The following is a 56890-nucleotide window of genomic DNA, read 5'->3' as shown; positions in this document are numbered from 1 at the left end:
CCGTTCGATCACCCGGCCCACCCGGCGGTCACCGCGTGCGAGCAGGCCTTCGATCAGCGAGGGCTGCCCGTCGTGGTAGCGCATCCCGACGTTGCGGCCGAGCTTGCGGTTGCTGTTGACGGCCGCGCGCAGCTTGCGCAGCCGATCGTCGACCACGTCGGGGTGCGCCTGCGCGGCCCACTGGAACGGGGTGTGCGGCTTGGGCACGAACCCGCCGATCGAGATGGTGCACCGCACGTCGTTGCGTCCGGACGCCTCCCGGCCTGCGCGGATCACGTTGTGCGCCATGTCGGCGATCTGCAGGACGTCCTCGTCCTCCTCGGTGGGCAGCCCGCACATGAAGTAGAGCTTCACCTGCCGCCAGCCCTGTGCGAACGCCTCCGAGACGGTGCGGATCAGGTCGTCCTCCGACACCATCTTGTTGATCACGCGGCGGATCCGCTCGGAACCACCCTCCGGCGCGAAGGTGAGCCCGGAGCGGCGACCGTTGCGGGAGATCTCGTTGGCGAGGTCGATGTTGAACGCGTCGACGCGGGTGGAGGGGAGCGACAGCGACGTGTTCGTGCCCTCGTACCGGTCGGCCAGGCCCTTGGTGATCTCCGCGATCTCGGAGTGGTCGGCGCTCGACAGCGACAGGAGCCCGACCTCGTCGAACCCGCTGGCACGCACGGCGGAGTCGACCATCTCGCCGACGCCGGCCAGGGACCGCTCGCGCACGGGCCGGGTGATCATGCCCGCCTGACAGAACCGGCACCCGCGCGTGCAGCCCCGGAAGATCTCAACGGAGGCGCGCTCGTGCACCGTCTCGGCCAGCGGTACCAGCGGCTTCTTCGGGTACGGCCACGAGTCGAGGTCGGTGGTGGTGCGCTTGGTGACGGTGCGCGGCACGCGCTCCCCGACCGGGGTGACCGCGGCGATCGCGCCGTCGTCGCCGTAGGTCACGGTGTAGAGCGACGGGACGTAGCAGCCGTCCGTGGCCGCCAGCCGCAGCAGCAGCTCGGCTCGACCACCGGGCCTGCCCTCGGCCTTCCACTGCTTGACGACGTCGGTGATCTCCCCGACCACCTCCTCGCCGTCGCCGATCGCGGCCACGTCGATGAAGTCGGCGATCGGCTCCGGGTTGAACGCCGCGTGCCCACCGGCCACCACGACCAGGTCGTCGATACCGCGATCGGCCGCGTGCAGCGGGATGCCGGCGAGATCCAGCGACGTGAGCAGGTTGGTGTAGCCGAGCTCGGTGGAGAAGCTCACGCCGAGCAGGTCGAACGCTCCGAGCGGCCGGTGGCCGTCGACCGTGAAGGCGGGCACCCCGTGCTCGCGCATCAGCGCCTCGAGGTCGGGCCACACGGAGTAGCAGCGCTCGGCGAGCGCGTCGGCCCGTTCGTTGAGCAGCTCGTAGAGGATCATGACGCCCTGGTTGGGCAGCCCCACCTCGTAGGCGTCGGGGTACATGAGCGCCCATCGGACCGCAGCCGACTCCCAGTCCTTGAGCTGTGCGTTCAGCTCGCCGCCGACGTACTGCACCGGCTTGGACACCCTCGGCAGCAGCGGTTCCAGCTCGGCGAACACGGTGGGGGCCATCACGTCACCACAGGTGGGAGTAGGTCGCCGGTCACGCTGATCCAGGGTAGCCCCACCGGCGAAGCGCCCGTCGACCGCGCGGCACCCATTCCGGTCGCCGGGTGGGTACGGTGACCGCCCGGACGAACGAGGGGGGCGCCGATGACGATCGGACGCACGCCACCCGCCCTGCTCACGGCCGCCGCACTGGTGGCCGTCCCCGCGGTGACGTTCCCGCTGCCGTGGTGGACCGCACCCCGCCGGCCCGTGGTGCTCACCGGCACCGGGCCCGCCGTGCCGGGAGAGGCCACGCGCTGGTCGGGCTGGGAGGTCATCGGCACCGCAGGCGCTGCGCTGCTGGTCGCGCTCGTCGTGGCCGCAGCTGCCGTCGTGCTCCTGTACGCCCGACGCGGCGGACGCTGGGCCGTCGCGGCGCGGGTGCTCGTGGCGGTGACGGGAGCGGCGTTCGTCGCGGCCGGGGTGTCGGTGCTGGCCGGGTGGGGCTCGGGCGCGGCCCTCGGCGCCGTGATCGCGCTCATCGCCGGTACCGGTGCCGTGCTGCTCGCCGCGGGCCGGACGCCGCGCTTCCTCCTCGGCGCGCTCCTGGCGCTCGTGCTCATCGCGGTTGCCGTGCCGGTACTTCCCGGTGGACCGGGACCCGGCTCCGGCGAGCGCCGTGCCGGACCGTTCGTGCGCATCGCCGAACTGGACGCTCCGCAGCTGCGCACCGGCACCGCCGGGCTGCCAGCGTCCCCCGAGTCCCGCATCGTGCCCCTCGACGCCGGGGTCGGCATCGCGAACAGGGCCGGGCTCGCCGGTGTCGACCCCCGTGGACGCGCCGAGGTGCTCGCCCTGACCCCTGACGCCCCACCGACGACGCCCGGCCCGTCGATCCTCGGAGTGGGCGGCAACCGCGTCGCGCGTTGGTCGGGCGCCGAAGAGGTGACCGTCACCGGGCTCGACGCGACGGACCCCGTCGCCGTCACCGTGCACGGGGTGAGCGCCGCGAGCGTGGTCGGCCCGGACGGCACGATGTGGTTGCGCTCCACGGGCGATCCGCCCGGCACCGCACGCGTGCTCGACCTCTCGGAACGGAATGGCACCCAGGTGGCCGCCGGCACCTTCCTCCCGGTGGTGTTCATCCTCGGGCCGGTCGACAGCGTGCCCGTCGACGTCGCCGCGGTGCTTCCGCTGCGCGACGGTGCCCTGCGTTTCGTCCCGCAGGCGGGCGGGGTTCGCCTGGAACGGATCTCCAGCGGGCCGGCCGCCCGCGCGGAGGTGGACGTGCTGGCAGGCGGGCTCGACCCGTCGTGCGGCCTCACGGCGTCCGGCCCGGCGACCTTCCTCCCCCATCAGAGCCCGCTCGCCGTCGACGCCGCGGGCGGGATCTGGTTCGTCGCCGGGGACGGTGCCGCGGCCCGGCTGGTCCGGCTGGATCCCTCCGGGGCGCTGCGCGCGGTGCCGTCCCCGCTCCCGGGCCCGGTCACCTCGATCGCGGTTGCCCCGTCCGGCGATGTCGTGCTGGCCTCCCTCGACCCCGACGGGCCTGCACTGTGGCGGCTCCCGGCACCGGACTCGGCGCTCGGCGACCTCCCGGCACCTCCGACGGGCTGCGTTCCGAGCCCCGCCGCTGTCGCTCGGCCCGTCACGCTGGTGCCGGTGGCCCGGGCGGGACGCGATTCGCTCGGCGTCCCCCTCGGAGTCGACGGGCGGTGGGCGGCCGGGGCGCCGGGCGGCGAGGTGGCCGTCGTCGCCGCGGACGGCACCCGCACGCCCGTGGGAACGCGCTCGGACGGCACGAGGGGCCAGGTGTGGCCCGACGGTTCCGGCGGTGTGTGGTGGCTCGAGTCGCCTCCCGGTGGCGCACCCCGGACGCTCGTGCACGCCACCCCGGCGGGCGAGCAACGGTTCGCGCCCGTCCCGGATCCGGCACCCGCCGGGGGCGGCGACGCGTTCCTCCTCACGGACCTCGGTGGCCGCCCGCCGCTGCTCGCCACGCCAGAGGGCGCCTTCCGGATCGACGGCGGTGCGCCCGTGCGCACGATCGAGGGCCGGATCGACGGTGGGGTGGTCCGCAGCGACGGCCGCGGCTGGGTACTCGCCGACGGCCGGCTGCTCGCACTCGACGGCGACCGGGTTCTCGGACCGGTGATCGACGCGGGCGAGCGCCGCGGCGACACCACCCCGGTGGCGGTGCAGTTGGCACGAGGCGTCGCCCCTGCGGCGCTGGCGTTGCCGCGCGCCACCGTCGGGCTCGACGGGTCGGGGCGGCCGCTCGTGGTGTCCGACGACGTGGTGCTCGCCGTCGGCGCCGACGGGGCCGTCACCGTGGTGGCCCAGGATCGGCGGCTGGCCGGGCTCGGGCTCTTCGCCGCCGAGGGCGGGCTGATGGCCTACGACACCGGAGATGTGCTCCGGGTGGACCTCCCCTGACCCAGCGCGGGGACGAGGTCAGCCCCAGGCTGCGCGCATCGGGTTGCCCGCGGTGGTGAGCCTACGGGTGGTGGAAGCGATGATCACGACGATCGCGATCGCGCCGGCCACCACCACGGCGGCGGGCGGGTCGTTGAGCGCGATGCCGGCCGCTGCCCACACCGCGGCGACCGAGTAACCGATGACGGCCGTGCCGGCGAGCACCACCCACGACGCGATCACCGACACCGCGAGCAGCACGACGACCGCCGCGATCGCCGCCAGCGCGCCGGAGGCGGGCAGGCCCATCCACGCCCCGGTGGCCGCGGTGGCGAGCGCGATGGCGAACGACACCCATCCTGTGTAGAGCGCGACCGTGCCGCGCAGGACAACCCGTTCGAGAACGCTCTCGGCAGGCTGCCGGCTGAGCCGGCCGAACACGACCGCCAACGCGACCAGCAGCATCACGATCAACAGCTCGGCCAGCGGCACCCAGCCCGACCCGAACGCCAGCACCCAGCCGATGTTGAGCACCGCGGAGAACGCGAGCCACCAGCCGATCTCACGGTGGAGCTGCCGACCCCGCTGCCCCGGCAACGCCTGGTACACGGCGTAACCGAGGAACCCGACGTAGATGGGGACCCAGATGGCGAACGCCCAGTCGGCGGCCAGCAGCGGCGTGGCGTACTGGCGTGCCACCGCCCCGATGGACTCGTGCGTGGCTCCGGTTTCCGTGAGCACGGAAACGACGATCTGGAGCACCGCGAACACCGCCACCAAGATCCTGCGGACGAGGTCGGCGAGCACTGGTCGTCGGGACGTCACCGTCATGGGCGCCATTGTCTGCCCGCCCGCAAGCGTCGGGCCAGCCGAGTTCGCTCGGCGGAACCGGAGACGCGGACGAGCGGGGCGCTAGCGCAGCAACAAGGCATCGAGCCGGCGGGACGCGACGGTGACACCGAGCGCGATCATCACGACGAAGTACGTCAGATGTCCGAGCATCCCGAGGTGCACCGCGCCGGTGGTGAGCCCCCGCATCAGCTCCACCGCGTGGAAGAGCGGGAGGCACTCCACCACGATCTGCAGCCACCGGGGATACACCGAGAGCGGGTAGAAGGTGGTGGAGAACAGGAACATCGGCAGGATCACGAGCGTGACCAGGTCGAAGTCCTGCCACGACCGCATGTAGGACGTGGCCGCCATGCCGACCGCGGCGAACGCGAACGCCACCACCAGCGCGGCCGGCAGCGCGAGCAGCGCCCACGGAGAGACGAGGAGCCCGAAGCCCGCCATCACCGTGAGGAAACCCAACGCGTAGAGCCCGCCGCGGATGAGCGCCCAGCCGATCTCGCCGAGTGCGATATCGACCGTGCCGAGCGGGGTGGCCAGCATCGCGTCGTAGAGCTTGGCGTGCTTGAGCTTGAAGAAGACGTTGAAGGTGGCGTCGAACACGGCGCCGTTCATCGCCGAGGCCGCAAGCAACCCTGGCGCGATGAAGGCCGCATAGCTGATAGGGCTGCCGTCGGGCCCCGGCAGCGTACCGACCAGCGATCCGAGCCCCTGCCCCATCGCGACGAGATAGAACACCGGCTCGAAGAACCCCGAGACGAACGCGAGCCACGCCCGCCGGGAAGCGGTGGCCGAGCGCAGCAGCAGCGCGTGGGAGCGCCCCGCGTAGCTCCCGGCCGGGAGCAGGCGCAACAACCCGCCGGCGGCGGGCGGAGCGGGAGCCTGCGCGGTCACCTGGTCAGCCTCCTGGTGAAGAACCGGGTGGCGAGCACGATCCCGAGCGCGAGGAGCGCGCAGAGGTAGGCAAGGTGGCCCAGCGCGGCGAGCGGCTGCCACCGATCGAGGGCCGCCGCGCGAGCGAGCTCCGTGCCGTGCCAGAGCGGCGAGACGAGCGCAATGGGTTGCACCCACTCGGGCAGCCGGTCGACCGGGAAGAACGTGCCCGAGAACAACGTCATCGGGATGACGACGAAGCGGAACAGGGCGTTGAACGCGGCACCCTCGTTCTCGACGGTGGCGGAGAACGCGGTGACCAGGGATGCCATCGCGGCCCCGGTGAACACGGCTGCCAGCAGCGACACGACGATGCCCGGGCTCGCGACCCCACCGAACAGGGCGATCACGACGACGTAGACGGCACCGGAACCGGCCGTCTTGAGCACGACCCAGACGAGGTGCCCGAGCGCCACCTGAGCCGGGGAGATCGGGCTCGCGGTCATCGCGTGGTAGACCCGCTGCCACTTGAACCCCGACAGCACCGGGTAGGTGGACTCGAACGCCGCGCTCTGCACCGCCGAGACGGCCAGCAGCGCGGGCGCGAGCCACACCAGGTAGTCGACGCCCCCGGTGGCCGCCTGCGCGCTGCCCGTGCCGGCGACGAGCGACCCGAAGCCCACCCCGAACGCCAGCAGGAACAGCAGCGGCTGCAGCACCGACGACACGACGGTGGCCCGCCAGTTGCGCCGGTACCAGGTCCAGAGGTGCTCCACGACGAGGAGCACGCCGCCCCACCGGCCCGGCGCCCGTCCGGTGGACCGCGTGACGACCGGGGTGCTCCCGGTGCTCGCGGTCATCAGTCCACCAGTGTGCGGCCGGTGAGGCGGAGGAAGACGTCCTCCAGCGTGGAGCGCCGCGCCAGCGCCGACAGCGGCACGAAGCCGGCGCGCGCGACCTCGGCGTGGGTGTGCTCGCCGTCGGCGGAGTAGAGCAGCAGGCGGTCGGGCAGCTCCTCCACCCGCTCGGCGAACGGCGCGAGGGCGGTGGCATCGGGGCGCCGCTCGACGTCGAACCGCAGCTCCAGAACCTCCCGGGTGGAGTACCGCCCGATCAGCTCGGCAGGTGACCCCTCCGCCACGATCACGCCGCCGTCCATCACCACGAGCCGATCGCACAGCTGCTCGGCCTCGTCCATGTAGTGGGTGGTGATGATCTGGGTGACGCCCTCGCGCTTGAGCCGGTACAGCCGCTCCCACAGCAGGTGGCGCGCCTGCGGGTCGAGACCCGTGGTGGGCTCGTCGAGCAGCAGCAGCTCGGGCTCGTTGACCAGGGCTCGCGCGATGGTGAGCCGGCGCTTCATACCTCCGGAGAGCGGCTCCACCTCGTGCTCGGCCCGCTCGGTGAGCTGCGCGAACTCGAGCAGCTCGCTGGCCTTGGCGCGCACGTGGGCGCGGGACAGGCCGAAGTAGCGGCCGTAGATCTGCAGGTTCTGCCGGACCGTCAGCTCGGTGTCGAGGTTGTCGAGCTGTGGGACGACGCCGATGCGAGCCCGGATGCGAGGGCCGTCGACGTCGGGATCCATGCCCAGGACCTGCAGCGACCCGTCGGTGCGGGGCGAGACGCACGCGATCATCCGCATCGTGGACGACTTGCCGGCGCCGTTGGGCCCCAGGAAGCCGAACACCTCGCCGCGGGCGACGTCGATGTCGACGCCCCGGACCGCCTCGAAATCACCGAAATGCTTGCGCAGCCCGCGCGCCTGGACCAGCCCGTCCGCCACGTCCCGCACGGTAATCGACCTCCCCGACATTAATCGCGCGATATCGGGCGGCCTGGACGCATAGTAGACCGGTCTCTATAGTCGCCGTCGTGAGCGAACGATCTTCGACACGGGAGCGGGTGATCCGCACCGCAGCGGGCCTGTTCCGGGCGCAGGGCTACCACGCCACGGGGCTGAACCAGGTGCTCAGCGAGGGCAACCTGCCGAAGGGCTCCCTGTACTTCCACTTCCCGGGCGGGAAGGAGCAGCTGGCCGTGGAGTCGGTGCGGCTGGCGGGCGACGAGCTCTGCTCGGCACTCGCCTCGACGCTGGCGAGCACACCCGATCCGGCGCAGGCGCTGGAGCGAGCGGTCGGTCTGCTCGGCGAGCACCTCGCCGCCACCGACTTCCGCGAGGGTTGCCCGGTCGCCACCGTCGCCCTGGACACCGCGGGCCACAGCGAATCGATCCGCACGGCCTGCGCGGAGGTCTACGACTCGTGGCAGTCGCTCGTGGCGGGCCACCTCGGCTCGGCGGGCGTCCAGGATCCCGAGGAGATCGCCATGGTCGTGATCGCCGCGATCGAGGGTGCGCTGCTCCTCGCGCGGACGCGCCGCGACCTCACCCCTCTGAACGCCGTCGGCGCCCGCCTACGGATCATGCTGGAGAACGGACGGAACTCGAGATGAAGGTCCACCACCTCAACTGCGCCACGATGCGCCCGTTCGGCGGGAGACTCGTGAGCGGCAGCGGCCCGCTGCTGCGCACGGCCGAGCTGGTCTGCCACTGCCTGCTGATCGAGACCGGCGAGGGTCTCGTCCTCGTCGACAGCGGCCTCGGCACGGGGGACGTCACCGACCCGGACGCCACGCTCAGCCGCGGGTGGCGCCGGCTGGCCCGGCCCGTGCTCGACATCAGCGAGACCGCGCTGCACCAGGTCGAGCGCCTGGGCTTCCGGGCGTCCGACGTGCGCCACGTGGTGCTCACCCACCTCGACCTCGACCACGGCGGCGGGCTGCGCGACTTCCCCGACGCCCAGGTGCACGTGCTGCGCACGGAGCTGGAGGCCGCGCTCAACGCCCGCGGCGGCAGGGAGCGCACTCGCTACCCGCGCGAACAGTGGGCGCACCGACCGAAGTGGGCGCCCCACGACCCGCAGGGCGAGGAGTGGTTCGGCTTCCAGGCCGTGCACGACATCCCCGGGCTCCAGGCGGAGATCCTGCTGGTCCCGCTGATCGGGCACACCGTCGGGCACACCGGTGTGGCGGTACGCGAGGACGACCGCTGGCTGCTGCACGCGGGCGACGCCTACTTCTTCCACGGCGAGATGCGCCCCGACGCGCCCTGGTGCACGCCGGGCCTGCGACTGATGCAGAGCAGGGTGGAGACCGCACGCGGGCTGCGCCTGGCCAACCAGGATCGGCTGCGCGATCTGGTGCGCTCACACGGCGACGAGATCACCGTTTTCAACGCGCACGATCCGGTTCAGCTGCGGGCCGCCCGACAGGCGGCGGCCCGGGTCAGCTGAATCGGACGCCCGTCAGAGGTTGGGGAACCAGAGCTTGATCTCCCGCGCCGCGCTCTCCTCCGAGTCGGAGCCGTGGACGAGGTTGTACTGGGTCTCCAGCCCGAAGTCGCCGCGGATGGTGCCGGGCGTGGCCTTGGCGACCGGGTCGGTGCCGCCGGCCAGCTGCCGGAAAGCCGCGATCGCCCGCGGGCCCTCGACGACGGCCGCGAGCACGGGCCCCGAGGTGATGAACTCGAGCAGGTCGCCGAAGAAGGACTTGCCGTCGTGCTCGGCGTAGTGCTGCTCGGCGAGCTCGCGCTCCACAGTGCGCAGCTCGAGCGCGACGATGTCGAGGCCCTTGCGCTCGATGCGCGCGAGCACCTCGCCGATCAGCTTGCGCTCGACGCCGTCGGGCTTGACGAGGACCAGGGTGCGTTCAGTCACGTCGCTCAGCGTATCGACGGGCCGTGGAGCGGCGGCGTCAGGGATCCCGGGGTTGCTGGCTGGGCAGTTCCCCGCGGGCCATCTTCCCCGCGAGGTCGCGACGCAGCAGCAGGAGCAGGACCCAGACGAGGACGAACACTCCGCCCATCACGCCCAGCGCCGGGACCAGCAGCCCGCAGGCCACCATCACGACCTGCAGGACGAGCGCCAGCCGCAGCCCCCACGGCCGCCGTTGCAACCCCGCTGCGACGATCATCACGACCGCCAGCGCCCCGATCACCCCGACGGCGAGCGGGGTGGCGCCCTCACCGAACTTCGGCAGCACGAGCAGCGCCAGCGCCACCACGATCGCCTCGAGCGTGAGGGTGGCGGCGAAGACCCCGCGCAGCCCCTTCATGGGGTCGGGTCCCTGCACAGGTGCGGGCCCGGCGACGGGGTCGGCCCCGTTGCCGGGGCCGGGCGAGCTCATACGGGTTCCTTCCCGAACATGGCCCTCACCTCACCAGCCGTCACCACCGAGCCGGTCACCACCACGCCGACCCCGGACTCGCCGCCCTCCTCGGCCAGCTCCCCCGCCTGCTCGACGGCCTCGGCCAGCACCGGCTCGACGCTCACCCGGTCGGAACCGAACACCTCGGCGGCGACCGCGCCCAGCTCGTCGGGATCCATGGCCCGCGGCGAGGAGTTGGCGGTGACGACCACCTCGTGCAGCACCGGCTCCAGCTCGTCCAGGATGCCGCGCACGTCCTTGTCGCGCATCACGCCGAGGACGCCGACGAGCCGCGCGAACCGGAAGTCGGTGGTGAGGGCGGTGGCGAGCGAGCGAGCGCCCGCCGGGTTGTGCGCGGCGTCGATGAGCACGGTGGGCCCACCCTCGCCTGCCGCGACCCGCTCCAGCCGACCCGGCGACGCGACGCCGGCGAACGCCGCACGCACGACGTCGGGATCCAGCGGCTGCCGCGGCCCGGCGCCGACGAGGGCCTCGGCAGCGGCGAGGGCGAGCGCGGCGTTGCTCGCCTGGTGCTCGCCGTGCAGCGGCAGGAAGATGTCGTCGTAGGTGCCGGAGAGACCCTGCAATGTGAGCCGCTGGCCGCCCACCGCGATCTCCCGCTCCCGCACCCCGAACTCGGCACCCTCCCGGGCCACCTGGGCCCCCACCTCGACGCAGCGCTCCAGCAGCACCTCGGCCACGGCCTTGTCCTGCGCGGCGAGCACTGCCACCGCGCCCGGCTTGATGATCCCGGCCTTCTCCCGGGCGATGCCGAGCACGTCGTCGCCGAGGAACTCCATGTGGTCGAGCCCGATCGGGGTGACCACCGCGACGTTGCCGTCGGCGACGTTCGTGGCGTCCCAGGCGCCGCCCAGCCCGACCTCCAGGATCGCGGCCTCGACCGGAGCATCGGCGAAGGCGGCGAAGGCCATTCCCGTGAGCACCTCGAACTTCGAGAGCGTGCCGAGCTTCGCGTCCACCATCTCGACGAACGGCAGGATGTCCCGGTAGAGCGTGACGTAGCGCTCCGGGGAGATCGGCCGGTTGTCGATGTTGATCCGCTCGGTGGCCCGCTGCAGGTGTGGGCTCGTGTAGCGGCCCGTGCGCAGCCCGATCTCGGTGAGCAGCGCGTCGATCATCCGGGACGTGGACGTCTTGCCGTTCGTACCGGTGATGTGCACGACCGGGTAGCCGCGCTGCGGGTCGCCGAGCACGTCGACGAGCGCTGCGATCCTCTCCAGCGACGGCTCGATCACCGTCTCCGGCGCGCGCCGATCGAGCGCGGCGTCGGCGGCGAGGAACTCCGCGAACCCGATCACCGACGACTGCGCCGGCACGACGTCGGGGCTCTCCCCACCGCGGATGGCGTCGAGAACGTGCGCGACGACGGCGTCCTCCGCCGCCTCCTCCGGAGAGCGGACCTCGCCCTCGCCCTCCGGCAGTTCCTCCCGGTCCCTCGTCATGACGCGGGCAGAGCCTCCAGCCTTGCCTCGATCCGGTCGATGTCGGCAGCCGCCGCGGCACGCCGGGACCGGATGCCGTCGACGACGTCGGCTGGCGCCTTCTCGACGAACTTGGGGTTGCCGAGCTTCTTGTCCGCCTGGTCGAGCTCCTTGCGGGCCGCGGCCAGGTCGCGGGTGAGCCGAGCACGCTCGGCGGCCACGTCGATGGCGCCGGACGTGTCGATCTCGACCTGGACCGTGCCGCCCCCGAGCCCGACCTCGAACGCAGCCGTTGGGGTGAAGTCCGAGCCCGCGTCGTCCAGCCGGACCAGCGCCGCGACGGCACCGCGGTGGCCGGCGAGCCCTGCCTCGTCCAGCCCCACGATCCGGGCGGCGACGCGACGGCTGTCGGGCACGCGCTGCTCGGTGCGGAAGCGACGAACCTCGGTGACCAGCTTCTGCAGGTCGGCGATCCGGGACGCGGCCACGGCGTCGGGAGCAACGCCTGCGTCGACCGGCCACTGCGCGACGACGACCGACTCCCCGTCCGTGAGCCCCTGCCACAGCGCCTCGGTGATGAACGGGATGACCGGGTGGAGCAGCCGTAGCAGCGCGTCGAAGACGTGCCCGAGCACCGCCCTGGTGCCGTCGGCGGTGGCGTCGTCGCGGAGCTGGACCTTCGCCAGCTCGACGTACCAGTCGCAGAGCTCGTCCCACGTGAAGTGGTAGAGCCCTTCGACCGCCTTGGCGAACTGGAAGTCCTCCAGCAGCGCGTCGGTCTGCTCGCGGACCTCGCGGAGCCTGCCGAGGATCCAGCGGTCGGCGTCGGTGGGCGCGGTGGGCAGCGGCAGCGCCGGTGACGCGCCGTTGGCCAGCGCGAACCTGGTGGCGTTCCAGAGCTTGGTGTCGAAGTTGCGGGATGCCTGGACGGCGTCCTCGCCGATCGGGACGTCGGTGCCCGGGTTCGCGCCGCGCGCCAGTGCGAAGCGCAGGGCGTCGGTGCCGTAGCGGTCCATCCACTCCAGCGGGTCGACGGTGTTGCCGGACGACTTCGACATCTTCTTGCCGAACTGGTCGCGGACCATGCCGTGCAGCGCGATGGTGTGGAACGGGATCGCCTTGTCCGGGCCCTGGTCCTGCATCGCGTACAGGCCGAACATCATCATCCTGGCGACCCAGAAGAAGAGGATGTCGTAGCCCGTGACCAGCACCGACGTGGGATAGAACTTCTCGAGGTCAGGGGTCTTGTCCGGCCAGCCCAGCGTGGAGAACGGCCACAGGGCCGAGGAGAACCACGTGTCGAGGACGTCCTCGTCCTGCGTCCAGCCTGCCGGCGGCGCCTCGTCCGGGCCGACGCAGACCATCTCACCGTCGGGGCCGTACCAGACCGGGATGCGGTGGCCCCACCACAGCTGCCGGCTGATGGTCCAGTCGTGCATGTTGTCGACCCAGCCGAACCAGCGGGGCTCGAGCTCCTTCGGGTGGACGGCGACGCGGCCGTCGCGCACGGCGTCGCCCGCGGCCTTCGCCAGCGGCCCGACCTTGACGAACCACTGCAGCGACAGCCGCGGCTCGATCGGTTCCTTCGAGCCCCGCGACGAGTGCCCGACGCTGTGGATGTACGGGCGCTTCTCCGCGACGATCCGCCCCTGCGCGGCCAGCGCCTCGCGCACGGCGACGCGCGCCTCGAAGCGATCCATGCCGTCGAACTCGGTGCCGCTGTCCGCGATCCGCCCGGACTCGTCCATGATCGAGGGCATCGGCAGGTTGTGGCGCCGCCCGATCTCGAAGTCGTTGGGGTCGTGGGCCGGGGTGACCTTGACCGCGCCCGTGCCGAAGCTCGGGTCGACGTGCTCGTCGGCGACGACCGGGATCATGCGCCCGACCAGCGGGAGCTCGATCTCCCGGCCGACCAGGTGCTTGTAGCGCTCGTCGTCAGGGTGGACCGCGACAGCGGTGTCGCCGAGCATGGTCTCGACGCGGGTGGTGGCGACCACCACCGAGTCGTCGCCGTCGCCGTATCTGATCGAGACCAGCTCACCCTCGACCTCGCGGTGCTCGACCTCGACGTCGGAGAGCACGCTGCGCAGCTCCGGCGACCAGTTGACCATCCGCTCGGCCCGGTAGATGAGGCCGTCGTCGTAGAGCCGCTTGAAGATGGTGCCGACGGCACGGCTCAGGCCCTCGTCCATGGTGAAGCGCTCGCGGCTCCAGTCGACGCTGTCGCCGAGGCGCCGCATCTGGCTGAGGATGGCGCCGCCGTGCTCGGCCTTCCACTGCCAGGTGCGCTCGACGAAGGCCTCGCGACCCATCTCGCGCCTGCTCGTGCCCTCCGCGGCGAGCACGCGCTCGACCAGCGCGTGGACCGCGATCGACGCGTGGTCCATGCCGGGCAGCCACAGCGTCTCGTAGCCCTGCATACGGCGGCGCCGCACCAGGATGTCGATGAGGGTGTGCTCGAACGCGTGGCCGATGTGCAGGCTGCCGGTGACGTTCGGCGGCGGGATGACGTTCGAGAACGCCGGCTTGTCGCTCGACGCGTCGGCGGCGAAGTAACCGGCCTCGACCCACCGCTCGTACATACCGGCCTCTACCTCGCCCGGATTCCACTGGGCGGGCAGGTCGGCAGTGCGGGAGGGAAGCGTGTCGGTCACCGCTCAAGTCTACGAGCCGCAGTCGACCCGGTTCTCCGCGCACCCGTGCGTGCAGGCGGGACCAGCAAGGCGTGCAGACGGTGGAAACCCAGCACGGGGGCGAGCCGGCGCTGCCGCACGAGCCGCAGGTCCAGCGCCCGCACCCGGCCGAGGGAAGGCTCGTAGACCCGCCACGAGTCGGGGCCCTGCACACCGAGCGCCATCACGTAGTGCCGCGGAACGACCGACCCGACGAGCATCGGCACGGGACGGCCGGCCGCGAGCGCGGCGCCCGCCTCGTCGAGGGCGGCGGCGAGGTCGGCCGCAGACGTGTCGTCCACCAGCCGCACCCGGTACGGCCCCGCGCCGGGGGCGTTGCGCCGCAACCACCGCACCATTGCCCACGGGGTGGTCCCGAGCGCACGGGGCCAGAAGCGGTTGGTCTCGCGGTGCACCTGGCGCTGACGCTCGTCGTAACGCGTGCCGAAGCTGGTGGCGACCTCCGTGGTCACGCCCACGGATCCGGTGGCCGCTCCCAGCACCCGCTCCCCGTCGAGGCGCTGCGTCTCGCCGGGGTCGGCCCACGCGGCCAGCGCGACGAGCACCGCGCTGCCACAGGCGGTGCGGTCCACCTGGTCGAGCCGGACGCCGCCGCGACGCTGCTCCCCGACCTGCTCGGAGAGCAGCGGCCTGCGACCACCGGCCAGCGGGAGCACCTGCGCGACGCGGCCCGGCTTGCGCATGCCGCGCCCTACGAGCGACTGGATCCGCCGCGCCACTCCGCACACCGTCCGCATGTCCGCGATCCTCCCTGCGGGTGGCCGATCGCGCACTCCCTCGTTGTCCCGGCCTCTAGTGCCGCGGAAACGAGGTTCCTTGCCCGGATCCGGTGTCCAGGCGGATGGATCGCAAGGCGGAGGAGGCGCCGATACCGCTGTTGTATCGGCGCCGACGACAACGCCGCGAGGCGCCGTCTGGGCGCCGGAGGCGGGTAAGACGACCTCGTTTCCTCGACACTAGGTCAGGACCGGGCCGTCACTTCGTGCGCGTCAGCGCCTTGGACCACAGCTCCGCACCGTCCTGCGCGCGCAGCGTCACCCGCAGCTCCTCGCCGCCCGGAGCCACCTCGACCTCCCCGAAGTGCTGGAAGCCCTCCATCGGCGAGGCGTTCGCGGCCGGGGGCGCCCGCACGTAGGCAACCTCGGGGCCGAACGTCGAGTCCATCGCGTTGGGTCCGAACGCGCCGGCGTTCAGCGGGCCGGAGACGAACTCCCAGAACTCGTCGAACTCCGTGAACGCCGCGCGGGCCGGGGAGTAGTTGATGGCCGCGGTGTAGTGCACGTCGGCGGTCAGCCAGACGACGTCGCGCACCTTGCGCTTCTTCAGCTCGGTCAGCACCCAGGCGATCTCGGCCTCACGGCCGCTCGGCGGGCCCGCAACGCCGTTGGCGACGGCCTCCCACGCGGTGCCGTCGGGCACCTGGATGCCGATCGGCATGTCCGACGCCACGATCTTCCACGTCGCCTTCGACGAGTCGAGCGCGTCGACCAGCCACTTCGCCTGCTTCTCACCGAGGATCCGCTCCATCGGCTTGGTGTTGGCGTCGTTGGCGTCGCGGTAGGTCCGCATGTCGATCACGAAGACCTCGACGTGGGGGCCGTAGGGCAGCCGCCGGTAGACCCGCCCGTCCACCGCACGGCGCGGGTCCAGCGGCACCCACTCGTGGAACGCCTGGAACGCCCGCTTCGCGAGCACGTCGACGCGCTTCTCGGTGTACTGGGCGTCCGTGATCACCTCGCCGGGGTACCAGTTGTTGAGGACCTCGTGGTCGTCCCACTGGTTGATCTGGGGCACGGCCGCGGAGAACGCGCGCACGTTCTCGTCGAGCTGGTTGTAGGCGTGCTGCCCGCGGAACTCGGCGAGCGTCTCGGCGACCTTGGACTTCTCGGGGGTCACGATGTTGCGCCACGTCCGGCCGTCGGGCAGCTTGACGGTCTCCGTGACCGGGTTGTCGGCGTAGATCGTGTCGCCGCTGTGGATGAAGAAGTCCGGGTCGCGGTCGGCCATCGCCGCGTAGATCCGCATTCCGCCGATGTCCGGGTTGATCCCCCAGCCCTGGCCGGCCACGTCACCCGACCACAGGAAGCGGACGCCGTCGCGCTTGCCGGGCAGCGTGCGGAACGAGCCGCTCACGGGCTCGCTCACGCTCCGGCCGTCGAGGTCCTCCGCCGTGACGCGGTAGTGCACAGACCGTCCCTCGCCGGGCACGCGCAGCTTGCCGGTGAAGTCCGTGTCCGGGGTGAGGACGGGTCCGCGGATCGTGCGGGAGCGGCGGAAGTCGGCGTCGGCGGACACCTCGACGACCATGCGCGACGGCCGGTCGGCACGGGCCCAGACCAGCCCGGATCCCGCCAGCACGTCCCCGGACTGGACACCGTGGGTGAGCACGGGCCGGTCGGGGCGGGCAAGGGCCGGAGCGGCGAACGCGGGCGCGGCGGTACCCAGCGGGACGGCCGCCGCGAGCCCGCCGATCGCGGCGGTGCGGAGCAGGGTGCGCCGGTCGACGGCGTGGTGGGAGCGCATGGTGGCATGTAATCCGATCGGGTGAACCGGACGCCGGATCGTGAAGGGGACGCGCAGGTGAACTCTGATCTACCGCGGCCCCGCGTCACTCCGCGTGCAGCGGTCCCCGCCGGTCGAGCCTCCACGACACGAGCGCCACCACGATCGCCCCGGCCGCGAGCAGCACGCCGAGGTAGGCCGGCGCGGTGAAGCCCCACCCCGCACCGATCGCCAGCCCGCCGAGCGCAGGCCCCAACGAGTTGCCGACGTTGAACGCCGAGGTGTTGGTGGCGCTCGCGAGTGTGGGAGCGGCGCCCGCCAGCGCGAACACCCTCGCGTTCAGCGGGGCACCGGCGATGAACGCGATGGCACCCAGCAGCACGACCAGCCCGACGACGACCACGGGCTCTCGCGCGAACACCCCGACCAGCCCGAGCAGCACCCCCGCGCTCGCGAGACCGCCGAACAAGGTGGGCCACGGGTACGGATCGGCGAGCCGGCCACCGACCACCACACCCACGAGGCTCCCGAGCCCGAACCCGAGCAGCACGGCGGGCACCCATCGCTCCTCGATTCCCGCGACCTCGGTGAGCAACGGCGCGACGTAGCTGAACGCGCCGATCATGGCCGACTGGTACAGCGCCGTGGTGCCCAGCGCGAGCCACAACCTCCCGTGCCGGAACGCCGCGAGCTCGGCCGCCACCCGCGGCGCAGGCCCGTGCTCCGTGCCGGGCGGAACGCTCAGCACCACGCCGAGCGCGCTCGCCGCGGCCAGCGCGCCGACCGCCCAGAACGCCGAGCGCCAGCCGAACTGCTGGCCCACGAGCGTGCCCAGCGGCACCCCGGCGACGTTCGCGACCGTGAGGCCGCCCAGCAGCACGGCCAGCGATCTGGCCCGCAGCTGCGGCACCACCACCGACACCGTGACGACGGCCGCGACAGCCCAGAACGCCCCGGTCGCCACCGCTGTGACCACCCGGGCGGCGAGCAGGACCCCGTACTGCGGCGCGAGAGCGCTGACCACGTGCCCGACGACGAACACGCCGAGAGCGGCCAGCAGCGTGGTGCGCCGGGGCAGCCGCAGCGTCAGCACCGCCATCGCGGGAGCGCCGACGATCATCCCGACAGCGAACGCCGAGATCAGATAGCCCGCCTCCGGGATCCCGACCCGGAGGTCGGCCGCCAGCTGCGGCAGCAGTCCGGCGATCATGAACTCGCTGGTGCCGAGCGCGAAGATGCTCAGCGCCAGCACCGGGACGACTCGCGGAATGCGAGCAGGCTGCGATGGCGCAGCGACAGCGGACACGTTCCCCCCTGGATGCCGGTCCTCGTGCTGGAGACAACCCGGTGGCCCCGTCCTCCGGCAACACGGACGCGGCCTGCTCCGTTCCGGACTGCCTCGACCGGCGGGTCAGCGCGTGGGCGCGGACTGGCTCACCAGCCGCAGCTGCGTGAACGACAGCACTCCTTCGGCCCCGCCCTCGTAGCCGTAGCCGCTCGCGTCGAGCCCGCCGAGCGGAGCGTCCGGCAGCGACGGCGCCATCTGGTTGATGCCGATGTTGCTCGCCTTCAGCCTCTCCACGGCGATCTCGCGCCGGGCGATCGAGTCGGTGAAGACGTAGGCCGCGAAGGCGTACTCCGGGGCATTGGCCAGCTCGACGGCCTCGTCGAAGTCATCGAACGGGACGACCGCCGCGATCGGCCCGAACGGCTCCTCGGACATGAGGTCCGCGTCGTGCGGCACGTCGGCCAGGACCGTGGGCTCGAAGTAGAAGCCGTCCCGCTCGGGTTGCCGACCTCCGCACAGCAGACGGGCACCGCGCCCGACCGCGTCCTGTGTCAGCCGGAGCATGGCGTCCACCCGGCCCTGGTGGACGAGCGCACCCATCGTGGTCGCCGGGTCCGAGCCGTGGCCCAGGCGCAGGGACGACGCGTGCTCGGTCAGCCGGGAGGCGAACGCGTCGTACAGGCTGCGATGCACCAGGTAGCGGCTCGGCGCCACACAGGACTGGCCGGCGGAGCCGAACTTCGCCGGGCTCGTGACGGCGACGACACTGTCCACGTCCGCGTCCTCGCACACGAGGACGGGCGCGTGGCCGCCGAGCTCGAAGACACCCCGGATCAGGCGAGATGCCGCGAGGGTGGCCAGCTGCTTCCCAACGGCGGTGGAGCCGGTGAAGGTGACCGCCTTGACCACGGGCGAGCCCAGGAGCTGGGCGGATACCGCGGGCGGGTCGCCGAAGACCAGGTTCACCACACCGTCGGGCAGCCCGGCGTCGACGAGCGCCTGGACGATCGCCGCAGCCGTGCCCGGGGCGCTCTCGGCCGCCTTCAGCACGACGGTGCAGCCGGCGGCCAGCGTGCCGCCGAGCTTGCGGGCGCCGAGAACGGCGGGGAAGTTCCAGGCGGTGAACGCGGCGACCACGCCGAGCGGGGTCGGCACGGAGTAACGCCGGCTGCCCGCGGCCGCCCCGCCGATCACCCGGCCCTCGACGCGGGCGGCCTGTTCGCCGTTCCACTCGAGGGTGTCGACGGCCCGCTGGATCTCGCCGCGGGCCTCCGCGCGGGTCTTCCCGGCCTCCAGCATCAGGGTGGTGGCGACCTCTTCCGCGCGCGAACCGAGCAGCGTGGCGGCCTTCTTCAGGATCGCGCCGCGCTGCGCAGGCACCGTGGTGCTCCACGCACGGAACGCGGCCGCCGCCGCGTCGAGCGCATCGGCGACATCGCGCTCGTCCGCCTGCTCGACGGTGCCGATCGTCCGGCCGTTGCCTGGGTCCGTCACCGGGATCCGGCCCGCCCGGCCATCGCGCCACCGGCCCCCGACGAACAGGCGCGTGGCGACCTGGGTCGTGGAGTCAGCGGTGTCAGCGGACATAGCTCGCCCCGTTGACGTCGATGGTGGTGCCGGTGGCGTGCGTGGCCAGGCCCGAGGAGAGGAACGCGATCACGTTGGCGACGTCCTGCGGCTGGGCCACCTTGCCGAGTCCGGTGTCGCGCGCCGCGACCTCGACGCCGACCTCCTCCGCGAACACCTTGTTCAACGCGGTGTCCACGTATCCCGGGGCGAGGGCGAACGCGGTGACGCCCTCGCGCCCGTACTGCCGGGCGATGGTCCGGGTCATCGCGACGACGCCCGCCTTCGCCGAGGCGTAGTGCCAGTAGTCCGGGTCCTCGCCACGGAAGGCGGCACGGCTCGCCAGGTTGACGATGATGCCGCCATCCTCCTGGGTGCGGTAGGTGGCGACGGCCGCGCGGCACAGGACCGCAGGTGCGAGCAGGTTGACCGCCAGCGACCGGTTCCAGACGCCCATCCAGTCGGCGAGGCTCTCGTCCAGCGGCGCCGGCGGGTAGATCCCGGCGTTGTTGACCAGCACGTCGATCCGCCCATGCACCTGTAGGGCCTCCTGCCACAGCGCGTCGGCTGCAGCGGGGTCGCTCAGATCTGCCGCGAGCCGATGAGCCCGCTCGCCGATCTCCTCCGCCAGGGCGAGGGTGGCGTCCGTGCTGACGTCGTGCAGCACGACCGAGGCACCTGCCGCGGCGACGGTGCGGGCGGTCGCGGAACCGATACCGCCGCCCGCACCGGTGATCAGGACGACGCGTCCGGAGAGCTCGATCAACGGTTTCCTCCCTCGACGGCCCCGCGGGGCCCGATGGCTGGGGGTGACTCCGGCGCGACAGTGCGACCCGAAGCGCATGTGTAAGCCTAACGACGCTGCAGCCATCTCTCAATCGAAATACGATCAGGTCACGACCTTGCATTCGGCAGCAACTGAGGGACGATTGCTGTCGATCGGCTGAACCGAGCCGCTGCTGCGGGTTCCCCGCACAGGCGGCGTGGTTCACTTGCCGCACCACGAGGTGAGGGCACAGCGGTCGGCGAGGTAGGTGTGGGTCGGTTGGACGCATCATTGGCCGGGCTGGCGAAGGTCGCGGCGAAGCCCAGGGCGGCGGTGCCCCTGGACGACATCGATCTCGCGCTGCTGCGCCACCTCGCGGAACACGCCCGCATCTCCCAGCGCCGACTGGCAGCACGGCTCGGAGTCTCGGCGCCCACCGTGAGCGAACGGATGAGCAGGCTGGAACGCAGCGGCGTCATCCGCGGCTATGCCGCCCAGATCGACTGGGACGCCGTCGGCTACGGGGTCAGCGTGTACCTCTCGGTCACCGCCGCGGCGGGGTACGACACCGCCGAGATCATGCGCAGCCTGTGGGAGATCGCCGAGGTCGAGGACGTCATGATCGTCACCGGCAGCCTCGACATGCTCGCCAAGCTGCGGGTGCGCGACCACGGGCACCTCCGGACGCTGCTCATGGAGCGGATCTGGCAGATCCCGGGAATGCAGCGCACGGAGACCCTCATCGGGATGGCCGAGATGCCGCCGAAGAACTTCGCCGCCGGCCTCCTCGACCACATCGACCGGGCCGCCGCCGCTCCGCAGAGCACCGTGGACGAGACCACCGGTTAGGGCTCCCGCGCGGGCACGGTCCCGAGGGTCGGCGCTCGGCGCGGCTGGGCAGCGGAGAGCCGTCGGCGTGAATACAGTGCGACGCATGACCCGGATTGACCCTGAGGTCCGCGCCTTCCTCTCCGAGGGCACCCGCACCGGCAGACTCGGCTTCGTCGCTGCCAACGGCCGAGCGCTCGTGGCACCCGTGTGGTTCCTGGTGGAAGGCCCCGACGAGGCCCCCGAACTGGTGTTCAACACCGGGAGGAACACCGCGAAGGGGCGCGCCGTGGCCCGCGACCCCCGCCTCACGGTATGCGTCGACCTGCCGGAGCCGCCGTACGCGTACGTGCAGGTCCAAGGCGAGGCGACGGTCTCGGAGGACCCCGGCGAACTCCTCCGCACCGCCACCGCGATCGCGGCGCGCTATGTGGGCGAGGAGCGGGCCGAGGACTTCGGGAAGCGCAACGCCGGACCGGGCGAACTCGTGGTGCGCCTGCGGCCGACGAAGGTGATCGCCGAGTTCAACATCATCGGCTGACCGCGCCGGGCGGCGGCGGGGATCAGGACTGCTTCGGCTCGCGCTCGCTGTCCCACCCGTCGGCGAGGCGGCTGATCTTCTGCGAGTAGTCGCGGGCGGCGACCGCCGGGTCGGCGGCCCGCCCGGCCGCCAGCCCGATCAGGAACGCCGTGACAGGCGCGCCCGGGCGGCTGACGCCGTGGGCGACGTCCGAGGTCAGGTCGAGGACCATGTCGACCGTGGTGGCGCTGTCCACCGCGCCTTCCAGGCCCAGTTCCTGGGACACGGCGTCGACCCACTCGGACAAGGCTTTCGCATCACTGCTCGGGCTCACGTCGAGGACCCTATGGCATGGGCTCCGGACGCGCCCGCCGCCACGATCAGCCGAACAGCGCCGGGATCTTGATCACGAGCTGGTACAGCCCGTAGCCGAGGGGAACCAGCACCCACAGCCACGCGACCACCGCGACCACCCACTGCAGCGGGCTCCACGCGTCGCTCGGCTTGCCGACCGCCTGCCCCGCAGCGCTCATCTCTCCGGCCGTGCTCATGCCTGCGCTCCCGCCTTCGACGTCGACTCCAGGGTCGGCTCGTGGAACTTCTCGTTCACGGGCTTGATCAGCTCGTTGCAGATGAACCCGATCACCAGCAGCCCGATCATGATCATGAACGCGGTGGTGTACCGGCCGGGCCCCTGCACGCCCGCCTCGACCTGGGCATCCGCGATCGCGTTCACGATGAGCGGGCCGAGCACACCTGCCGTGGACCACGCGGTGAGCAGCCGCCCGTGGATCGCACCCACCTGGTAGGTGCCGAACAGGTCGCGCAGATACGCCGGCGCCGTGGCGAAGCCCGCGCCATAGAACGACAGGATCAGGATCGCGCAGATCAGGAACACGGCCCTGTTGGAGTTCGTCATCAGCGTGACCGTGAGATACAGCAGCGCGCCGACGCCCAGGTAGATCCGGTACATGTTCTTGCGGCCCAGGTAGTCCGACAGCGACGACCACAGGATGCGGCCCAGCGAGTTGGCCAGCGACAGGATGGACACGAACCCGACGGCCGCAGCCGCGATGGTGGCGGCGGGCCCGGCGTCGCTGAAGAAGTCGATGAAGATCGGGTTGGCGCGTTCGAGGATGCCGATACCCGCCGTGACGTTGAAGCAGAGCACCACCCACAGCAGCCAGAACTGCGGGGTCTTGATCGCATTACGCGCAGAGACATTTGCGCGGGTGATGAGCGTGCCCTGCCGCGCCTGGGACGAGTCCCATCCGAGGGGCTTCCAGTCGTCGGCCGGCACTCGGATGAGCAGCCATCCCACCGACATGAACACCGCGTAGATCAAGCCCATCGTCAGGAACGTCGACGCGATTCCGTGGACGTCGGGGTCGGGGCCGGATCCGCCGAACGCACTCAGCAGCTGGCTGCTGAGCGGCGAGGCGATGAGAGCGCCACCACCGAAACCCATGATGGCGATACCGGTGGCGAGGCCGGGGCGGTCGGGAAACCATTTGATCAAGGTGGACACCGGCGAGATGTAGCCGATACCGAGTCCGATGCCGCCCACGAATCCGTAGCCGACCACCACGAGCCAGTACTGCGAGAAGTAGAGGCCCAGAGCCGAGATCAGGAACCCGGCGACGAAGCATGCCGACGACACGACCATCGCCCAGCGAGGTCCGTTGGCGTCGACCTTCGTGCCGAAGAGGGCCGCTGACACTCCGAGCATGATGATTCCGAGCGTGAACGGCAGAGCGCTCTCGACACCGGAGATCCCGAGCCCGTTCTCCAGCGGCGGCTTGAACACGCTCCAGGCGTAGGCCTGCCCGATGGCCAGATGGATCGACAGCGCCGCAGGCGGAACGAGCCACCGACTCCACGTCGGTGGAGCCACGATCCGCTCCCGTTGCAGGAACCCAGCTGGCATGACCGTCCCCTTGCTTCCGCCCACGTGCCTTTGATCGCAGCACACGTTCGCGTGAACCTAGGAGGATCTTGTTGCCAAAGCAACTCGTGTGAGCAGGGAGCTGACGCGTTTAACCGGACAAACCAGACACAAGATCGGACAGAAACGACGAAAACCGGCCCCGTAGACGGGACCGGCCTTCGTATTCGTGACCTGAGTGTTAGGCGGAGCGTTCGCGGCGCTCGCGACGCGGGGGCACCCGCGGAACGATGGTGGGGTTCACGTTCTCCCGCACCGTCTGCTCGGTGACCACGACCTTCGCCACGTCGTCGCGGCTCGGGATGTCGTACATCACCGGCAGCAGCACCTCTTCCATGATCGCCCGCAGGCCGCGGGCGCCGGTGCCGCGCAGGATGGCCTGGTCCGCCACCGCCTCGAGCGCGTCGGCGGTGAACTCCAGTTCCACGCCGTCCATCTCGAACAGCTTGTGGTACTGCTTCACCAACGCGTTACGGGGCTCGGTGAGGATCTTGACCAGAGCTTCCTTGTCCAGCGAGGTGACCGAGGCGACCACCGGCAGACGGCCGATGAACTCGGGAATCAGGCCGAACTTGATGAGGTCCTCCGGCATGGTGTCGCCGAAGCTCTCGGCAGACTCCAGGTCGCTCTTCGAGCGGATCTCCGCGCCGAAGCCCAGCCCGCGCCTGCCCACCCGGTCGCCGATGATCTTTTCGAGACCCGCGAAGGCACCCGCCACGATGAACAGCACGTTCGTCGTGTCGATCTGGATGAACTCCTGATGCGGATGCTTGCGCCCACCCTGCGGCGGGACGCTCGCGGTGGTGCCCTCGAGAATCTTCAGCAACGCCTGCTGAACGCCCTCGCCGGAGACGTCGCGCGTAATCGACGGGTTCTCCGACTTGCGAGCGATCTTGTCGACCTCATCGATGTAGATGATGCCGGTCTCGGCTCGCTTGACGTCGTAGTCGGCCGCCTGGATGAGCTTCAGGAGGATGTTCTCGACGTCCTCGCCCACGTACCCGGCCTCGGTGAGTGCCGTGGCGTCCGCGATCGCGAACGGCACGTTGAGCAGCTTCGCGAGCGTCTGCGCGAGATACGTCTTGCCACAGCCTGTGGGGCCGAGCATGAGGATGTTGGACTTCGAGAGCTCGACGCCATCGCCGTCGGCCCCGCGCCCCTTGTCGCCCGCCTGGATGCGCTTGTAGTGGTTGTATACCGCTACCGAGAGCGTGCGCTTCGTCTGGCTCTGCCCGACGACGTACTGGTCGAGGAAGTCGTGGATCTCAGCAGGCTTGGGGAGCTCGTCGAGCTTCACCTCGCCGGCCTCTGCCAGCTCTTCCTCGATGATCTCGTTGCAGAGATCGATGCACTCGTCGCAGATGTAGACGCCAGGACCGGCGATCAGTTTCTTGACCTGTTTCTGGCTCTTCCCACAGAACGAGCACTTGAGCAGGTCACCGCCGTCGCCGATGCGTGCCATGAGTGCAGACCCCAAATCCCATCTAGCGCTACCCCGTCCGGCGGGCCCGGTAGGAGTGTCCTCGTGACGGTACCCGCCGAACACGTCTCCGCGGGAGCATCAGCGCACCCTGATTCGTGGACGGGTCGGCGGACGGTAGGCGCCGGGGGTCGAAGAACGGCCTCCGACGCACCACCCTGGCTCGGCTGTCCGTGTCAGACAGCCGACAGCTTGCGGCTCTGAATGATCTCGTCGACGATCCCGTACTCCTTGGCCTCCTCGGCCGTGAGGATCCGGTCCCGCTCGATGTCCTCGTGCACCTGCTCGGGTGTGCGGCCGGCGTGCTTGGCCAGCGTGGTCTCGAGCAGTCGACGCATGCGGGTGATCTCCGCAGCCTGAATCTCCAGGTCCGACACCTGGCCGTAGAAGCCCTCGGTGGCCGGCTGGTGAATCAGGATGCGCGCGTTCTGCACCGCGAGCCGCCGCCCCGGAGTGCCGGCGGCCAGCAGCACGGCCGCGGCCGACGCCGCCTGGCCCAGGCAGACCGTCTGGATGTCGGGCCGGATGAACTGCATCGTGTCGTAGATGGCCATCAGCGACGTGAACGAGCCACCCGGCGAGTTGATGTACATGCTGATCTCGCGGTCGGGGTCGGCCGACTCCAGGCACAGCAACTGCGCCATCACGTCGTTGGCCGACGCGTCGTCGATCTGCACGCCGAGGAAGATGATGCGCTCCTCGAACAGCTTGTTGTACGGGTTCGACTCCTTGACCCCGTAGCTGGTGCGCTCGACGAACGACGGCAGCACGTACCGCGACTGCGCCGGTGACGGAGCGCCGCCACCCGGCATCTCGAACCTGGTCACCTGGAGCTCCCGTTCTGGCTGGCCGCGTCCGGCAGCTCGCCGGCCCGCGAGATCACGTGGTCGACGAATCCGTACTCCAGCGCCTCCTGTGCGGAGAACCAGCGGTCACGGTCGAAGTCGGCGGTGATCTTCTCGACCGTCTGGCCCGTGTGCGTGGCGATCAGCTCCGCCATCTCACGCTTGTGGCGACGGAACAGCTCGGCCTGGATGGCGATGTCGGACTCCGTACCTCCGACACCCGCCGACGGCTGGTGCATGAGGATCTGGCAGTGCGGCAGCGCGTAGCGCTTGCCCCGCGTGCCGGCGGACAGCAGGAACTGCCCCATCGAGGCGGCCAGACCCATCGCGTAGGTGGCCACGTCGCACTCGATGAACTCCATCGTGTCGAAGATGGCCATACCCGCCGTGACCGAGCCACCAGGCGAGTTGATGTACAGCGAGATGTCCGCTTCTGAGTCCTCGGCAGACAGCAGCAGCATCTGCGCGGCGATCCGGTTGGCGATGTCGTCGTCAACCTGCTGGCCGAGCACGATGATCCGCTGCTGCAGGAGCCGCTCGTAGACCGAGTCGGACAACGTCATCGACGTGGGCGCGCCCCGTCGCATCTCCGCTCCGAACGTGCGGTCCGCGCTACGCGGGCCGGTGTCCTGTGGGCTCACTTCACCCTGCCTTCTGCTGGTCAGCTCGCGTGTTTGGTCGGGTTCGACCCTACGCGGACGGGCGGGTGGCCCGCCGCGTACGGCCACGTTGTTCGCTGTGGGCGTGGCGGATCCGGTCCCGGTCAGGAGCCGGAGGGCGCCTTGTCCTCGGAAGCGCCCTTTGCGGCCGTGTCCGCAGCGGGCTCCTCGGCAGCAGGAGTCTCGTCGGCAGGAGCCTCCGCAGTGGCGCTCTCGGCGGTGTCCTCGACCGTGGTGTTCTCGTCGGCGGCCACCTCGGAAGCCTCGGGCGCCTGGTCGTCGTCGTCACCGAGCACATCGGAGAGGTCGACGGCCTGCCCGGACGCGTCGGTGACGGTGGCGGCCCGGACGGCCTGGATCAGCGCCTTGCTCCGGCGAACGTCGGAGTAGATCGCACCGAGCTGGCCTGCCTCCTGGATGCGCTGCACGAACTCCTCGGGCGCCATCTGGTACTGCTGGGCCTGGTAGACGATGCGCTCGGTGAGCTCCTGGTCGTTGACCGAGACCTCCTCGGCGTCGGCCAGCGCGTCGAGCACGAGGCGGGTGCGGACGGACTTCTCCGCCTCCTCCCGGGCCTCGGTGTCGAACTCCTCGCGGTTCTTGCCCTGCGACTCGAGGAACTGCCCGAAGCGCTCCTCGTCGTGGTCGAAGCTGTGGACGGCGTCGTGCACGCGGGACTCGACCTCAGCGGCGACCACGCTCTCCGGCAGCGGCACCTCGGTGGCGTCCACCAGCGCGTCGAGCACCTTGTCGCGGGCCTGGGTGACCTGCTCCATCCGCCGCACCCGGCCGAGCCGCTCCCGTAGGTCGGCGGTGAGCTCGTCGAGCGTGTCGAACTCGCTCGCGAGCTGGGCGAACTCGTCGTCGGCCTCGGGGAGCTGGCGCTCCTTCACCCCGGTGACCTTGACGGTGACCTCGGCGTCCTTGTCGGCGTACTCGCCCGCGACCAGCTTGGAGGTGAAGGTGGCCGACTCGTCGGCCGACAGGCCCTCGATCGCCTCGTCGATGCCGTCGATCAGGCCGCCCTGGCCCACCTGGTAGGAGAACCCGGTGGTGGTGGCCTCCTCGACGGGCTCGCCGTCGACGGTGGCCGACAGGTCGATGAGGACGAAGTCGTCCTTCGCCGCCGGGCGCTCCACGCCGGTGAGCGTGCCGAAGCGGGCCCGCAGGTTCTGCAGCTGCTCGTCGACGTCGGCGTCGCTGACCTCGACGTCGTCGACGGACACGGAGATCGAGTCGAGGTCGGGCAGCGTGATCTCCGGGCGGACGTCGACCTCGGCGGTGAACGCCAGCTTGTCGCCGTCGGCGATCTCGGTGACCTCGATGTCCGGGCGGCCGATCGGCGTGACCTGCTCGGCGCTGGTGACGGCCTCGCTGTACTTGGCGGGGACGGCGCCGTTCACGACCTCTTCGAGCACCACTCCGCGGCCCAGGCGGGCCTCGATGATGCGGGCCGGCACCTTGCCAGGGCGGAAACCGGGCACCCGGACCTGCTGAGCGATCTTCTTGTAGGCGCGGTCGAAGTCCGGCTTGAGCTCGTCGAACGGCACCTCGACGTTGATCCGGACCCGCGTCGGGCTCAGCCGCTCGACGGTGCTCTTCACGGTGGGGTACTCCTCGGTGCTGGGCTGTGTCGGGACACACGACGCGGACGGTGCGGGCCGCAGGCGAGGTGGGTCCTCAGGCGTGCCCGGACGCGGCGCCGGAAGGGCGCGCGGCCGGTCGTTCCCGCGAGTCTAGGCGAGACGGAGTGACGTACCGCGCCGGGCCACCGCTGCGACGGTCACGAGCCGGTCGATGAGGCGGTCACGACGTCGGAGAACGTGATTTCCACGGCGACGGGGCCGAGCAACCCGCGGACGACGGCCCCCAGTTCCTCGGCCAGCCGGGGCAGTGGCGTCGCCGGGGCGCCGAGCCGCGCGACGACGGCCAGCTCGACGGGTTCACCGCCGGTGCCGATCCGCACGCCGACCACCCGCTCACCGACGAGGTACGACGCGACCGTGCCGAACGGGCCGCCGTCGAGGCTCTCGACCCCGGGATGGGCGAGCACGGCGGCGGCGAGCTCGGCCGCACGGCCGGGGACGGACATCGCAGCAGGGTACGGCTAGCGTGTCCGTGGTGGCAGCGACCCGGGGGTGGGCGGAGCCGCCGCCCCCGCCCGACGCGTCCGCCGCGCGCCCGGAGCAACGGCAGGCCGAGCTCGACGAGCAGACGCTCGTGGTGCGTGCCCAGGAGGGCGACGCACGCTCGTTCGAGGTGCTCGCCCGGCGCCACCAGGCCGCCCTCTACCGGGTCGCGGTGCGGGTGCTCGGCGACCCCGGTGAGGCCGAGGACGCCCTGCAGGAGGCGCTGCTCGACGCGTGGCGGCGGATCGGCGCGTTCCGTGCCGAGTCGGCCTTCTCCACGTGGATGTACCGGGTGGTCACGAACCGGTGCATGGGGATGCTGCGCAACAGGCGCCCGGTACCCGTCGACCGCATGGACGACGCGGCCGCCGTCGCCGACTCGCCGGAGCGCACCGCCGAGCTCGACGCCGGCATGGTCGCGCTCGGGAAGGCCGTTGCGGGCCTGCGCGACGAGCTCCGGGTCTGCTGGGTGCTGCGCGAGCTGGAGGGGCTGGGGTACACCGACATCGCGCACATCACCGGGGCGAGCGAGGATGCGGTTCGCGGCCGGATCCATCGCGCGCGGGTGCAGCTGGCGGAGGTGATGCGACCGTGGCGATGAACGCGGGCTCGCCGGCGGAGGGTCCCGACGGGCCCGCCCCCCGGCTGGCGTGCGGCCGCGACGCGGCTCTGGTGTGGGACCGCGCGGCGGCCGGGACACCGCCCGACGCGCACGAACGCGACTGCCCGCACTGCAACGCGGCCTTCGCCGACGCGCGGGGCCTGGACGCCGTGGTGCACCGCATGGCGTCGCAGGAGCTGGAGCCGCCCCCTTCGATGATGGACCGGGTGATGGCCGCCGTCCTCACCGAGCTGCGCCCCCACGACCTGCTGACCCTGTCCTCGCCGCACGGACCGGCACGGCTGAGCCGGCCGGCGGCCGCGGCCGTGCTGCGTCACGTCGTCGACAGGATGGACGGGCTGCGGGCGCGCAGCTGCCGGATCGAGCAGCCCACCGGGGCCGATGCGGCGGGCGGGGCTCCGCACGCCGCCGACGTCGCCATCACCGTGACGGCCCGCTTCGGCGTCGACCTGGCGTCGGTCACGGCGCGGGTGCGCCAGATGGTGATCGCGGCGGGTGAGCAGGCACTCGGGGTTCCCGTGCGGCGGGTGGACATCGACGTCGTGGACCTGTTCGGGGAGGGCACGACATGACCGAGCCCGACCCACCGGTGCGCCTGCACGTCGGTGACGCCGTCGTCGCCCGGGTGGCGGCCCACCGGGCCCGGCTGGTGCCCGGCGTCGTCGCGCTGCGCCCGGACCTGGCCCAGACGCTCATCGGGATCGCGGGCACCGTGCTCGGGCAGGACCGCTCCCGGCCCTCGCTGCAGGGCGTGAGCGCCACGGTCCACGGCCGGTCCGCCGAGGTGTCGATCACCATCGTGACGCGGCTCGGGCACAACTGCCGCGACCTCGCCGTGGCGGTGCAGCGCGAGGTGGCCGCCGAGGTGTCGGCCTACACCGGGCTGGACGTCGTGGTGCGGGTGACGGTGACCGAGGTTCTGCTGGACTGAGCCGGGGAGAGCGTCACGCGCGTTCGGCTCTGGCCTGCAGCACGCAGTCGCCGCACAGGCCCCCGCCCGGCACGCGGTAGTACAGACAGCAGCTGCGCCGCCGGAACGACCAGAGACGGTCGGGGTCCACCGGCGGGAGCAGCTCCCCCGTGCCGGCGAACCGTCCGGCCGCGAGGAGCCGCTGCGCCACCGCTGCGGCCCGCTCGGCCGCCTCGGGCCGCTGTGCAACGACGAGCCGCTTCGCGCTCGCCACCGCCGAGGCGGCGTTTCCCCACAGCACCCGCTCGGCCACCGGCACCTGAGCCCGGACGGCGGTGACGAGGGGTTCGAGGTGCTCGTCGAGCAGGGCCGGCACGAGCGCGGCGGCTGCGGCGGTGACGTCCGGCACGGGAACCGCGTCGGGCTCGGGGCACCACAACGGCCATGGCCCGCTCTCCGTCGCGCGCCAGTACAGGGCCCGCGGGGTCAGCTGCGGCAGCACCCCGTGCAGGACGGCAGCGGCGAACGGTGCCGACACCACGAGAGCGGCAATGCCTTGGAACGCGATGGAGGCGGCGACGCGGTCGTCCACGTCCTGCCTGTCCGGACCGCCGAGGACACCGCGCACGTGCGCGATCCGGTCGCGCAGTGGGGCAGGATCGGTTCGGAGGTCGAGCATCGGGCGCCAGCCGGCGTCGGGGACCTCGGCGGAACCGGTGGTGACCGCGAAGAACGGGCCGAGCCGGGAGACGTCGGCCAGGACCGCGCGAGCATTCATCAACGTCCGGCCCCTCATCGCCCGGTGCCTCATCTCAGCGTGCCGGGACGAGCACCGTTCGTTAACGAACCGTACACAATACCTGCTACCTGGCCGAAACGAAGCACACTGCGTTGGTCATCGTGGTCACTACCGCTCTTACTGGCGAATAGCGGTATTGACATGCGACATTATCTCCGGCGATCCCGCACCCGCTGACGTGTGCGCTCGCACGCGCGCGCAGAGCCGGCCAGCGCCTCACGATGGCGTACGGCCGTCAGGTCGGCTCCGGGGGACAACCGGGGTCACCGCACTGCGCCGCAACCGGTCCCCGCCACAACAGGCGTCGGACCGAACCGGTCCGTTACTTTGACGTTCCTACACCACGTCGTCCCGATGCGAAGTGTCGGGGTGCACCGAGACGACAGGAGGCACTCATGGCTGAGAACCCAGCGGGTACCTCGAAGGGGCTCTACGCCCCCGAGTTCGAGCACGACGCCTGTGGCGTCGCCATGGTCGCTGACCTCGCCGGTCGCCGCGACCACGCCATCGTCCGAAAAGCGCTTACCGCGCTGCTGCGGATGGAGCATCGCGGTGCCCGCGGCGCCGAGGTCAACACCGGTGACGGCGCGGGAATCCTCCTCCAGGTACCGGATGAATTCCTCCGTGCCGTTGTCGACTTCGAGCTCCCCCCGGCGGGCGCCTACGCGGTGGGCACTGCCTTCCTGCCGGCGAACGCCGAGAAGGCCGACGCCGCCGTCCTGGAGATCGAGCGCCTGGCCGCCGAGGAGAACCTCCGGGTTCTCGGCTGGCGCGACCTGCCCGTCGAGCCCGATGCGGCCGACATAGGCCCCAGCGCCCGCGCCGCGATGCCGAGTTTCCGCCAACTGTTCGTCGCCGGCGTCGAGGACCTCCCGGATGCTCCCACCGGGATCGCGCTGGAGCGGCGCTCCTTCTGCCTGCGCAAGCGGGTCTCGCACGAGACGGGCACCTACTTCCCCAGCCTGTCGCCCCGCACCATCGTCTACAAGGGCATGCTCACCGAGCCGCAGGTCGAGACGTTCTACCCGGACCTGTCCGACGAGCGTGTCACGAGCGCTCTGGCCGTCGTGCACTCGCGGTTCTCCACCAACACGTTCCCCGCCTGGCCGCTGGCGCACCCGTACCGGTACGTGGCGCACAACGGCGAGATCAACACGCTGCGTGGCAACCGCAACTGGATGGCAGCGCGCGAGGCGCTGCTGAAGTCCGACCTCATCCCGGGCGACCTCGAGCGCCTCTCCCCGATCGTCACTCCGGACGCGAGCGACTCGGCCACGTTCGACGAGGTGCTGGAGCTGCTGCACCTCGGCGGGCGCAGCCTGCCGCACGCGGTGCTGATGATGATCCCGGAGGCGTGGGAGAACCACGACGAGATGGACCCGGCCCGCCGGGCCTTCTACGAGTTCCACTCCTCGCTCATGGAGCCGTGGGACGGACCTGCGCTCGTCGTGTTCACCGACGGCACGCAGATCGGTGCGGTGCTCGACCGCAACGGGCTGCGGCCCGCCCGCTACTGGGTCACCGAGGACGGCACGGTCGTGCTCGCCTCCGAGGTCGGTGTGCTCGACGTCGAGCCGTCCGCCGTGGTGCGGAAGGGCCGGCTCGAGCCGGGCCGCATGTTCCTCGTCGACACCGAAGCGGGCCGCATCGTCGACGACGCGGAGATCAAGGGTGCGCTGTCGGCCGAGCACCCTTACGCCGACTGGCTGCACGCCGGGGTGATCCCGCTCGAGGAGCTCCCCCCGCGCGAGCGGGAGGTGCCCACCCACGCGGCGTTGACCCACCGTCAGCTGGCCTTCGGTTACACCGAGGAGGAGCTCAACATCCTCCTCAAGCCGATGGCGAGCGCGGGCGCCGAGCCGATCGGCTCGATGGGCAACGATGCTCCGCTCGCCCCGTTCTCGGAGCGGCCCCGGCAGCTGTACGACTACTTCACCCAGCTGTTCGCGCAGGTCACGAACCCGCCGCTGGACGCGATCCGCGAGGAGCTCGTCACCTCGCTGCGGTCGCTGCTCGGCCCGGAGCAGAACCTCCTCGAAGCGGGCCCTGCCAGCTGCCGCACCGTGGTGCTGCCGTTCCCGGTGCTCGGCAACGACGACCTCGCCAAGATCATCCACATCAACGACGACGGTGAGTTCCCCGGCTTCGCCTCCTACACGGTGCGGGGTCTGTTCCGCGCCGCGGACGGCGGGAAGGGGCTGCGGACACGGCTCGACGAGATCAGGGCCGAGGTGTCCGAGGCCATCGCGGGCGGCGCCCGGCTCATCGTGCTGTCCAGCCGTGGGGTCGATGGAGAGCACGCACCGATCCCGTCGCTGCTGCTCACGGGCGCGGTCCACCACCACCTCGTCCGGGAGCGCACCCGCACGATGGTGGGCCTGATCGTCGAGTCCGGCGACGCCCGCGAGGTCCATCACATCGCGCTGCTGCTCGGCTACGGCGCGGCGGCGGTCAACCCCTACCTGGCGATGGCCACCGTCGAGGATCTCGCCGAGCGCGGCGACGTCCCCGGCGTCGACGGTCCGACCGCGGCGAAGAACCTGGTCAAGGCGCTGGGCAAGGGTGTGCGCAAGACCATGTCGAAGATGGGCGTCTCCACTGTGGCGTCCTACACCGGCGCGCAGATCTTCGAGGCCGTCGGGCTGGGCAAGGAGGTCGTCAACGCCTGCTTCCGTGGCACCACGTCGCGGCTGGGTGGCGTCGGCTTCGACGTGCTGGCGCAGGAGGTCCTCCAGCACCACCGCCGCGCCTTCCCCGCCGACGGGGTGCGCCGGCAGCACAAGTCGCTGGAGACCGGCGGCGAGTACCAGTGGCGCCGCGAGGGCGAGCTGCACCTGTTCAACCCGCAGACGGTGTTCAAGCTGCAGCACTCCACGCGGTCCGGCCGCTACGAGATCTTCAAGGACTACACCCGCCAGGTCGACGACCAGGCGGCCAGGCTCATGACCCTGCGCGGACTCTTCCGGTTCAAGGAGGGGCTGCGCCCGCCGGTGCCGATCGACGAGGTCGAGCCGGTGGAGGAGATCGTCAAGCGGTTCGGCACGGGCGCCATCTCCTACGGGTCCATCTCGCAGGAGATGCACGAGACGCTCGCGATCGCGATGAACCGCCTCGGCGGCCGCTCGAACACCGGGGAGGGCGGCGAGAACCCCGACCGCTACACGCCCGATGCCAACGGCGACAGCAGGCGCAGCGCCGTGAAGCAGGTGGCGTCCGGCCGTTTCGGCGTGACCAGCGAGTACCTGGTCAACGCCGACGACATCCAGATCAAGATCTCGCAGGGAGCCAAGCCCGGCGAGGGCGGTCAGCTGCCCGGCGGCAAGGTCTATCCGTGGATCGCGGAGACGCGGTACTCCACGCCCGGCGTCGGACTGATCTCACCGCCCCCGCACCACGACATCTACTCGATCGAGGACATCAAGCAGCTCATCCACGACCTGAAGAACGCCAACCCGCGGGCCCGCATCCACGTGAAGCTGGTCAGCCAGGTCGGCGTCGGCACGGTCGCGGCGGGCGTGGCCAAGGCCTACTCCGACGTCGTGCTCATCTCCGGGCACGACGGCGGCACCGGGGCTTCGCCGCTGTCCTCGATCAAGCATGCGGGTGGCCCCTGGGAGCTCGGCCTCGCCGAGACCCAGCAGACACTGCTGGCCAACGGGCTGCGCGACCGGATCGTGGTGCAGACCGACGGGCAGCTCAAGACCGGCCGCGACGTCGTCATCGCCGCGCTTCTCGGTGCCGAGGAGTTCGGCTTCGCCACCGCGCCGCTGGTGGTGTCGGGCTGCATCATGATGCGCGTCTGTCACCTCGACACCTGCCCGGTCGGCGTCGCCACCCAGAACCCTGAGCTGCGCAAACGCTTCGACGGGCGCCCGGAGTACGTCGTCAACTTCATGCGCTTCATCGCGCAGGAGGTGCGTGAGCACCTGGCTCAGCTGGGCTTCCGGTCGGTCGCCGAGGCCGTCGGGCACGCAGAGGTGCTCGACACCGACGAGGCCGTGCGGCACTGGAAGACCGAGGGTCTCGACCTGTCGCCGGTGTTCTACACGCCGGAGCTGCCTGCCGATGCCTCCCGCCACCGCACGCAGGGCCAGGACCACGGGCTCGAGAAGGCGCTGGACAACACGCTGATCCAGCTCTGCGAGGGCGCGCTGACGATGGGCGACAAGGTCCACCTGGACCTGCCCGTGCGCAACGTCAACCGCACCGTCGGCACGATGCTCGGCTACGAGCTCACCCGGCAGTGGGGCGGCGAGGGCCTGCCCGACAACACGATCGACGTCACGCTCAGCGGCTCAGCGGGCCAGAGCTTCGGCGCGTTCGTCCCGAAGGGCATCACGCTGCGCCTGGTCGGCGACACCAACGACTACTTCGGCAAGGGGCTCTCGGGCGGGCGGCTCACGCTGCGGCCCGACCCCGCGGCACCGTTCGCCGCCGAGGAGAACATCATCGCCGGCAACGTCATCGGCTACGGGGCCACGTCCGGTGAGATGTTCATCCGCGGCGTCGTCGGCGAGCGGTTCTGCGTGCGCAACTCGGGCGCGCTGGCCGTCGTCGAGGGCGTTGGCGACCACGGCTGCGAGTACATGACCGGCGGCCACGTCGTCGTGCTGGGCCGGATCGGACGCAACTTCGCAGCAGGCATGTCCGGCGGGGTCGCCTACGTGCTCGACCTGGCTGCGAGTGACAACTTCATGGCCAACCGGGTCAACCCGGAGATGGTCGACCTCGACCCGCTCGACGACGACGACCGTGCGTTCCTGCGCACCGCCGTCGAGCGCCACCACGCCGAGACCGACTCGGCCGTGGCCCGGGCGCTGCTCACCGACTGGGACATCGCTGTCGAGCGCTTCGGCAAGGTCATGCCCAAGGACTACAAGCGCGTGCTGCAGGCCCGTGAGGCGGCCGAGCGCGACGGTCGCGACGTGAACGACGCAATCATGGAGGCAGCACATGGTTGAGCGGGACGTGAACGAGGCAAGCCAGGACACGTCCAGGGAGGCAGCACATGGCTGACCCCAAGGGGTTCCTGAAGGTCCCCAGAGAAACCCCGCACCGCCGTCCCGTCGACCTACGGCTGATGGACTGGCGAGAGGTCTACGAGGAGTTCCCCGACGTCCACCTGGAGCGGCAGGCCAGCCGCTGCATGGACTGCGGCATCCCGTTCTGCCACCAGGGCTGCCCGCTGGGCAACCTCATCCCGGAGTGGAACAACCTCGTCTACCGCAGTGACTGGCGTGAGGCCGTCGAGCGGCTGCACTCCACGAACAACTTCCCCGAGTTCACGGGCACGTTGTGCCCGGCGCCGTGCGAGACCGCCTGCGTGCTGGCGATCAACAGCGACGCGGTCACGATCAAGCAGATCGAGCTGCAGATCATCGACCACGCCTGGCGCGAGGGGTGGGTGACTCCGCAGATCCCCGAGACGCGGACCGGACGGCGGGTGGCCGTCGTCGGTTCCGGGCCGGCGGGGCTGGCTGCTGCACAGCAGCTCTCCCGCGTCGGGCACGACGTGGTGGTCTTCGAGCGGGCCGACCGCATCGGCGGGCTGCTGCGCTACGGGATCCCCGAGTTCAAGATGGAGAAGCACCGGCTCGACCGGCGGCTCGACCAGATGCGCGCGGAGGGCACCGAGTTCCGCGCGTCGGTCGACGTCGGCGTGGACGTCACGGTGGAGGAGCTCCGATCGGAGTTCGACGCAGTGGTGCTCGCCGGTGGAGCCACGGCATGGCGTGACATCCCGGTGCCGGGGCGCGAGGTCGAGGGCGTCTACCAGGCGATGGAGTTCCTGCCGTGGGCCAACCACGTGCAGCAGGGCGACATCGACGCCCCGCCGATCACCGCGGCGGGCAAGAACGTCGTGATCATCGGCGGTGGCGACACCGGCGCCGACTGCCTCGGCACGTCCCACCGCCAGGGCGCCCTGTCCGTCACGCAGCTGGAGATCCTGCCCACGCCTCCGGAGCGCCGCACCGACTCCATGCCGTGGCCCACCTACCCGATGGTCTATCGCGTCTCCTCGGCCCACGAGGAGGGCGGTGATCGGCTGTACTCGGTGAACACCACCGAGTTCCTCGCCGACGACGAGGGCAGGCTCAGGGCGCTGTGCCTGGTCGAGGTCAGCCGCGACGAGTCCGGGCGGTTCGTCCCGATCCCGGGCACCGAGCGGGAGCTGCCGTGCGAGCTCGTGCTGCTGGCCATGGGCTTCGTCGGGCCGGAGAAGGGCAAGCTGCTCTCCGACCTGGGAGTCGAGCTCGACGAGCGCGGCAACGTCGCGCGCGACAGCAACTTCATGACCAGCGTGGAGGGCGTCTTCTCGGCGGGTGACATGGGCCGTGGCCAGTCGCTCATCGTGTGGGCGATCGCGGAGGGCCGGGCCGCTGCGGCCGGGGTCGACGCGTACCTCACGGACCGGAACGTCCTGCCCCGCCCGATCGCGCCGACAGACCGCCCGATCACGTAACTCGTCAACGGACGAACGGCACTTTCACCCGATAGGTTCGGGCGAAAGTGCCGTTCGTGCGTTTCGGGACCTGCAGATGCACCGTCTCAGCGGCTGCGGAAATAGCGCGTCGCGCTCGGGCGGAACAGCAGCGTCAGCGCCACGGCCACCGCAGCGACGTGCAGGGTCCGTAGTGCGGTGATCAGCAGGGTCGGGCCGTCGGCCGTGGCGAGGAACGACGTGGGCGATCCGCCGGCCAGCAGCCAGTCCAGAGGTTCGACGACGAGCGAGAGCGTGCCGATCCCCCCGAGCAGCACGGCCACCGCCCAGCGGACGGCGTTGCGGCCCGTGTGCAGGGCCAGGACGAGCACGGCCAATGCCGTGTAGATCGCGAAACGGACCGCGAGTTGGGTGGGCGTGGGCGGTTCCGGAAGAAGGAGCCGGACGAGCGCCTCGACGGCTCCCATGGCGATGGCGGCGAGCCAGATCACGACCGAGAGCCGGACCGAGCGAGGAACAGCGGTGGCATCGTGGCTGGTGGAAGCGGGTGGAGCGGTCACGGTGGCCTCCTGGCGTCGACGTATTGGCCAGTGTTCGCCGCCGCCGAGGAAGAATCCGGCCGGTGCACCCCCCGACCCGAATGGGGGCCAGCCCCCATTACGCGCCGCACCGTGGTGGGCCGAGATGAAATCCTCCGGTTAACGGAAAAGCCACAAATCCTGAAAACTTGTTCAGCGATTCCTGGGCCATTCACGGCCCCACTTCCGGCCCGCGGCGCCCGCGCCCTCAGTCCGCGGCATTCAGCCCGTCCCGCAAGCGCCGCGCTCCCGCCCCGCCGTAGCGGTCGAGCACGCGTTGGCGCATGGTCGGGTCGGCACGTGGCACGGGCTCGAGGAAGACGTCCTCCAGGTCCGGGAAGCGGGCATGCAGGTCGGCGTCGATCTCGACGCACGCCCGCTCCAGCGACGCCACGTCGAGCCGGTCGTCGAAGTCCAGGCGTGCGCAGAGCAGCACCTGGTCGGTGCCCACGGTCATCGTGAGCATGTCGACGACCTGGTCGACCTCCGGCCGGGCGGCGAGCGCGTCACGCAGCGCGTAGAGGGTGCGCTGGTTCGCCTGGCGCCCGATGAGCAACCCGGCGTTCGTCCGCCCCAGGATGTAGGCCACGCCGGTGAGCAACAAGCCGATGAGCACGGAGGCCAGCCCGTCCCAGAATCCCGAGCCGGTGACCTGGTGCAGCGCAACGCCGCCGAAGGCGAGCAGGAGGCCGATGAGCGCCGCGGTGTCCTCGAAGAACACGGTCTTCACCGTCGGGTCGTCGGTGGTGCGCAGCCAGGTACGGAACGAGACGCCCTCGCTCGCTGACTCCTGGCGTACCTGGCGGGACGCCTGCAACCACGAGATGCTCTCGAGCACGAACGACCCGCCGAGCACGGCGTAGGCCACCCACGCCAGCGTCTGCTCGGCGTCGCTGCCGAGCATCGCCCGGATGCCCTCGATGAACGCGAACACGGCACCGGAGACGAAGATGCACACGGCGGCGATCAGCGCCCAGAAGAACCGGGCCTTCCCGTAGCCGAAGGGGTGGCGCCGGTCCGGGCGCCGGGCCGACTGCCGCAACGCCGTGAGCAGGAGTAGCTCGGTGCTGGTGTCGGCGACGCTGTGCACTGCCTCGGCGAGCATGGCGACCGAGCCCGTGAGCAGCCCAGCCACGAACTTCAGCACCGCGATCAGGGCGTTGACGGCCGTCGCGACCAGGACGGTGAGGGTGCTCTCGCCCCCGCTCTCGCCCGGATTCTCCTCGGGCGTTCCCTGCACCTTCTCCTCCTGCACGGGCCGAGGCTAGGCGCCTGCAGGGACGTTGCCCACCGCTTCGTGTCACCCGCCTCGGACGCGCCGGCCCGTTGTGCGCGGTTCGTAGCTGCGGCGGTGCGCTGCGCCACAGCGCCACACCCGCAGAGGTGCCCGGCCGACCGAGACGGACCCCTGTCCCGTCGGTTGAGGATTACCGTCGGCGGGGAGCCCGACAGAGCTGCGCCGGGCTCGTCGAACGTCCCGAGCGCTCAGGAGTACCCGTGACCGACCCGCAGACCCTCCCGGACGATCTGCCGCGACCCGTCGACGACGGAGCCGCCGACCATCTGCCCGGCACCCCGATGCCGGCCGTCGTGCTGCCCACCACCGGCGGCGAGACGCTCGACCTGGCCACGCTCGGCGCCGGTCGCACGGTTCTCTACATCTATCCGATGACCGGCAGGCCGGGCGCCGACCTGCCGACCGGGTGGGACGAGATCCCGGGGGCCCGCGGCTGTACGCCCGAGTCGTGCGGGTTTCGCGACCACTACCAGGACCTCAAGGTCGCGGGCGCCCAGGCCGTTTACGGCCTCTCCAGCCAGGACACCGACTACCAGCGCGAGGCCGTCGACCGGCTCCGGCTGCCGTTCGCGATGATCTCCGACGAGAATCTCCGGGTGGCCGACGCCCTGCGCCTGCCGACGTTCGAGGCCGACGGGATCACTCTCTACAAGCGCATCACGCTGATCGTGCGCGACGGAACGATCGAGCACGTCTTCTATCCGGTGTTCCCGCCCGGAGAGCACGCGGAGCAGGTGCTCGGCTGGCTTCGGGCAGCCGGCAGCAGCTGACGGTCGCCCGGAGCTCCGGCCCCGTCACGTGCCGGCGAGTTGCTCCACCACGGGCGCGAGCTGCTCGAAGAAGGCGCCGTTGACGCTGACGTAGGACACGCCGAATGTGTCGCGGCGGCGCCTCAGCTCGTCGGCCATCTCCGCGGTGCTGCCCCGGAGCATCACGAGTGAGTCGTGCGCGATCAAGGTGGCGGCGTCCAACCCGATGAACCCCTGGATCCACGGCGGCACCTCGTTGCCCACCACGAACAGGTTGGTCGCGAGCTCGATGTCATCGGCCCGTGCACCCGCCGCATCGTTCAGCGTGCGCACCATGCCCGCCACCTCGTCCCGGGTCGCCAGCGGCGGAGCGGCGAGCGTGACGATGTCGGCCTTCTCCGCGGCGAGCGCGATCGCCTTGGGACCGCCCGCGGCGACCAGTACCGGAGTGTGCCGCTCGGAGCCGTCGAGCTCGCGCAGGTGGTCGATGCTCTCGCCCACCTGCTGGAGCCGCTGCGCGGCCGTGCCGAACGGGAGGCCGAGGCGCTCCGCGAACTCCCGCACGGCCGGACGTCCGGTGCCGATGCCGAACTCGAAGCGGCCGCCGCTGAGGACCGCGAGCGAGTGTCCTTCCCACGCAGCACCGAGCGGCGTACGCATCGGGCTCGCCAGCACGAACGTGCCGACGCGAAGGGCCTTGGTTGCGTGTGCCGCCACGGCCAGCGAGGAGAACGGCGCGAGCAGCTGCAGGCCGTCGGGCATCAGGAGGGTCGAGTAGCCGAGCTCCTCGACCCGGCGGGCGGTGGCGATCCACTCGTCGGGGCTGCCGGTCGGCGTCGCCACGACTCCGAACCGAAACGTTCTGTCACTCATCTCGTCCCTCCTCGGCATCGTTGTCGGCCGAAATCGTTACGCTCAAGAAACGATTTGTCAACTGGTACGGTCTTCGCGTGGTTGCGTCCGTCCCCCGCCTCGAGGACCCGCCAGGGGCCGCGTTCCTGCTCGCCGCGCTCGGCGCGCACGCCGCGGCCCGTTTCACCGAGCGGATCGCAGCACTGGATCTGACGCCCGCACAGACAGGCTTGCTCCGGGCGATCGCCGCCGATCCCGGACAGAGCCAGCAGACCATGGCGCAACTGCTGGGCACGCCGCCGAGCCGGCTGGTCGGACTGGTCGACTCGGTCGCCGACCGCGGGCTGGTCGAGCGGCGCCGCAACCCGGGCGACCGGCGGCTGCACGCCCTCTACCTCACCGAGGACGGGGAGGCGCTCATGGATCGGATCGGCGCCGTCGGCCGGGAGCACGACGAGGCGATCCTGCGGAGCCTCGACACCGGCGATCAGGCGCGGCTGCGCGCCCTGCTCCTGCGCGTGGCGGAGGACCAGGGCCTCACCCCGGGCGTGCACCCGGGCTTTCGGCACCTCTGAGAAGCACCTTCGACGATCGAGCGCCGATATGTGGGCACCCGACACATCCTCCCGCCCATCCCTGGTGTCCCGGCACCGCGTAAATCCGCCGCCGCCGCCGTAGCGTTTTCCGGCATGACCTCATCCACACCGCTGCTGGCCGGGCGCACCGCGCTGGTCACCGGTGCGGCGTCGGGAATCGGCGCCGCGATCGTGCGACGGCTGGCGGACGACGGTGCCTCGGTGCTCGCGGTCGACCGTGACGAAGCGGGCCTCAAGGCGCTCGCCGACACCGTGCCCCAGGTCGAGCCACTGCCCTGCGACCTCGGCGACCTCGCCGCGGTCGACGCGCTACCCGCCGCCGTCGACATCCTGGTCAACAACGCCGGCCTGCAGCACGTCGCACCCGTTCACGAGTTCGACCCCGAGCGGTTCTCGCTGATCCTCCGGGTGATGCTGGAAGCCCCGTTCCGGCTCGCCCGGCGCACGCTGCCGCACATGTACGAGCGCGGCTGGGGCCGGGTCATCAACATCTCCAGCGTGCACGGCCTGCGCGCGAGCCCCTTCAAGGCCGCCTACATCAGCGCGAAGCACGGCCTGGAAGGGCTGTCGAAGGTGATCGCGCTGGAGGGCGCGGCGCACGGGGTCACCAGCAACTGCATCAACCCCGCGTACGTCCGCACGCCGCTCGTGGAGCGGCAGATCGCGGACCAGGCGCGCACGCACGGCATCGACGAGGACGCCGTGATCGAACAGGTGATGCTCGGACCGGTGGCGGTGAAGCGACTCGTCGAGCCCGACGAGGTGGCCGAACTCGCCGCCGTGCTCTACGGACCGGCGTCACCGTCCATCTCCGGATCGTCGCTGACCATGGACGGCGGCTGGACAGCTCACTAGTAGAGGAACGGGGTAGACAACGTGGTCGACCAGCAACAATCCTCATCCAACATCATCAAGGTGGTGGCGGCCAGCATGGCCGGCACCACCGTCGAGTGGTACGACTTCTTCCTCTACGGGGTGGCTGCGGCCGTCGTCTTCCCGGCGGTCTTCTTCCCCTCGAGCGATCCCGCCGCCGGCACGCTGCTCGCGTTGGGCACGTTCGCCATCGGGTTCATCGCACGGCCGGTCGGCGGTCTCGTGTTCGGCCACTTCGGCGACAAGATCGGCCGCAAGACACTGCTCGTGGTCAGCCTGGTGCTGATGGGCATCGCGACCTTCGCGATCGGCCTGCTCCCGGGCTACGCCACGATCGGGGTGGCGGCACCTCTGCTCCTGGTGATCCTGCGACTCGTACAGGGCTTCGCGCTCGGCGGCGAGTGGGGCGGGGCGGTACTCATCGTCTCCGAGCACGGCGACCCGGCGCGGCGCGGCTACTGGGCGAGCTGGCCGCAGGCCGGGGTCCCGTTCGGCCAGCTCCTCGCCAACGGTCTGCTGTTCCTGCTCTCCGCGCTCCAGCCCAACGACGACTTCCTCGCGTGGGGCTGGCGGATCCCGTTCCTGCTCTCCGCGGTGCTGGTGCTGATCGGCCTCTACGTGCGGCTGTCCGTGGAGGAGTCGCCCGTGTTCAAGGACGCGCAGGCCCGCGCGGCCGCTGCGGCCGCGGCCGGCGAGAAGGAGACGATGCCGATCGTCGAGGTCTTCCGCCGCTACCCGCGGGAGGTGTTCACCGCGATGGGCGCCCGGTTCGCCGAGAACGTCTCCTACTACATCTTCACCATCGTCATCACGACGTACGTGACGCAGCGGCTCGGGCTCTCGAGCTCGTTCGTGCTCGGGGCCGTGCTGATCGGCGCGGCCGTGCACCTCGTGACGATCCCGCTGTGGGGCGCGCTCTCCGACCGCATCGGGCGCAAGCCGGTGTACCTGATCGGGGCCGCGGGCGTCGGCGTCTGGGCGTTCGCATTCATCGCGCTCATCGACACCGAGAACTTCTGGCTCACCACGCTCGCCGTCGTCGGAGGACTCGTCTTCCACGGCGCCATGTACGGCCCGCAAGCCGCGTTCCTGTCCGAGCTGTTCGGCACGAAGGTGCGCTACTCGGGCGTCTCCATCGGATACCAGCTCGCGTCCGTGGTGGCGGGCGGGCTCGCCCCGGTGATCGCGGTGGCCCTGTACACCGAGTTCGACAGCGGCTACGCGGTCGCGGTGTACGTGGCGCTCAGCGCGTTGGTGACGATCCTCGCGGTCGCCACCTACGGCGAGACCCGCACACGTGACCTCGCGGCGGACCCCGCGCTCTCCCGTAGCGCGGCCCGCTGAGAACCGGCGACGCCACGCCCTGACCGGCCGGCGCGAGTCTCGGCGCCGGCCGGACCGGGCAACACGCGCGCCGGTCGTCGGTCGCGGCCGCACTGGGCCTGCTGGTGCTGCTGCTACCTGCACCGGTGCTACTCGCCACTCCGCTGGTCCACGTCATCTCTGGTTAACATGTGAGCGGCGAGACGGGGCCGCCACGAGCGCCCGCAATCGGGCCGGCCGCCCGCGTCGACCATTCGAGGTCGCCTTCGGTCTGCTTCCGCCGGTCACCGATGACATCGACCGAATAAGCATCATTGGACGATGGAGGTGGGCTGATGCAGTCACGGTCCGGCCTGGCGAGACAGCGCAGCGGAGATCCGTCCGGTATTGTTCCGGCGCCGTTGATCCGGCCGTCCCGCGCGCGCCCCGGGCGGCACGGACCCATCGTCGAGTCGACGCTCACACTGCAACGGATGGCGGGCAACGCGTCCGTCACACGGCTCGTCGAACAATGCTTCGCGCCAACTGCTTCGGTTCCTCCGCCTCCGGTACAGCGATCTGCTGTGTGCGATGTACCAGGCGCCAGGAGCCAGTTGTTGGTGGATACGGTCCGGCAGGGCCTGCAGCCCCGTTCGGGCACGAACTTCTCCGATTTCAATATTGCTACTTGTGAGCCGTTCGTGCAGCGCAGAATCAACTACGCGAGGGCGCCGTGGTCGGCGAACCACCTCCATCCCGACGCATTCGGCGCGCTACTGGCGGCAGCACCCGGGCAGGCGCCCGGCGCCGCTTTTGCCGTCCCGTACCGGGATATCTACGAGGTGCTGGACGCCGGAGACAAAGTCGAGATCGACGAGCACTCGACGCTCGGTCAGAACGCTCGTGCGCAGTTCACGCTGGACCACCTCGAGGCGACGGGCGGCAAGATCTTGATCAATCCGCCGCCGCCGAATGCAACTGCGCTCGAACTGCGACGCTTCGCTGCCGCCGTCTCCCACGAGATGCAACACGCCGTAGACGCCGTCAACAAGCGCCTCCATCCTCGAGAAAAGGGACAAACCGAAGACGAGCGGAAGATCTCTTCCGAACTGCGCGCGTTCGGCCGCGAGGCGGCGGCAGCCCTGAAGCTCGCCATCGGCGAGACCTACGAGAAGAGGGCAGACAGAAAGCTGACCAAGATCATCGACGACAACACGGATATGTCGGGGGAACACAAGCGACTCGCCCTCGAATTCCACAAGCTGGACAGCACGCTCGCTTCCCGAGGACGGGAGGCGAGCGTCGCACTGAAGGTTTTCACCGATACGTCCGGGCCGATGCTGATCAAAATCAACGACAGCGTGATCCTGGAGCGCGTCGCGGGCTATCTCACACAGTATCGGATGGTGGAAACGGCGCCGGACGCCAAGGAAACGAAGAAGTGGCTCGTAAGCCATCCAGAGGTGACGCAGAAAGGGTTGGTGGAGGGCGTGAAAATTTTCCACGACCAACGACCCCAGCCCAGAGAAGCCAACGGGTAGCGGCACGCCGCCTCGCCGGCGCGGCTGTGCCAGGAAGCCCGTTGCGGTCGGTGCTCGAAATCATCGCCTCGCCGCTGGATTTCGGGGCCGAACCCTGACAACTCCGACGAGCTCGTCCCGGGCGGTGGCATGATCGCCGCCGTGTCCCGCACCGCTCTGGAGATGCTGCGCCTGCTCGCCCAGGACGCCCCGGCGGAGCGGATCGACGAGCAGGCGCGCGTGCTCGCAGAGGCCGACCCGCAGAGCGGCGAGATCGCCCGCGAGCTCGCGTTGCGGGTGCGCAGCGGCATCGATGCCCATCGCAGGCGCGAGGCAGAGCTCTCGGCCCTCGTCGACATCGCGCGGGACCTGGCTTCGCGGCCCGATCCCGGCGGGGTGCTCGACGCGATCGTGCGGCGTGCCCGCAGCCTGCTGGGCACGGACGTCGCCTACCTGACGCTGGCCGACGCCGAGCGCGGCGACACGTTCATGCGGGCGACCGCGGGGTCGGTGTCGGCGCGGTTCCAGGCCCTCCGGCTGCCGCAGGGCGCCGGACTCGGCGGCCTCGTGGCGCAGACGCGACGGCCGTACTGGACGGCGGACTATCCCGGCGACGACCGCTACGCGCACACCACCGAGATCGACGCCGCCGTCGAGGAGGAGGGCCTGGTCGCGATCTGCGGCACCCCCCTGGTCGTCGACGGCGAGTTCGTCGGTGTCCTGTTCGCCGCCAACCGCAGCCGTCGGCCGTTCACCCGTGGTGAGGTGGCGCTGCTCGGCTCACTGTCCGCGCTCGCCGCCGTCTCGCTGGTGCAGTCGCGGCGGGCCGCCGAGACCGCCCAGGCGCTCGCCGCCCTGTCGAGCGCGCACGCCGGGATCGAGCAGGCCGCGGCCGCGCACGACCGGTTCGCCGGGGTCGTGCTGTCCGGGGGCGGAGTCGACGACATCGCCGCCGCCCTCGGCGAGATCCTCGGATGCTGGGTCGCGGTGCTCGACGTCGACGACCAGCGGATCGCGTCCTACGGCCCCGCACCCGACCCGGGCCCCGACCACGACCCGTTGGGCGCGGTGGAGGCGGTGCGCCGCTCGGCCGCGTCGGGCAGGCTCGCGGAGGCCGACGGGTTGTCGGCGGCGGTGGTGAGCGCTGCCGGGCAGCGGCTGGGCACGCTCGTGCTCGGTGGCTGCCCGCCGCTGGACAGTGGGCAGGGACGCACGGTCGAGCGGGCAGCGATGGTGACCGCGCTCGTGCTGCTCTTCCGGCTCCGTGCCGCCGAGTCCGACCAGCGGGTACGCACAGACCTGCTCGCCGACCTGCTCGCGCGACCGGACGGCACGGTCGACACCACCCTCGTCGAGCGCGGCAGGCTGCTGGGCCTGCGGTTGAACACCCCCCACATCCTGGCGGTGTGCCGGGGCGCACGCCGCGGCGTGCACCTGGCCGCCGCCACTGCCGGAGACGGCCGCGGGCTCGCCGGTGACCACCACGGGGAGGTCGTGGCCGTCGTCCCGGGGCGGGACCCCTCGGCCGTCGCCGCCGTGCTGGCGCGGCGGCTGGGAACCGACGACGTGAAGCTCACGGTCGGCGCGACGGGTCCGGTCGTGCCCGCGGCGGGTCTGCACGACACCCACGTCGAGGCCCGCCGTGTCACCGACGCGCTCGCGGCGATCGGGATGCGGGCCGGATCGGCGCGCGACCTCGGGTTCGCGGGGCTGGTGACGAGCGCGCCCGCGGATGTGGACCGCTACCTGGACCGGGTACTCGGCGCGGTCGCGAAGTACGACGACAGACGCGGCAGCGACCTGCTCGGCACGCTGGAGGCGTACTTCGCGGTGGGCGGCAGCCCGCGGCGCGCGGCGGGCCTGCTGCACGTGCACGTCAACACGGTGGCACAGCGGCTGGAGCGGGTGGCCTCGCTGCTCGGCGAGGACTGGCAGTGCCCGGACCGGGCTCTGGAGATCCAGCTGGCGCTGCGGCTGCGCAAGCTCCGCATCTCCGATAGATCGCGGTGAGATCGGGGTTTCGGCCCTCCGGAGGGCCGAAAGCCCGATCTCGTGGCGATCATCGTCGCCGCACCAGACCGATCGTCCGGCGGTCGGCGATCAGCCGGCCGTGCCGGCGCTTCAGTGGTGCTCGCGCACCTTCTCCGGCGTCACGCGGATGACGACGTTGGGAGAGGTGAAGTCGTTGCCCTTGCGGCGGAGGTACGTCACCGGGTCGGGCCTGGTGGACACATACTTCCCGGAGTGCTCTGCCACCAGGTCGTCCGCTCCCTCCTCGGACAGCGTCGCCGAGCCGTAGACCGTGTAGGCCTCGCCCGGGCGGCCCGGGTCGAAGAAGCAGACCGAGACCCTCGGGTCCCGGTTGATGTTGACCTCCTTGGCCACTCCCCGGCGGGTCGTGATCAGCACGTCGTTGCCGTCCCGCGACGCCCACGTCACCACCGACTGGGGGCCGCCATCCGAACGGATCGTGGTGAGCACGACGTAGGTTCGTCCGTCCAGCAGGTCCTTGGCCGCCTGTGGCAGCTCGACACCCATCAGATGCTCACCGCGAGCTCGCCATCGTCCCGGGCGTTATCGCCGATTACTGGAGTAAACATGTTCCATCCCCGGCAGGTATGAGTGCGCGTCGAGTACCGCCGTCGAAAGTAACCACGGTTTCGAAAAGTCTGCGTCACCCACGTCCGACGTCACACCGGAGAACCGCTTATCGAGCGCCAATTGCTCGGCGCAATATGTGTTTCGGGTCGGTTGTCACGCAGTCGGCGCCCGCCGGCGGCGCACCAGACCGACCAGGCCACCGGGGGCGAAGAACACCACCGCGATGAAGAGTGCGCCGAGCACGAACGTCGGTTCCGAGAGCGGCACGCGAAGCACGGCCGGCAGCCCGGCCACCGTGTCGGAACCGGCCAGCTCCAGCAGCCGGTTGTCGAGGTAGGTGTAGAGCACCCCGCCGACCACCGCGCCCCACCTGCTGCCGGCACCGCCCAGCACCACCATCACCAGCAGCCCGAGCGTCAGCTCGCTGGTGGTGAGCGAGGGGGTGGCGCCGCCCACGACCAGCAGGTGGGCCACCCCGCCGAGGGTGCCGAGCAGCCCTCCCACCAGCACGGCGAGCAGCTGCGACCGGTACACCGACAGGCCCAGCACCGCGACGCGCTCGGGGTTCTCCCGAACGGCCGCCCAGACGTGACCGGCGCGCGAGCGGACCAGCCACGCGACCACGGCCCAGCAGAGCGCGAGGTACGCGAGCGCCAGCCAGTACCTGTACGGCGCGTTGACCACGCCGACCAGCAGGTCCGGCAGCCCATCGCGGTTGAGCGGCAGGCCCTCCTCACCGCCGGTGAGGCCGCCCGGGTTGCGCAGCACGAGGATCGATCCGGCCTGCGCGAACGCCAGCGTCACCATCGCGAACGCGATGCCGGTGACGCGCAGCGCGACCGCGCCGACCACCAGGGGCAGCACCACGCCCACCACCACCGCGATCCCGACGGCCACGCCGAGCCCGACGCCGGGGCGGGCCAGCGCCAGCGCGGCCGTGTAGGAACCGGCGGCGACGAACAGGGCGTGGCCGAACGACAGCAGCCCGGTGCGTCCGAAGAGCAGGTCGTAGGACAGCGCGACACCGCCGAAGACCAGGCAGAGCGCCAGCAGCTGCATCGAACCCGGGCTGTTCACCAGCCCCGGCAGCACGCCGGGCAGCGGCACCGAGACGTACGGCAGGGCGGCGAGCACCACGAGAACGGCCACCGGCGCCACGGCGGAGCGCCACCCGGCGGCGCGCCGCGGAGCCTCACCGGCGGTCGCCCGCTGCCGAACCTGCTCCACGAGGCCCGTCGCGCCTGCGCTCGCACGTTCACTCACGCTGCTGCCCTCCCCGTCAGACCGCCGGGGCGCACGAGCAGCACCAGCGCGAGCAGCAGCACGACCGACAGGTCGCCCACCCCCGAAGCCGTGTAGTAGTTGGCGAGCTGCTGCACCAGCCCGACGACGACGGCGGCCACCGCCGATCCGGTCAGCGAGCCGAGGCCGCCGATCACGACGACGATGAACGCGAAGATCAGCAACGACGTGCCCTGACCGGGCGAGACGCTGCCCAGGTACACCGACCCGAGCACCCCGCCGAGCGCCGCGACCGCGCCGCCGATGGCGAAGACCAGCGTGAACGTGCGGCGCACGTCGATGCCCAGCGCCTCGACCATCGCGCGGTTCTCCACCCCGGCCCTGATGATCAACCCGATCCGCGTGAACCGGAGCAGCGCCAGCAGGCCGAGCAGCACGGCGATCGCGGCGACGAGCAGCACGAAGCGGTCGTTGGGGATCGCGGCGCCGCCGATCGTCGTGACGCCCGACGCGATCCCGGGCCGCGGGAACGGCAACGGGTCGGCGCCCCAGATGCCACGCAGCAGCGCCACACCCACCAGCCCGAGCCCGACGGTGACCAGTACCTGCTCGATGTGGCGGCGGTAGAGCGGGCGGATCAGCAGCAGCTCCACTCCGGCGCCCACCACGGCCCCGACCGCCACGCCGAACACGGTGGCCAGCACGAACCCCCAGCCGTTCCCGCTCGCCCCGGGCAGTCCACCCGAGGCGGCCCACCAGGCGGCGTAGGCGCCCGCGGCGAGGAACGCGCCGTGGGCGAAGTTCAGCACGCCCATCAGGCCGTAGATCAGGCTCAGGCCCGAGGCGACGAGGAAGTACAGCGCTCCGAGCCCGAGGCCCGTGGCCAAGAGCAACACGAACGTACTCACGACCGGCTCCCCACCCCGAGCAGCTCACGGGTCCGCCCGGCGTCGGCGAGCAGCTCGTCGGCCCGTCCCGTGTGCACGACACGGCCGGCGTCGAGCACCACGACATCCCCGGCGAGCCTGCGCACCACCGGCAGGTTCTGCTCCACCAACAGCACCGGCGTCACCTGCGCCACCCGTTCCAGTGCGGCCGCCACCTCCGTGACGAGCCGGGGCGCGAGGCCCTTCGTCGGCTCGTCGATCAGCAGGAGCCGGCTCGGCGGGAGCAGCGCCCGGGCGAGCGCCACCATCTGCTGCTGCCCGCCGGACAAGGTCCCGGCGCGCTGCCGGCTGCGCTCGGACAGCTCCGGGAACAGCTCGTGCACCAGCGCCGCGCGTTCCGGTTCGGGGTCGGGGCAGGCCAGCCGGAGGTTCTCGGCCACGGTGAGCGTCGCGAACACCTCGCGGTCCTCGGGTACGTAGCCGACGCCCTGGCGCACCACCCACGGCGTACGTCCCCGGCCGATCTCGTCGCCCGAGAGCCGGATCGAACCGGTGCGCGGGACGAGCCCGACGACGGCACGCAGGGTGGTCGTCTTCCCGACGCCGTTACGTCCGAGCAGCGCGGTCACCCCGGACGGCGCGACCGACAACGAGACTCCCTGCAGGATGTGGGAGCCACCGATGCGCACGTGGACGTCGTCCAGCGCGAGCACCGGCCCGGACAGCTCGGCTGCCGATCCGTCCCCGCGAGCGGGCCGCTGCGCAGTGCTCACAGCTCCTCCCCCAGATAAGCCTGCTGCACCGCCGCGTCGGCCGTGACCTCGGCGGGCGAGCCGACGGCGAGCAGGCTCCCGTGGTGCAGCACCGCCACCCGGTCGGCCAGCCCGAGCACGACGTCCATGTGGTGCTCGACCATCCCCACGCTGACCCCGCCGGCGCGCAGCCCGCCGATCAGCTCCACCAGGGGCGGCACGTCCTCCACCGACACCCCGGCCATCGGCTCGTCGAGCAACAGCACCGACGGCCGCCGGGCGAGCGCGATGGCGATCTCGAGCTTGCGTTTGTCGCCGTGGGAGAGCTCGCCGGCGGTCGCCCCGGCGCGGTGGGTCATCCGGACCTGTTCGAGCAGCGCGTCCGACTCGGCGAGCTCGGCACGTCCCTGTGCGCCACGCAGCACGGAGAGCGGGCCCGCTCGGCGGCTCTGCACGGCCAGCCGGACGTTCTCCCGGGCCGACAGCCCGCCGAAGAGGCTGGAGGTCTGGAACGTCCGGCCCAGCCCGTGGCGGGCGCGGGCGGCAGCGGACGCGCGGGTGACGTCCCGTCCGCCCAGCTCGACGGTGCCGCTCGTCGGGCGCCGCACCCCCGACAGCAGGTGCAGCAGGGTGGACTTGCCCGCGCCGTTCGGGCCGATGATCGCGAGCAGCTCACCGTCACGGACGTCGAGGTCCACCTCGGCGAGGATCACGGCACCGCCCACGACCCACCCGAGGCTGCGGGCGGCGAGCACCGGTGCCGCCGTCGCGGTGGCACTCACCGAGCTCACTTCGTGGGCGCGACGGGCGGCGCCACCGCGTCCGCGGCGAGCGTGTCGACGAGCTGCGGGACGAACCCACCGTCCGCCGTGGGCGTGAGCCGGGCGGTGAACATCGGCTGCAGCACAGCGTGGTCCGCCGAGCGGATCGTCGACTCACCCTTCGGACCGAGGAACGTCCAGCCCTCCAGCGACTTGGCCATCACCGCCGGGTCGTCGCCGCCCTCCTGCAAGGCGTGCACCACCATCTGAGCCGCCACGAAGCCGTCGTTGGTGAACAGGTCGACCTCCGTGCCCTGCTTCGCGAGCCCGGCCTCCAGCGCCTTGTACGCCTCGTTGTCGGTGGCGCCGGGGAAGAAGTGCGAGAGGAAGTGGATCTTGTCGGCGGCCGGCCCGAAGATCGGGTAGGTGGCCTTGATGTCGAGCCCGGTCACCACGGTCGACGCCTCGAAGGCACCCTGCTGCTGCAGCGACTGCCACATCTGCGTGGCGTTGGCGCCCGCCCAGGCCACGAAGAGCAGGTCCGGTGCGGCGTCCACGGCCTGCCGGGCGAACGGCGTGAGGTCGGTGGCACCCGCCGGCACCAGCACCGGGGTGACCTTCGCGCCCTTCGCGCCGAGCACGGCGGTCACCGCCTGCGCGTTGGCCTGGCCGAACGCGCTGTCCTGGGCGAAGACGATCACGGACCGGCCCGCCGGGTCGCCGACGATCGTGCCCGCCGTCAACACGTCCTGGTAGGTCTGCCGGCCCGAGCGGAACGTGTACTCGTTCGCCCCGGTGACGGCGTCGGTCGCGGCGGGACCGGAGATGAACAGCACCTGGTTCTCGTCGGCCAGCGGCGCCACCTGCAGCGCCACCCCCGATGCCGTCGATCCCGCGATCACCTTGTAGCCCTGGCCGATGAGATCGGTGGCGGCGGCGACGGCCTTCGCGGGGTCACCCGCGTCGTCGGCCTCGGTGACCTCGACCTTGCGCCCGTTGACCTGCCCCGTGCCACCGGTCGCGTAGTCCAGGCCTGCGGTGAACCCGGCCGCGTACTGCTCGCCGTAGCTGGCGAGGGGACCGGTGGTGGAGTGCACCAACCCGACCCGGAACGGCGCCGTGGCGCTGTCGCCGCCGGAGTCCTGACCGCCGGATCCGGGCGCGCCGCAGGCGGTGAGCACCACAGCCAGGACGGCGATGAGCAAGGCCGCTGGGGAACGACCGGAACGCTGGAGCATGACTCCTCCTCGAGCACACGCGGGGCTGCGGAGACGCTACGAAGCACGGGGCCTGTCGGCCATGGGTGGGAACGCCACAGCGACGGCGCGCGCAATGTGGCGCGCGCACTCCCCGCGGCGACGCGCCCACTCACCGTTGCCAGATCGCCGTCGACCGCTCAGGGCCGCCCACCGGGCGTCCGGCTGATCACAGGCCGTATTCCCCCACTCGACGGAGAGTGCAGAACGACCGAAACCCGACGAATGTTCGTGCGTTGAGTGGAGTGACCGGGGCCGGCGGACAATGGGGAGCCTCCGCCGGCACCGGTTGACCTTCCCGGAGCTCAGCTCAGCCTGAACACCGGATATCCCGGCGCGATGGACCGCAGCTTCTCGTCGCTCGCCGAGGCGTCGACCCCGTCGAAGAACACTCCGACCTCGAACTTCCAGCGGCGCAGGTACTCCCGCAGAATCTCGGGCTTGTCGTCGTCGGCCAGCTCGTTGGCGGTGAAGGCCTCGACCTTCCGCCCGACCCGCAGCTCCCCGCCCCCGGCGGCGCGCATGTTGCGCACCCACTGGGTGTGTCCGCGGGGGGCCACCAGGTAGCGCTCGCCGTTGTACTTGAGCAGGTTGACCGGGACGGTCCGCCACTCCCCGCTCTTGCGGCCGCGCACGGCCAACACGCGGGATCCGTAGATGCTGACGCCGATGCGCGTGAGCCCGGTGACGATGGCGTTGAAGATCTCGGTGCCGCTGCCGGCACGGATGTAGCGGGCGTCGGTCATGGAAGCTCTCCCCTTGTCCAATTCGAGAGCGGTGCTCTCGTTCGGGAGAAGTGAATCACCGAGGCCCGGCTAAGTCAAGAGCAGTGCTCTCGTTTGAGCCTGCCGCTCTCAGGGTTCGACGAGCTGCAGCTCGAACGCGTCGTCCCCGATCCAGACGCGAAGGCCCTCGCCGTCGTCGGTGATGTAGCCGTCCTCTTCCTCACCGAGCTCGCGGGAAGCACCCAGGGCAAGGGCGGAGAGCTCGATACAACCCCCGCCGACGGCCCGGGGCCGGTACTCGGAGGCGAGAAGCGCCGTGCGGCTCTCGGTGGCGAGCCAGCGCGCATTGTCCTCGCCGACCTCGGCCACCCAACGCTGTGTGCCCACGCGGCGAAGTATGGCGTCGATCAGTGGGGCGCCACCAGCTCCAATGCAGGCGCGACGCCGGACGGCGCTGCCGCGGCCGCCCGCATCGCCCTCACGCGCTGCACCAGGGCGAACGCCCCGGCCGTCAGCACGGCCATCACCACGCCCGCGAGCAGGCTGAGCAGCGGACTGCCCCCCGTGATCGGCCCGAGGAGCAGCCCGATCAGCAGCATGTAGACGCTCCAGGCCGCCGAACTGGCAACCGAGCCCAGCAGGAAGCGGGGCACATCCAGCCCGTAGCGGCCGGCCGCCGCAGTGCTCAGCAGGCGTCCACCCGGCACGAAACGCGCCCCCACCAGCACCACCGAGGGACGCTGCAACAGACGCCGGCGCACCCACGAGGAGAGCCCGCCCTCGGCCTCGACGGCGCGGGCCAGTACCCGGTGCGAGGAGCGGCCCAGGCCGAACACCAGCAGGTCACCCGCGACCGAGCCGACCAGCGCGGCGAGGAACAGGGCGACCACGGCCAGCACGTCGTGGCGCCCGAACGCCAGGGCGGCAGCAGTCATCAGGAGGGTCTCGCTGGGAAGCACCGGGAACGGGCCGTCGATCGCGATGAGGATCACGAGCACGGGCAGCAGCCACGAGCTGTAGAGGACCGCATCGCAGACGGCCACGACTTCCAGCACGACAGGCAGGTCCTCTCGATTGCGGTCGCCCCCAGGGCGCGATGCTCACACGGTGGGAGCACACCCAGCCTGACAGATGTGCGGCCTGCCGCCGCTGGTGGCACCCGGATGCGCCGGTAGGGGGTTAACCCCACCGCCTTGACTAGTCCATTGCTCCGTCAGCAAACCACCCCCTCGCGACCGCTCCGGAGCGCTCGACGGCACATAGAGTCGGTCCACCGGAGCCAACACGAGCGCTCACGAGGAGGTCCCCGTGCACCGTCGACGCAGCGTTTTTCGCGCCGTCGCCGCCATGGTCGCTGCCGCGGTGCTGGGCCTAGCCTGGCCAACGGTCGCTGTCGCCGCCACGAGCGGGCCCGCACTGAACAAGGCCGCAGTGCACCAGGCCGCGGTTGTCGAGCCTGCAGCGGCCCAGGCCGCCGGAACCATCACGCCCGGCGTCCTGATGCTCAGCCCGATCGACGAGAACAGCGCCAACGCCTGCACCGCGGCGTTCGTCTTCAACGGCGGCGGGAAGACGTACCTCGGGTATGCCGCCCACTGCGCGGGCGCGGGTACGACGATGGGCCTGAGCGGCTGCCGGGAGCGGTCGCTACCGATGGGCACCACCGTGCTCATCGAGGACAAGAACGGCACCCGGAGCAACGGGCGGCTGGCCTACAGCTCGTGGGCGACGATGCAGCAGCGGGGTGAGAGCGACCAGTCGCTCTGCCTTCTCAACGACTTCGCACTCGTGCAGGTCGACCCCGGTGCCGTCGGTTCGGTCGACCCCACCGTGCCCATCCTGGGCGGCCCTTCCGCCCTCGACAGCAACGGCATGACGGCCGGGGAACCGGTGTTCAGCTACCAGCCCAACAACGGCGGCACCGTGGTGAAGGAGGGCGATGTCGTCAGCGAGGGCTCAGGCGGGCGCTCCCACCGCGTTCTGACCAACCCTCCGGGCCGTCCCGGCGACTCCGGCAGCGGCTACCTCGACGGCAACGGCAGAGCCTTCGGAGTGCTCAGCGTGCAGTTCCTCGACGGCTCGGGCGCCAACGGCGTGACGGACCTGGCCATGGCACTGTCGTACGCCAACCGCTACGGCGGTATCGGACGGGTGGCGCTCGTCCCTGGCCGGAAGCCGTTTGCCCCGCCCGGCTGATTCCGCACCACCCACCCGCTCAGCGGAAGGCGCCCGCGTTGGCCGCGGCCCACTGGGCGAACGTCGTGCCAGGCCGACCGGTGAGCTGCGTGAACGTCGGGACCGCCGGCTGCGGGTGCCGGGCCAGCTCGGCCATCCCGTCCACGTACCACCGCGCGAACTCCCCCATGGCAGGCGTCAGCTGCGCCACCGCCTCGTCGTGGAGGAGCTCGACGTACGGGATCTCGCGGCCGAGCGCTTGCCCGATCTGCCGCACCATCTCGGCCCGGCTGATCGACTCCGGACCCGACAGCTCGTAGGCCTTGCCGACGTGCCCCTCCTCGAGGAGGACGGTGGCGGCGACCGCGGCGATGTCGTCGAGGTCGATGGGTGCTGCAGCGGCGTCGGGGTAGCCGTCGCGGACGGTGCCGGTGGTGCGAATCTGTTCGGCCCACATCAGGTAGTTGTCCATGAACTCGCCGGGCTCGAGGTGCGTCCAATCGACGCCCGACTCCTCCACCGCCACCTCGATGCCTGCCCACCACGTCGCTTTCCCGCCGGCCAGGTCGACGATCCGGGAGACGCCGGCCTCCGCGGCGAGCGAGACGACCTCCCGCACGGTGTCCTCCAGCGGCGCCAGGTACATCCGGTCTACTCCGGCGAGGGCAGCGGGCAGTGTCTCGACCCTCCCCAGGTACCCCTCGACGACCTCGACCTCGGGCGGCAGCGCCGCCTTCACCGGGTTGTTCGTCAGTGCCCGGACCTCGGTCGCGCCGGCCCGCACCAGGTGGTCCACGACCCGCCTGCCGATGTTCCCGGTCGCACCCGTCACCAAGATCGTCACTTTCGCCCCCTTCGTCCGATCCAACACGGGCGACAGTACCGCGTACAGCGTACGAAGTTCCAGGGCCGGAGGGTGACAGATGGCCTATCACGCCGTGAATGGATCCAACGGACAATCCTTATATCTGGCGGACACGACGATTCTCGATGAAGTCGACATATCTCGACGAATGCCCTGTCGATAGGCGAAGCCAACCCTTATGATCTTGCAGAACAGTGGTCGGAAGGAGCGTCCTGAAGGTGCCCGGGAGTCGTACGAACCGACCGCCCGGTCGATTCGGCCTGCTGGTGACCATCGGCGTGGGAAACGCGTTCGAATGGTACGACTGGAACGTCTACACCACGTTCTCGGTGTTCTTCGCATCCGAGTTCTTCACCAACACCACCCCCGGCAGCGCCCTACTGGCCACCCTCGCCGTCTTCGCCGTCGGATTCATCGCCCGCCCCTTCGGCGGCCTGCTCTTCGGCTGGCTCGCCGACCACGCCGGACGCCAACCCGCCATGACCCTCACCGTCGCCGTCGCCGCAGCAGGCAGCCTCATCATCGG

54 protein-coding genes (1 of these 54 cut by a window edge) are annotated in these 56890 nt (G+C 71.1%); 18 read left to right on the top strand and 36 right to left on the bottom strand.

Features of this window, described 5'->3' with window-relative positions; all coding sequences use genetic code 11:
• A protein-coding gene (locus ABD743_RS32430; RefSeq protein WP_344726601.1) for a TIGR03960 family B12-binding radical SAM protein crosses the window boundary here: on the bottom strand, positions 1 to 1581 show its 5' portion. The gene continues 372 nt to the left of window position 1, outside the view; the window shows 1581 of its 1953 coding nt (coding positions 1–1581); the start codon lies at positions 1579 to 1581; the stop codon falls past the left edge of the window.
• 141 nt (positions 1582 to 1722) lie between these two features.
• On the opposite strand from ABD743_RS32430, the gene ABD743_RS32425 reads away from it, so the two are divergent.
• Complete coding sequence (locus ABD743_RS32425; RefSeq protein ID WP_344726599.1) at positions 1723 to 3993, top strand: hypothetical protein; 2271 nt, start codon at positions 1723 to 1725, stop codon at positions 3991 to 3993.
• Positions 3994 to 4011: 18 nt separating this feature from the next.
• Here the strand turns inward: ABD743_RS32425 and ABD743_RS32420 are convergent, their stop codons facing one another.
• The 4 genes from ABD743_RS32420 to ABD743_RS32405 form a co-directional block, all read right to left on the bottom strand.
• Positions 4012 to 4803 carry a tryptophan-rich sensory protein gene (locus tag ABD743_RS32420; RefSeq protein WP_344726597.1) on the bottom strand — a complete coding sequence of 264 codons (792 nt, stop codon included), beginning with the start codon at positions 4801 to 4803 and terminating at the stop codon, positions 4012 to 4014.
• A gap of 81 nt (positions 4804 to 4884) precedes the next feature.
• Positions 4885 to 5715, bottom strand: coding sequence for an ABC transporter permease (locus tag ABD743_RS32415; protein WP_344726595.1), 831 nt, complete (start codon positions 5713 to 5715; stop codon positions 4885 to 4887).
• Entirely contained in the window at positions 5712 to 6554 is an 843-nt protein-coding gene (locus tag ABD743_RS32410) for an ABC transporter permease (RefSeq protein ID WP_344726593.1), read from the bottom strand. The genes ABD743_RS32415 and ABD743_RS32410 overlap by 4 nt, the downstream gene beginning before the upstream one ends.
• On the bottom strand, positions 6554 to 7507 hold the full coding sequence (locus tag ABD743_RS32405) for an ABC transporter ATP-binding protein (RefSeq protein ID WP_344726591.1): 954 nt from the start codon (positions 7505 to 7507) through the stop codon (positions 6554 to 6556). Before ABD743_RS32405 ends, ABD743_RS32410 begins: the two co-directional genes overlap by 1 nt.
• A 59-nt stretch (positions 7508 to 7566) precedes the next feature.
• Between ABD743_RS32405 and ABD743_RS32400 the strand changes: the two genes are divergently transcribed.
• Positions 7567 to 8145, top strand: a complete 579-nt coding sequence (locus ABD743_RS32400; RefSeq protein ID WP_344726589.1) for a TetR/AcrR family transcriptional regulator — start codon at positions 7567 to 7569, stop codon at positions 8143 to 8145.
• Positions 8142 to 8984: an MBL fold metallo-hydrolase gene (locus ABD743_RS32395; protein ID WP_344726587.1), complete on the top strand. Its 843-nt coding sequence runs from the start codon at positions 8142 to 8144 to the stop codon at positions 8982 to 8984. The genes ABD743_RS32400 and ABD743_RS32395 overlap by 4 nt, the downstream gene beginning before the upstream one ends.
• Before the next feature lie 12 nt (positions 8985 to 8996).
• Here ABD743_RS32395 and ndk read toward each other — a convergent pair whose 3' ends face one another.
• From ndk to ABD743_RS32350, 9 genes are all read right to left on the bottom strand, one after another.
• Complete coding sequence (gene ndk / locus ABD743_RS32390; protein WP_344726585.1) at positions 8997 to 9407, bottom strand: nucleoside-diphosphate kinase; 411 nt, start codon at positions 9405 to 9407, stop codon at positions 8997 to 8999.
• A gap of 37 nt (positions 9408 to 9444) precedes the next feature.
• On the bottom strand, positions 9445 to 9876 hold the full coding sequence (locus ABD743_RS32385) for a DUF4233 domain-containing protein (protein WP_344726583.1): 432 nt from the start codon (positions 9874 to 9876) through the stop codon (positions 9445 to 9447).
• The gene (locus tag ABD743_RS32380) at positions 9873 to 11360 is read right to left on the bottom strand and encodes a bifunctional folylpolyglutamate synthase/dihydrofolate synthase (protein WP_344726581.1); all 1488 of its coding nucleotides are present in this window, start codon (positions 11358 to 11360) and stop codon (positions 9873 to 9875) included. The genes ABD743_RS32385 and ABD743_RS32380 overlap by 4 nt, the downstream gene beginning before the upstream one ends.
• Positions 11357 to 13993 (bottom strand): valine--tRNA ligase, encoded by a 2637-nt coding sequence (locus tag ABD743_RS32375; RefSeq protein WP_344726579.1) that lies wholly within the window; start codon positions 13991 to 13993, stop codon positions 11357 to 11359. The genes ABD743_RS32380 and ABD743_RS32375 overlap by 4 nt, the downstream gene beginning before the upstream one ends.
• A complete protein-coding gene (locus ABD743_RS32370) occupies positions 13990 to 14769 on the bottom strand; it encodes a hypothetical protein (RefSeq protein WP_344726577.1) in 780 nt (259 codons plus the stop codon). The genes ABD743_RS32375 and ABD743_RS32370 overlap by 4 nt, the downstream gene beginning before the upstream one ends.
• A gap of 238 nt (positions 14770 to 15007) precedes the next feature.
• The gene (locus ABD743_RS32365; RefSeq protein WP_344726576.1) at positions 15008 to 16555 is read right to left on the bottom strand and encodes an alkaline phosphatase D family protein; all 1548 of its coding nucleotides are present in this window, start codon (positions 16553 to 16555) and stop codon (positions 15008 to 15010) included.
• 85 nt (positions 16556 to 16640) lie between these two features.
• Entirely contained in the window at positions 16641 to 17840 is a 1200-nt protein-coding gene (locus ABD743_RS32360) for a Cmx/CmrA family chloramphenicol efflux MFS transporter (RefSeq protein ID WP_344726574.1), read from the bottom strand.
• A gap of 105 nt (positions 17841 to 17945) precedes the next feature.
• Positions 17946 to 19409 carry an aldehyde dehydrogenase family protein gene (locus tag ABD743_RS32355; protein WP_344726572.1) on the bottom strand — a complete coding sequence of 488 codons (1464 nt, stop codon included), beginning with the start codon at positions 19407 to 19409 and terminating at the stop codon, positions 17946 to 17948.
• Positions 19399 to 20154, bottom strand: coding sequence for an SDR family NAD(P)-dependent oxidoreductase (locus tag ABD743_RS32350; RefSeq protein ID WP_344726570.1), 756 nt, complete (start codon positions 20152 to 20154; stop codon positions 19399 to 19401). Before ABD743_RS32350 ends, ABD743_RS32355 begins: the two co-directional genes overlap by 11 nt.
• 279 nt (positions 20155 to 20433) lie before the next feature.
• On the opposite strand from ABD743_RS32350, the gene ABD743_RS32345 reads away from it, so the two are divergent.
• Together ABD743_RS32345 and ABD743_RS32340 are read left to right on the top strand one after the other, a co-directional pair.
• Entirely contained in the window at positions 20434 to 21003 is a 570-nt protein-coding gene (locus ABD743_RS32345) for an Lrp/AsnC family transcriptional regulator (protein WP_344726568.1), read from the top strand.
• 85 nt (positions 21004 to 21088) lie between these two features.
• Positions 21089 to 21523, top strand: coding sequence for a PPOX class F420-dependent oxidoreductase (locus ABD743_RS32340; protein ID WP_344726566.1), 435 nt, complete (start codon positions 21089 to 21091; stop codon positions 21521 to 21523).
• A 22-nt stretch (positions 21524 to 21545) separates the two neighbouring features.
• Here the strand turns inward: ABD743_RS32340 and ABD743_RS32335 are convergent, their stop codons facing one another.
• From ABD743_RS32335 to ABD743_RS32300, 8 genes are all read right to left on the bottom strand, one after another.
• Positions 21546 to 21836 carry a DUF6457 domain-containing protein gene (locus tag ABD743_RS32335; protein ID WP_344726564.1) on the bottom strand — a complete coding sequence of 97 codons (291 nt, stop codon included), beginning with the start codon at positions 21834 to 21836 and terminating at the stop codon, positions 21546 to 21548.
• A 46-nt stretch (positions 21837 to 21882) separates the two neighbouring features.
• A complete protein-coding gene (locus ABD743_RS32330) occupies positions 21883 to 22053 on the bottom strand; it encodes an MFS transporter small subunit (RefSeq protein ID WP_344726562.1) in 171 nt (56 codons plus the stop codon).
• Positions 22050 to 23429, bottom strand: coding sequence for an OFA family MFS transporter (locus ABD743_RS32325; protein ID WP_344726560.1), 1380 nt, complete (start codon positions 23427 to 23429; stop codon positions 22050 to 22052). The genes ABD743_RS32330 and ABD743_RS32325 overlap by 4 nt, the downstream gene beginning before the upstream one ends.
• A gap of 199 nt (positions 23430 to 23628) precedes the next feature.
• Positions 23629 to 24909, bottom strand: coding sequence for an ATP-dependent Clp protease ATP-binding subunit ClpX (gene clpX, locus ABD743_RS32320; RefSeq protein ID WP_241037876.1), 1281 nt, complete (start codon positions 24907 to 24909; stop codon positions 23629 to 23631).
• Between the two features lie 194 nt (positions 24910 to 25103).
• Positions 25104 to 25754, bottom strand: a complete 651-nt coding sequence (locus tag ABD743_RS32315) for an ATP-dependent Clp protease proteolytic subunit (RefSeq protein ID WP_379659380.1) — start codon at positions 25752 to 25754, stop codon at positions 25104 to 25106.
• The gene (locus ABD743_RS32310; RefSeq protein ID WP_344726882.1) at positions 25751 to 26359 is read right to left on the bottom strand and encodes a ClpP family protease; all 609 of its coding nucleotides are present in this window, start codon (positions 26357 to 26359) and stop codon (positions 25751 to 25753) included. Before ABD743_RS32310 ends, ABD743_RS32315 begins: the two co-directional genes overlap by 4 nt.
• A 176-nt stretch (positions 26360 to 26535) precedes the next feature.
• The gene (gene tig / locus ABD743_RS32305) at positions 26536 to 28035 is read right to left on the bottom strand and encodes a trigger factor (RefSeq protein WP_344726558.1); all 1500 of its coding nucleotides are present in this window, start codon (positions 28033 to 28035) and stop codon (positions 26536 to 26538) included.
• A 179-nt stretch (positions 28036 to 28214) separates the two neighbouring features.
• Positions 28215 to 28523 carry a hypothetical protein gene (locus ABD743_RS32300; RefSeq protein ID WP_344726556.1) on the bottom strand — a complete coding sequence of 103 codons (309 nt, stop codon included), beginning with the start codon at positions 28521 to 28523 and terminating at the stop codon, positions 28215 to 28217.
• Between the two features lie 29 nt (positions 28524 to 28552).
• On the opposite strand from ABD743_RS32300, the gene ABD743_RS32295 reads away from it, so the two are divergent.
• Genes ABD743_RS32295 through ABD743_RS32285 form a run of 3 tightly spaced genes read left to right on the top strand, consistent with a single transcriptional unit; the run spans position 28553 to position 30113 of the window.
• A complete protein-coding gene (locus ABD743_RS32295) occupies positions 28553 to 29161 on the top strand; it encodes an RNA polymerase sigma factor (RefSeq protein WP_344726554.1) in 609 nt (202 codons plus the stop codon).
• Positions 29158 to 29754 (top strand): Asp23/Gls24 family envelope stress response protein, encoded by a 597-nt coding sequence (locus tag ABD743_RS32290; protein WP_344726881.1) that lies wholly within the window; start codon positions 29158 to 29160, stop codon positions 29752 to 29754. The genes ABD743_RS32295 and ABD743_RS32290 overlap by 4 nt, the downstream gene beginning before the upstream one ends.
• Complete coding sequence (locus ABD743_RS32285) at positions 29751 to 30113, top strand: Asp23/Gls24 family envelope stress response protein (protein ID WP_344726552.1); 363 nt, start codon at positions 29751 to 29753, stop codon at positions 30111 to 30113. The genes ABD743_RS32290 and ABD743_RS32285 overlap by 4 nt, the downstream gene beginning before the upstream one ends.
• A gap of 13 nt (positions 30114 to 30126) precedes the next feature.
• Here ABD743_RS32285 and ABD743_RS32280 read toward each other — a convergent pair whose 3' ends face one another.
• On the bottom strand, positions 30127 to 30870 hold the full coding sequence (locus tag ABD743_RS32280) for a (2Fe-2S)-binding protein (RefSeq protein ID WP_344726550.1): 744 nt from the start codon (positions 30868 to 30870) through the stop codon (positions 30127 to 30129).
• Positions 30871 to 31286: 416 nt separating this feature from the next.
• Between ABD743_RS32280 and gltB the strand changes: the two genes are divergently transcribed.
• Together gltB and ABD743_RS32270 are read left to right on the top strand one after the other, a co-directional pair.
• A complete protein-coding gene (gene gltB / locus ABD743_RS32275) occupies positions 31287 to 35852 on the top strand; it encodes a glutamate synthase large subunit (RefSeq protein WP_344726548.1) in 4566 nt (1521 codons plus the stop codon).
• Positions 35853 to 35899: 47 nt separating this feature from the next.
• Positions 35900 to 37354, top strand: coding sequence for a glutamate synthase subunit beta (locus ABD743_RS32270; RefSeq protein ID WP_344726546.1), 1455 nt, complete (start codon positions 35900 to 35902; stop codon positions 37352 to 37354).
• Between the two features lie 86 nt (positions 37355 to 37440).
• Here ABD743_RS32270 and ABD743_RS32265 read toward each other — a convergent pair whose 3' ends face one another.
• Both ABD743_RS32265 and ABD743_RS32260 read right to left on the bottom strand, forming a co-directional pair.
• Positions 37441 to 37893 (bottom strand): hypothetical protein, encoded by a 453-nt coding sequence (locus ABD743_RS32265; protein ID WP_344726545.1) that lies wholly within the window; start codon positions 37891 to 37893, stop codon positions 37441 to 37443.
• Between the two features lie 226 nt (positions 37894 to 38119).
• A complete protein-coding gene (locus ABD743_RS32260) occupies positions 38120 to 39166 on the bottom strand; it encodes a cation diffusion facilitator family transporter (protein ID WP_344726543.1) in 1047 nt (348 codons plus the stop codon).
• A 242-nt stretch (positions 39167 to 39408) separates the two neighbouring features.
• Between ABD743_RS32260 and ABD743_RS32255 the strand changes: the two genes are divergently transcribed.
• Complete coding sequence (locus tag ABD743_RS32255; protein WP_344726541.1) at positions 39409 to 39978, top strand: peroxiredoxin; 570 nt, start codon at positions 39409 to 39411, stop codon at positions 39976 to 39978.
• Between the two features lie 24 nt (positions 39979 to 40002).
• Here the strand turns inward: ABD743_RS32255 and ABD743_RS32250 are convergent, their stop codons facing one another.
• A complete protein-coding gene (locus tag ABD743_RS32250) occupies positions 40003 to 40830 on the bottom strand; it encodes an LLM class flavin-dependent oxidoreductase (protein WP_344726539.1) in 828 nt (275 codons plus the stop codon).
• Between the two features lie 77 nt (positions 40831 to 40907).
• Here ABD743_RS32250 and ABD743_RS32245 point away from each other — a divergent pair, with 77 nt between their 5' ends.
• The 5 genes from ABD743_RS32245 (at position 40908) to ABD743_RS32225 (ending at position 47110) form a co-directional block, all read left to right on the top strand.
• Positions 40908 to 41384: a MarR family winged helix-turn-helix transcriptional regulator gene (locus tag ABD743_RS32245; RefSeq protein WP_344726537.1), complete on the top strand. Its 477-nt coding sequence runs from the start codon at positions 40908 to 40910 to the stop codon at positions 41382 to 41384.
• A gap of 114 nt (positions 41385 to 41498) precedes the next feature.
• Complete coding sequence (locus ABD743_RS32240; RefSeq protein ID WP_344726535.1) at positions 41499 to 42260, top strand: 3-hydroxybutyrate dehydrogenase; 762 nt, start codon at positions 41499 to 41501, stop codon at positions 42258 to 42260.
• Between the two features lie 63 nt (positions 42261 to 42323).
• A complete protein-coding gene (locus ABD743_RS32235; protein WP_344726533.1) occupies positions 42324 to 43622 on the top strand; it encodes an MFS transporter in 1299 nt (432 codons plus the stop codon).
• Between the two features lie 578 nt (positions 43623 to 44200).
• Positions 44201 to 45121, top strand: coding sequence for a hypothetical protein (locus ABD743_RS32230; protein WP_344726531.1), 921 nt, complete (start codon positions 44201 to 44203; stop codon positions 45119 to 45121).
• Positions 45122 to 45262: 141 nt separating this feature from the next.
• Entirely contained in the window at positions 45263 to 47110 is a 1848-nt protein-coding gene (locus ABD743_RS32225; RefSeq protein ID WP_344726529.1) for a helix-turn-helix domain-containing protein, read from the top strand.
• 111 nt (positions 47111 to 47221) lie between these two features.
• On the opposite strand, the gene ABD743_RS32220 is transcribed toward ABD743_RS32225, so the two are convergent.
• The 9 genes from ABD743_RS32220 to ABD743_RS32180 all read right to left on the bottom strand — a co-directional run bounded on the left by ABD743_RS32220 (position 47222) and on the right by ABD743_RS32180 (position 54379).
• Positions 47222 to 47638, bottom strand: a complete 417-nt coding sequence (locus ABD743_RS32220) for a PPOX class F420-dependent oxidoreductase (protein WP_344726527.1) — start codon at positions 47636 to 47638, stop codon at positions 47222 to 47224.
• A gap of 216 nt (positions 47639 to 47854) precedes the next feature.
• Positions 47855 to 48964, bottom strand: coding sequence for a branched-chain amino acid ABC transporter permease (locus ABD743_RS32215; RefSeq protein WP_344726525.1), 1110 nt, complete (start codon positions 48962 to 48964; stop codon positions 47855 to 47857).
• Entirely contained in the window at positions 48961 to 49851 is an 891-nt protein-coding gene (locus tag ABD743_RS32210; RefSeq protein ID WP_344726523.1) for a branched-chain amino acid ABC transporter permease, read from the bottom strand. The genes ABD743_RS32215 and ABD743_RS32210 overlap by 4 nt, the downstream gene beginning before the upstream one ends.
• The gene (locus ABD743_RS32205; protein ID WP_344726521.1) at positions 49848 to 50603 is read right to left on the bottom strand and encodes an ABC transporter ATP-binding protein; all 756 of its coding nucleotides are present in this window, start codon (positions 50601 to 50603) and stop codon (positions 49848 to 49850) included. Before ABD743_RS32205 ends, ABD743_RS32210 begins: the two co-directional genes overlap by 4 nt.
• Positions 50600 to 51364: an ABC transporter ATP-binding protein gene (locus ABD743_RS32200; protein ID WP_344726519.1), complete on the bottom strand. Its 765-nt coding sequence runs from the start codon at positions 51362 to 51364 to the stop codon at positions 50600 to 50602. Before ABD743_RS32200 ends, ABD743_RS32205 begins: the two co-directional genes overlap by 4 nt.
• 5 nt (positions 51365 to 51369) lie before the next feature.
• Complete coding sequence (locus tag ABD743_RS32195; RefSeq protein WP_344726517.1) at positions 51370 to 52581, bottom strand: substrate-binding domain-containing protein; 1212 nt, start codon at positions 52579 to 52581, stop codon at positions 51370 to 51372.
• Between the two features lie 323 nt (positions 52582 to 52904).
• On the bottom strand, positions 52905 to 53345 hold the full coding sequence (locus ABD743_RS32190; RefSeq protein WP_344726515.1) for a nitroreductase family deazaflavin-dependent oxidoreductase: 441 nt from the start codon (positions 53343 to 53345) through the stop codon (positions 52905 to 52907).
• A gap of 108 nt (positions 53346 to 53453) precedes the next feature.
• On the bottom strand, positions 53454 to 53711 hold the full coding sequence (locus tag ABD743_RS32185) for a hypothetical protein (protein ID WP_344726513.1): 258 nt from the start codon (positions 53709 to 53711) through the stop codon (positions 53454 to 53456).
• Positions 53712 to 53731: 20 nt separating this feature from the next.
• A complete protein-coding gene (locus ABD743_RS32180; RefSeq protein WP_344726511.1) occupies positions 53732 to 54379 on the bottom strand; it encodes a DedA family protein in 648 nt (215 codons plus the stop codon).
• Positions 54380 to 54632: 253 nt separating this feature from the next.
• Between ABD743_RS32180 and ABD743_RS32175 the strand changes: the two genes are divergently transcribed.
• On the top strand, positions 54633 to 55520 hold the full coding sequence (locus ABD743_RS32175; RefSeq protein WP_344726509.1) for a chymotrypsin family serine protease: 888 nt from the start codon (positions 54633 to 54635) through the stop codon (positions 55518 to 55520).
• A 19-nt stretch (positions 55521 to 55539) separates the two neighbouring features.
• On the opposite strand, the gene ABD743_RS32170 is transcribed toward ABD743_RS32175, so the two are convergent.
• Positions 55540 to 56343, bottom strand: coding sequence for an NAD(P)H-binding protein (locus ABD743_RS32170; RefSeq protein WP_344726507.1), 804 nt, complete (start codon positions 56341 to 56343; stop codon positions 55540 to 55542).
• 299 nt (positions 56344 to 56642) lie between these two features.
• Between ABD743_RS32170 and ABD743_RS32165 the strand changes: the two genes are divergently transcribed.
• Positions 56643 to 56890, top strand: a 248-nt coding sequence (locus tag ABD743_RS32165) for an MFS transporter (protein ID WP_344726505.1), incomplete at its 3' end; no start/stop codon positions are given.

Origin of the sequence: Pseudonocardia yunnanensis (assembly GCF_039534065.1) — a bacterium.
Classification (GTDB): Bacteria; Actinomycetota; Actinomycetes; order Mycobacteriales; family Pseudonocardiaceae; genus Pseudonocardia; species Pseudonocardia yunnanensis.
The sequence above is the reverse complement of the archived record's forward strand: the minus strand, read 5'-3'. Positions and strand labels throughout refer to the sequence as shown.

What these genes read in the sequence shown, in the direction of transcription:
- ABD743_RS32425 (WP_344726599.1), top strand. Translation starts at nt 1,723, where the DNA reads ATGACGATCGGACGCACGCCACCCGCCCTGCTCACGGCCGCCGCACTG.
- ABD743_RS32420 (WP_344726597.1), bottom strand. Translation starts at nt 4,803, where the DNA reads ATGACGGTGACGTCCCGACGACCAGTGCTCGCCGACCTCGTCCGCAGG.
- ABD743_RS32410 (WP_344726593.1), bottom strand. Translation starts at nt 6,554, where the DNA reads ATGACCGCGAGCACCGGGAGCACCCCGGTCGTCACGCGGTCCACCGGA.
- ABD743_RS32405 (WP_344726591.1), bottom strand. Translation starts at nt 7,507, where the DNA reads ATGTCGGGGAGGTCGATTACCGTGCGGGACGTGGCGGACGGGCTGGTC.
- ABD743_RS32395 (WP_344726587.1), top strand. Translation starts at nt 8,142, where the DNA reads ATGAAGGTCCACCACCTCAACTGCGCCACGATGCGCCCGTTCGGCGGG.
- ABD743_RS32385 (WP_344726583.1), bottom strand. Translation starts at nt 9,876, where the DNA reads ATGAGCTCGCCCGGCCCCGGCAACGGGGCCGACCCCGTCGCCGGGCCC.
- ABD743_RS32380 (WP_344726581.1), bottom strand. Translation starts at nt 11,360, where the DNA reads ATGACGAGGGACCGGGAGGAACTGCCGGAGGGCGAGGGCGAGGTCCGC.
- ABD743_RS32370 (WP_344726577.1), bottom strand. Translation starts at nt 14,769, where the DNA reads ATGCGGACGGTGTGCGGAGTGGCGCGGCGGATCCAGTCGCTCGTAGGG.
- ABD743_RS32365 (WP_344726576.1), bottom strand. Translation starts at nt 16,555, where the DNA reads ATGCGCTCCCACCACGCCGTCGACCGGCGCACCCTGCTCCGCACCGCC.
- ABD743_RS32355 (WP_344726572.1), bottom strand. Translation starts at nt 19,409, where the DNA reads ATGTCCGCTGACACCGCTGACTCCACGACCCAGGTCGCCACGCGCCTG.
- ABD743_RS32340 (WP_344726566.1), top strand. Translation starts at nt 21,089, where the DNA reads ATGACCCGGATTGACCCTGAGGTCCGCGCCTTCCTCTCCGAGGGCACC.
- ABD743_RS32330 (WP_344726562.1), bottom strand. Translation starts at nt 22,053, where the DNA reads ATGAGCACGGCCGGAGAGATGAGCGCTGCGGGGCAGGCGGTCGGCAAG.
- ABD743_RS32325 (WP_344726560.1), bottom strand. Translation starts at nt 23,429, where the DNA reads ATGCCAGCTGGGTTCCTGCAACGGGAGCGGATCGTGGCTCCACCGACG.
- clpX (WP_241037876.1), bottom strand. Translation starts at nt 24,909, where the DNA reads ATGGCACGCATCGGCGACGGCGGTGACCTGCTCAAGTGCTCGTTCTGT.
- ABD743_RS32310 (WP_344726882.1), bottom strand. Translation starts at nt 26,359, where the DNA reads ATGCGACGGGGCGCGCCCACGTCGATGACGTTGTCCGACTCGGTCTAC.
- ABD743_RS32300 (WP_344726556.1), bottom strand. Translation starts at nt 28,523, where the DNA reads ATGTCCGTCCCCGGCCGTGCGGCCGAGCTCGCCGCCGCCGTGCTCGCC.
- ABD743_RS32290 (WP_344726881.1), top strand. Translation starts at nt 29,158, where the DNA reads ATGAACGCGGGCTCGCCGGCGGAGGGTCCCGACGGGCCCGCCCCCCGG.
- ABD743_RS32285 (WP_344726552.1), top strand. Translation starts at nt 29,751, where the DNA reads ATGACCGAGCCCGACCCACCGGTGCGCCTGCACGTCGGTGACGCCGTC.
- ABD743_RS32280 (WP_344726550.1), bottom strand. Translation starts at nt 30,870, where the DNA reads ATGAATGCTCGCGCGGTCCTGGCCGACGTCTCCCGGCTCGGCCCGTTC.
- gltB (WP_344726548.1), top strand. Translation starts at nt 31,287, where the DNA reads ATGGCTGAGAACCCAGCGGGTACCTCGAAGGGGCTCTACGCCCCCGAG.
- ABD743_RS32270 (WP_344726546.1), top strand. Translation starts at nt 35,900, where the DNA reads ATGGCTGACCCCAAGGGGTTCCTGAAGGTCCCCAGAGAAACCCCGCAC.
- ABD743_RS32250 (WP_344726539.1), bottom strand. Translation starts at nt 40,830, where the DNA reads ATGAGTGACAGAACGTTTCGGTTCGGAGTCGTGGCGACGCCGACCGGC.
- ABD743_RS32240 (WP_344726535.1), top strand. Translation starts at nt 41,499, where the DNA reads ATGACCTCATCCACACCGCTGCTGGCCGGGCGCACCGCGCTGGTCACC.
- ABD743_RS32220 (WP_344726527.1), bottom strand. Translation starts at nt 47,638, where the DNA reads ATGGGTGTCGAGCTGCCACAGGCGGCCAAGGACCTGCTGGACGGACGA.
- ABD743_RS32195 (WP_344726517.1), bottom strand. Translation starts at nt 52,581, where the DNA reads ATGCTCCAGCGTTCCGGTCGTTCCCCAGCGGCCTTGCTCATCGCCGTC.
- ABD743_RS32190 (WP_344726515.1), bottom strand. Translation starts at nt 53,345, where the DNA reads ATGACCGACGCCCGCTACATCCGTGCCGGCAGCGGCACCGAGATCTTC.